The organism is Leclercia sp. Marseille-Q4284, assembly GCF_916618945.1.
Lineage (GTDB): Bacteria > Pseudomonadota > Gammaproteobacteria > Enterobacterales > Enterobacteriaceae > Enterobacter > Enterobacter tamurae.
In genome coordinates this window covers 173,015-230,362 of record NZ_CAKAKG010000002.1, presented here as the reverse complement: position 1 = coordinate 230,362, position 57,348 = coordinate 173,015, and the positions used below count along the sequence as shown (strand labels likewise).

The 57,348-nt window shown below is 56.6% G+C and carries 54 protein-coding genes, 1 pseudogene and 1 other annotated feature (2 of these 56 only partly in view); of the genes and pseudogenes, 38 read left to right on the top strand and 17 right to left on the bottom strand.

The genetic code is table 11. The features are described from left to right. A protein-coding gene (locus tag LG383_RS15810; protein WP_225759616.1) for a YjjW family glycine radical enzyme activase crosses the window boundary here: on the bottom strand, positions 1-517 show its 5' portion. The gene continues 344 nt to the left of window position 1, outside the view; 517 of the gene's 861 nt are visible here — the first part of the coding sequence; the start codon lies at positions 515-517; its stop codon lies off the left edge, out of view. Further along, positions 489-2,030, bottom strand: coding sequence for a YjjI family glycine radical enzyme (locus LG383_RS15805; protein WP_225759615.1), 1,542 nt, complete (start codon positions 2,028-2,030; stop codon positions 489-491). Before LG383_RS15805 ends, LG383_RS15810 begins: the two co-directional genes overlap by 29 nt. A gap of 261 nt (positions 2,031-2,291) precedes the next feature. Between LG383_RS15805 and deoC the strand changes: the two genes are divergently transcribed. From deoC to deoD, 4 genes are all read left to right on the top strand, one after another. After that, positions 2,292-3,071 (top strand): deoxyribose-phosphate aldolase, encoded by a 780-nt coding sequence (gene deoC, locus LG383_RS15800; protein ID WP_225759614.1) that lies wholly within the window; start codon positions 2,292-2,294, stop codon positions 3,069-3,071. A gap of 123 nt (positions 3,072-3,194) precedes the next feature. Continuing rightward, positions 3,195-4,517, top strand: a complete 1,323-nt coding sequence (gene deoA, locus LG383_RS15795; protein ID WP_225759613.1) for a thymidine phosphorylase — start codon at positions 3,195-3,197, stop codon at positions 4,515-4,517. A gap of 50 nt (positions 4,518-4,567) precedes the next feature. Further along, positions 4,568-5,791, top strand: coding sequence for a phosphopentomutase (deoB, locus tag LG383_RS15790; RefSeq protein WP_166181549.1), 1,224 nt, complete (start codon positions 4,568-4,570; stop codon positions 5,789-5,791). A 125-nt stretch (positions 5,792-5,916) separates the two neighbouring features. Continuing rightward, positions 5,917-6,639: a purine-nucleoside phosphorylase gene (gene deoD / locus LG383_RS15785; protein ID WP_010427122.1), complete on the top strand. Its 723-nt coding sequence runs from the start codon at positions 5,917-5,919 to the stop codon at positions 6,637-6,639. Between the two features lie 84 nt (positions 6,640-6,723). Here the strand turns inward: deoD and lplA are convergent, their stop codons facing one another. After that, positions 6,724-7,740, bottom strand: a complete 1,017-nt coding sequence (gene lplA / locus LG383_RS15780; RefSeq protein ID WP_106994157.1) for a lipoate--protein ligase LplA — start codon at positions 7,738-7,740, stop codon at positions 6,724-6,726. Positions 7,741-7,779: 39 nt separating this feature from the next. Continuing rightward, positions 7,780-8,424 carry a YtjB family periplasmic protein gene (locus LG383_RS15775; RefSeq protein ID WP_225759612.1) on the bottom strand — a complete coding sequence of 215 codons (645 nt, stop codon included), beginning with the start codon at positions 8,422-8,424 and terminating at the stop codon, positions 7,780-7,782. A 121-nt stretch (positions 8,425-8,545) separates the two neighbouring features. Here LG383_RS15775 and serB point away from each other — a divergent pair, with 121 nt between their 5' ends. From serB to nadR, 3 genes are read left to right on the top strand one after another with little or no spacing between them, the layout of a single operon-like run. Continuing rightward, on the top strand, positions 8,546-9,514 hold the full coding sequence (serB, locus tag LG383_RS15770) for a phosphoserine phosphatase (protein WP_106994325.1): 969 nt from the start codon (positions 8,546-8,548) through the stop codon (positions 9,512-9,514). Between the two features lie 11 nt (positions 9,515-9,525). Then, on the top strand, positions 9,526-10,911 hold the full coding sequence (radA, locus tag LG383_RS15765) for a DNA repair protein RadA (protein WP_106994158.1): 1,386 nt from the start codon (positions 9,526-9,528) through the stop codon (positions 10,909-10,911). Positions 10,912-10,946: 35 nt separating this feature from the next. Continuing rightward, on the top strand, positions 10,947-12,179 hold the full coding sequence (gene nadR / locus LG383_RS15760) for a multifunctional transcriptional regulator/nicotinamide-nucleotide adenylyltransferase/ribosylnicotinamide kinase NadR (protein ID WP_106994159.1): 1,233 nt from the start codon (positions 10,947-10,949) through the stop codon (positions 12,177-12,179). A gap of 100 nt (positions 12,180-12,279) precedes the next feature. Here nadR and ettA read toward each other — a convergent pair whose 3' ends face one another. Continuing rightward, positions 12,280-13,947 (bottom strand): energy-dependent translational throttle protein EttA, encoded by a 1,668-nt coding sequence (gene ettA, locus LG383_RS15755; RefSeq protein WP_106994160.1) that lies wholly within the window; start codon positions 13,945-13,947, stop codon positions 12,280-12,282. A gap of 220 nt (positions 13,948-14,167) precedes the next feature. Here ettA and sltY point away from each other — a divergent pair, with 220 nt between their 5' ends. After that, positions 14,168-16,105, top strand: a complete 1,938-nt coding sequence (sltY, locus tag LG383_RS15750) for a murein transglycosylase (protein WP_225759611.1) — start codon at positions 14,168-14,170, stop codon at positions 16,103-16,105. Between the two features lie 56 nt (positions 16,106-16,161). Then, complete coding sequence (gene trpR, locus LG383_RS15745) at positions 16,162-16,491, top strand: trp operon repressor (protein WP_106994162.1); 330 nt, start codon at positions 16,162-16,164, stop codon at positions 16,489-16,491. Between the two features lie 30 nt (positions 16,492-16,521). Here trpR and yjjX read toward each other — a convergent pair whose 3' ends face one another. Further along, entirely contained in the window at positions 16,522-17,037 is a 516-nt protein-coding gene (gene yjjX / locus LG383_RS15740; RefSeq protein ID WP_225759610.1) for an inosine/xanthosine triphosphatase, read from the bottom strand. A gap of 49 nt (positions 17,038-17,086) precedes the next feature. On the opposite strand from yjjX, the gene gpmB reads away from it, so the two are divergent. Continuing rightward, the gene (gene gpmB / locus LG383_RS15735; protein WP_225759609.1) at positions 17,087-17,734 is read left to right on the top strand and encodes a 2,3-diphosphoglycerate-dependent phosphoglycerate mutase GpmB; all 648 of its coding nucleotides are present in this window, start codon (positions 17,087-17,089) and stop codon (positions 17,732-17,734) included. On the opposite strand, the gene robA is transcribed toward gpmB, so the two are convergent. Next, positions 17,731-18,600, bottom strand: coding sequence for an MDR efflux pump AcrAB transcriptional activator RobA (gene robA / locus LG383_RS15730; RefSeq protein ID WP_106994164.1), 870 nt, complete (start codon positions 18,598-18,600; stop codon positions 17,731-17,733). The genes gpmB and robA overlap by 4 nt on opposite strands. 214 nt (positions 18,601-18,814) lie before the next feature. Between robA and creA the strand changes: the two genes are divergently transcribed. Genes creA through creD form a run of 4 tightly spaced genes read left to right on the top strand, consistent with a single transcriptional unit; the run spans position 18,815 to position 22,821 of the window. Beyond that, complete coding sequence (creA, locus tag LG383_RS15725; protein WP_106994165.1) at positions 18,815-19,285, top strand: protein CreA; 471 nt, start codon at positions 18,815-18,817, stop codon at positions 19,283-19,285. 14 nt (positions 19,286-19,299) lie between these two features. Next, on the top strand, positions 19,300-19,989 hold the full coding sequence (gene creB / locus LG383_RS15720) for a two-component system response regulator CreB (RefSeq protein WP_225759608.1): 690 nt from the start codon (positions 19,300-19,302) through the stop codon (positions 19,987-19,989). Beyond that, positions 19,989-21,413, top strand: coding sequence for a two-component system sensor histidine kinase CreC (gene creC, locus LG383_RS15715; RefSeq protein WP_225759607.1), 1,425 nt, complete (start codon positions 19,989-19,991; stop codon positions 21,411-21,413). The genes creB and creC overlap by 1 nt, the downstream gene beginning before the upstream one ends. Before the next feature lie 58 nt (positions 21,414-21,471). After that, on the top strand, positions 21,472-22,821 hold the full coding sequence (gene creD, locus LG383_RS15710; RefSeq protein ID WP_225759606.1) for a cell envelope integrity protein CreD: 1,350 nt from the start codon (positions 21,472-21,474) through the stop codon (positions 22,819-22,821). Between the two features lie 44 nt (positions 22,822-22,865). On the opposite strand, the gene arcA is transcribed toward creD, so the two are convergent. Beyond that, entirely contained in the window at positions 22,866-23,582 is a 717-nt protein-coding gene (arcA, locus tag LG383_RS15705) for a two-component system response regulator ArcA (protein ID WP_032616427.1), read from the bottom strand. A gap of 95 nt (positions 23,583-23,677) precedes the next feature. On the opposite strand from arcA, the gene yjjY reads away from it, so the two are divergent. The 7 genes from yjjY to LG383_RS15670 all read left to right on the top strand — a co-directional run bounded on the left by yjjY (position 23,678) and on the right by LG383_RS15670 (position 30,450). After that, entirely contained in the window at positions 23,678-23,818 is a 141-nt protein-coding gene (gene yjjY / locus LG383_RS15700) for a protein YjjY (protein WP_001541509.1), read from the top strand. Positions 23,819-24,217: 399 nt separating this feature from the next. Beyond that, positions 24,218-24,904 (top strand): tRNA/rRNA methyltransferase, encoded by a 687-nt coding sequence (locus tag LG383_RS15695; RefSeq protein ID WP_225759605.1) that lies wholly within the window; start codon positions 24,218-24,220, stop codon positions 24,902-24,904. Between the two features lie 212 nt (positions 24,905-25,116). Further along, complete coding sequence (gene thrL, locus LG383_RS15690; RefSeq protein WP_103181027.1) at positions 25,117-25,185, top strand: thr operon leader peptide; 69 nt, start codon at positions 25,117-25,119, stop codon at positions 25,183-25,185. Continuing rightward, positions 25,124-25,241, top strand: a sequence feature (Thr leader region). Its footprint overlaps the gene before it by 62 nt. Before the next feature lie 25 nt (positions 25,242-25,266). Further along, positions 25,267-27,729 (top strand): bifunctional aspartate kinase/homoserine dehydrogenase I, encoded by a 2,463-nt coding sequence (gene thrA / locus LG383_RS15685; RefSeq protein WP_225759604.1) that lies wholly within the window; start codon positions 25,267-25,269, stop codon positions 27,727-27,729. A 1-nt stretch (position 27,730) separates the two neighbouring features. Beyond that, positions 27,731-28,660, top strand: coding sequence for a homoserine kinase (thrB, locus tag LG383_RS15680; RefSeq protein WP_106994171.1), 930 nt, complete (start codon positions 27,731-27,733; stop codon positions 28,658-28,660). Positions 28,661-28,663: 3 nt separating this feature from the next. Next, positions 28,664-29,950: a threonine synthase gene (thrC, locus tag LG383_RS15675; RefSeq protein WP_166181560.1), complete on the top strand. Its 1,287-nt coding sequence runs from the start codon at positions 28,664-28,666 to the stop codon at positions 29,948-29,950. Between the two features lie 212 nt (positions 29,951-30,162). Continuing rightward, on the top strand, positions 30,163-30,450 hold the full coding sequence (locus LG383_RS15670) for a DUF2502 domain-containing protein (RefSeq protein WP_106994173.1): 288 nt from the start codon (positions 30,163-30,165) through the stop codon (positions 30,448-30,450). Positions 30,451-30,480: 30 nt separating this feature from the next. Here the strand turns inward: LG383_RS15670 and yaaA are convergent, their stop codons facing one another. Then, the gene (gene yaaA / locus LG383_RS15665; protein ID WP_106994174.1) at positions 30,481-31,254 is read right to left on the bottom strand and encodes a peroxide stress protein YaaA; all 774 of its coding nucleotides are present in this window, start codon (positions 31,252-31,254) and stop codon (positions 30,481-30,483) included. A gap of 66 nt (positions 31,255-31,320) precedes the next feature. Continuing rightward, on the bottom strand, positions 31,321-32,751 hold the full coding sequence (locus tag LG383_RS15660; RefSeq protein WP_225759603.1) for a sodium:alanine symporter family protein: 1,431 nt from the start codon (positions 32,749-32,751) through the stop codon (positions 31,321-31,323). Positions 32,752-33,012: 261 nt separating this feature from the next. On the opposite strand from LG383_RS15660, the gene tal reads away from it, so the two are divergent. From tal to LG383_RS15645, 3 genes are all read left to right on the top strand, one after another. Then, positions 33,013-33,966 carry a transaldolase gene (gene tal, locus LG383_RS15655; protein WP_106994176.1) on the top strand — a complete coding sequence of 318 codons (954 nt, stop codon included), beginning with the start codon at positions 33,013-33,015 and terminating at the stop codon, positions 33,964-33,966. Between the two features lie 110 nt (positions 33,967-34,076). Continuing rightward, positions 34,077-34,664 (top strand): molybdopterin adenylyltransferase, encoded by a 588-nt coding sequence (gene mog / locus LG383_RS15650; RefSeq protein ID WP_106994177.1) that lies wholly within the window; start codon positions 34,077-34,079, stop codon positions 34,662-34,664. 123 nt (positions 34,665-34,787) lie between these two features. Then, complete coding sequence (locus LG383_RS15645) at positions 34,788-36,077, top strand: MFS transporter (protein ID WP_106994178.1); 1,290 nt, start codon at positions 34,788-34,790, stop codon at positions 36,075-36,077. Between the two features lie 33 nt (positions 36,078-36,110). Here LG383_RS15645 and LG383_RS15640 read toward each other — a convergent pair whose 3' ends face one another. From LG383_RS15640 to satP, 4 genes are all read right to left on the bottom strand, one after another. Then, positions 36,111-37,247, bottom strand: coding sequence for an ABC transporter substrate-binding protein (locus LG383_RS15640; RefSeq protein WP_106994179.1), 1,137 nt, complete (start codon positions 37,245-37,247; stop codon positions 36,111-36,113). An 18-nt stretch (positions 37,248-37,265) separates the two neighbouring features. Further along, positions 37,266-38,042, bottom strand: a complete 777-nt coding sequence (locus tag LG383_RS15635) for an ABC transporter ATP-binding protein (RefSeq protein ID WP_225759602.1) — start codon at positions 38,040-38,042, stop codon at positions 37,266-37,268. Continuing rightward, entirely contained in the window at positions 38,039-39,112 is a 1,074-nt protein-coding gene (locus tag LG383_RS15630; protein WP_225759601.1) for an iron ABC transporter permease, read from the bottom strand. The genes LG383_RS15635 and LG383_RS15630 overlap by 4 nt, the downstream gene beginning before the upstream one ends. 250 nt (positions 39,113-39,362) lie before the next feature. After that, positions 39,363-39,932: an acetate uptake transporter gene (satP, locus tag LG383_RS15625; RefSeq protein ID WP_166181566.1), complete on the bottom strand. Its 570-nt coding sequence runs from the start codon at positions 39,930-39,932 to the stop codon at positions 39,363-39,365. Between the two features lie 296 nt (positions 39,933-40,228). Between satP and dnaK the strand changes: the two genes are divergently transcribed. The 4 genes from dnaK to nhaR all read left to right on the top strand — a co-directional run bounded on the left by dnaK (position 40,229) and on the right by nhaR (position 45,679). Next, the gene (gene dnaK / locus LG383_RS15620; protein WP_106994183.1) at positions 40,229-42,148 is read left to right on the top strand and encodes a molecular chaperone DnaK; all 1,920 of its coding nucleotides are present in this window, start codon (positions 40,229-40,231) and stop codon (positions 42,146-42,148) included. A gap of 86 nt (positions 42,149-42,234) precedes the next feature. Then, on the top strand, positions 42,235-43,371 hold the full coding sequence (gene dnaJ / locus LG383_RS15615; protein ID WP_106994184.1) for a molecular chaperone DnaJ: 1,137 nt from the start codon (positions 42,235-42,237) through the stop codon (positions 43,369-43,371). 174 nt (positions 43,372-43,545) lie between these two features. After that, the gene (gene nhaA / locus LG383_RS15610) at positions 43,546-44,721 is read left to right on the top strand and encodes a Na+/H+ antiporter NhaA (RefSeq protein ID WP_106994185.1); all 1,176 of its coding nucleotides are present in this window, start codon (positions 43,546-43,548) and stop codon (positions 44,719-44,721) included. A 58-nt stretch (positions 44,722-44,779) separates the two neighbouring features. Continuing rightward, complete coding sequence (gene nhaR / locus LG383_RS15605) at positions 44,780-45,679, top strand: transcriptional activator NhaR (protein WP_106994186.1); 900 nt, start codon at positions 44,780-44,782, stop codon at positions 45,677-45,679. 57 nt (positions 45,680-45,736) lie between these two features. On the opposite strand, the gene rpsT is transcribed toward nhaR, so the two are convergent. After that, positions 45,737-46,000, bottom strand: coding sequence for a 30S ribosomal protein S20 (rpsT, locus tag LG383_RS15600; protein WP_012015991.1), 264 nt, complete (start codon positions 45,998-46,000; stop codon positions 45,737-45,739). A gap of 101 nt (positions 46,001-46,101) precedes the next feature. On the opposite strand from rpsT, the pseudogene LG383_RS15595 reads away from it, so the two are divergent. The 6 genes and pseudogenes from LG383_RS15595 to ispH all read left to right on the top strand — a co-directional run bounded on the left by LG383_RS15595 (position 46,102) and on the right by ispH (position 52,114). Next, positions 46,102-46,320: pseudogene (locus LG383_RS15595) on the top strand (DUF2575 domain-containing protein). 7 nt (positions 46,321-46,327) lie between these two features. Then, entirely contained in the window at positions 46,328-47,266 is a 939-nt protein-coding gene (gene ribF, locus LG383_RS15590) for a bifunctional riboflavin kinase/FAD synthetase (RefSeq protein ID WP_106994187.1), read from the top strand. Between the two features lie 33 nt (positions 47,267-47,299). Next, entirely contained in the window at positions 47,300-50,116 is a 2,817-nt protein-coding gene (gene ileS, locus LG383_RS15585) for an isoleucine--tRNA ligase (protein WP_106994188.1), read from the top strand. Continuing rightward, complete coding sequence (gene lspA / locus LG383_RS15580; RefSeq protein WP_106994189.1) at positions 50,116-50,616, top strand: signal peptidase II; 501 nt, start codon at positions 50,116-50,118, stop codon at positions 50,614-50,616. The genes ileS and lspA overlap by 1 nt, the downstream gene beginning before the upstream one ends. Before the next feature lie 96 nt (positions 50,617-50,712). Beyond that, entirely contained in the window at positions 50,713-51,183 is a 471-nt protein-coding gene (fkpB, locus tag LG383_RS15575) for an FKBP-type peptidyl-prolyl cis-trans isomerase (protein ID WP_106994190.1), read from the top strand. After that, positions 51,164-52,114: a 4-hydroxy-3-methylbut-2-enyl diphosphate reductase gene (gene ispH, locus LG383_RS15570; protein WP_106994191.1), complete on the top strand. Its 951-nt coding sequence runs from the start codon at positions 51,164-51,166 to the stop codon at positions 52,112-52,114. Before fkpB ends, ispH begins: the two co-directional genes overlap by 20 nt. A gap of 3 nt (positions 52,115-52,117) precedes the next feature. On the opposite strand, the gene LG383_RS15565 is transcribed toward ispH, so the two are convergent. Beyond that, a complete protein-coding gene (locus LG383_RS15565; RefSeq protein WP_225759600.1) occupies positions 52,118-53,038 on the bottom strand; it encodes a LysR family transcriptional regulator in 921 nt (306 codons plus the stop codon). A gap of 92 nt (positions 53,039-53,130) precedes the next feature. Here LG383_RS15565 and LG383_RS15560 point away from each other — a divergent pair, with 92 nt between their 5' ends. Both LG383_RS15560 and dapB read left to right on the top strand, forming a co-directional pair. Next, the gene (locus LG383_RS15560; RefSeq protein WP_225759599.1) at positions 53,131-53,763 is read left to right on the top strand and encodes an alanyl-tRNA editing protein; all 633 of its coding nucleotides are present in this window, start codon (positions 53,131-53,133) and stop codon (positions 53,761-53,763) included. A gap of 210 nt (positions 53,764-53,973) precedes the next feature. After that, entirely contained in the window at positions 53,974-54,795 is an 822-nt protein-coding gene (dapB, locus tag LG383_RS15555; protein ID WP_106994194.1) for a 4-hydroxy-tetrahydrodipicolinate reductase, read from the top strand. Between the two features lie 147 nt (positions 54,796-54,942). Here the strand turns inward: dapB and LG383_RS15550 are convergent, their stop codons facing one another. Then, on the bottom strand, positions 54,943-55,185 hold the full coding sequence (locus LG383_RS15550; protein WP_225759598.1) for a hypothetical protein: 243 nt from the start codon (positions 55,183-55,185) through the stop codon (positions 54,943-54,945). Between the two features lie 65 nt (positions 55,186-55,250). On the opposite strand from LG383_RS15550, the gene carA reads away from it, so the two are divergent. Together carA and carB are read left to right on the top strand one after the other, a co-directional pair. Next, positions 55,251-56,399 (top strand): glutamine-hydrolyzing carbamoyl-phosphate synthase small subunit, encoded by a 1,149-nt coding sequence (gene carA, locus LG383_RS15545; RefSeq protein ID WP_225759597.1) that lies wholly within the window; start codon positions 55,251-55,253, stop codon positions 56,397-56,399. 18 nt (positions 56,400-56,417) lie between these two features. After that, on the top strand, positions 56,418-57,348 hold the start of the coding sequence (gene carB / locus LG383_RS15540; protein ID WP_106994197.1) for a carbamoyl-phosphate synthase large subunit. 2,294 nt of this gene lie beyond the right edge of the window; only the first 931 of its 3,225 coding nucleotides appear in the window; it begins with the start codon at positions 56,418-56,420; its stop codon lies beyond the right edge, outside the window.

Genomic DNA, 57,348 nt, shown 5'->3' with positions numbered 1-57,348 from the left:
GCATCGCCCCGTCAAACACCGGAAGCAGTTTTTGCCAGCCGGTCTCGCTTAACAGGCCGTTGCTGTCCACCAGACAGGACAAGTGCTGCAGCTGCGGATCGGCTTTCAGGGTCGCAAACAGCGCCAGCAGAAACGGCAACTGGGTGGTGGCTTCCCCGCCGCTGACGGTGATGCCGGAGATAAAGGGCGACACCTTGCGGACCTGCGCCACCACCTCCTCGACGCTTAACCGCTGCGCCATCGGCGTCGCCTGCTGCGGGCACATCTGCAGACAGGTGTCGCACTGCTGACAATGGGCCTCATCCCACCAGACCCGTCCGGCCTGAATGTTCAGCGCGTCATGCGGGCAGTGCGGTACGCAGGCGGCGCAGTCGTTGCACCGTCCTATCGTCCACGGGTTGTGACAGGTTTTGCAGCGCAGGTTACAGCCCTGCAGGAACAGGGCCAGGCGACTGCCGGGCCCGTCGACGCAGGAAAACGGGATAACCTTACTGACTAAAGCGCATCTGTTGTTCATGGCTTATCACGCGCGGCTGGCGCTCCAGAATGCGGGTGTTGCGGGCGGCCTCTTCACCCAGCCAGGTGGTGTTGGTGCGGGACCCTTCAGCGCGGTATTTTTCCAGATCGGAGAGTCGCACCATATAGCCGGTCACGCGGACCAGATCGTTACCCGAGACATTGGCGCTGAACTCGCGCATCCCGGCGCGGAAGGCGCCCAGACAGAGTTCCACCACCGCCTGCGGATTGCGTTTAATGGTTTCGTCCAGGGTCAGAATGTCGCTGATCCCGGCGTGATAGTGCCGGTGATGCGGCGCTACCGCCAGCAGATGGCTGATGGGGTCGGGCTCATCGCCGTAAGGCAGACGCGCCCCCGGGGTGGTGCCGACGTCAGAGCTGATCCCTGACTGGGCATGCAGCATGGCGCGCTGTTTCCAGCCGTGTCTGACCGGCGTATTTTCCACAAAGGCCGCCAGCTGTTCGCTGATGCGGTAGCCCAGCGCATTGGCCTGGTCATCCTTGCCGTAGCGCCCTTTAAGCCCGGCTTTCTCGCACAGCACGTTCACCGCCTCGGCCAGGCCATACATGCCAAACATCGGCACAAAACGGTCGGGATCGATCAGCCCTTCTTTAACCAGGAAGCTATTCTCAAAGAAGCCGGACTGTTGGTACAGGACGTCGCAGCGCGCATCGATGATGGCGATCTGCTGTTGGCAGTAGTGTGGCAGCGTGCGGGTGAAGAACGCCTCTGGGGTATCGCTCTGTTCCGCGATGGCTTTCAGATTAAGGCGCACCAGGGTGCTACCTCCGCCACCCAGCGGCAGGGAGTTGTAACAGCTGACCACACCAAAGCCGTTTTTTGTGAAAATTTTATCATTTTCCGGCCCGTTGGCGATATGCGGCTTACTGCATTCGCAGATATTGCTGGCCACCTCCAGCAGCAGATCGTCCGGGGTGATCTCAGGATCATAAATAAAGGTCAGATTAGGTGAGACCTGCTTAAGCTCTGCATCAGCACGTAAAATGGCGCGCGTTACCGGGCCATCGGCCGGGCCAATATTGGCGTGGACAAAGGCATCCGGCAGGGTGCGATCGAGATAGCGCCAGAAACGTTTTATTCGAATATCGATTTCTTGTTGTGTTAGAATTCTAACATACGGCTGCAGTAGCGTATCGAGATGGCCAAGGAACACCGGCATGCCGGTAACGGACGGAACGTGATGGTAAAGAATGGTTAACAGCGACAGGGCATCGTCCAGATCCTGCGCCCCTTCCAGCTCCAACCATTGCGAACCCTGTTTCAGGAACACCGCATAGTCGGGTAACACATAGCGCGGCTTGTACGGCGCGTGGCCTTCAAACATATCGCAAATCAACCCCGCCTCCAGCGCCTGATGCGCTTCAGGGGGAAGCGTCGGATAAGGCAGGTTGTTTTCCGCCTCCAGCGCCAGAAAGTGGCGTTTTTGTTCGGGGCTTAACACCGGGCTTGTCACAATTTGCTGGCAACGTAGTTGCAGGCCATCGGGGGACATGTTCGCTTCCTTCTTTTTCTGCAGTGATGGGGAAGGATTGTAGAAAGCGTTTCGTCGGTGGCCATTGATCCTGCGCGTGTGCCTGGCGCTTTAATCAGCAGTTGTAGCTAAATTATTTGAAGTTGATCTCATTACGGTTATGCAAATTTGTATGCGGATTTCCTTAACTGTGATGAATGTCGAAGTGAGAATGCGGGTGGATGTTAGAATACTCACAGACCCGCAAGGTAAAATTTTACGGCTATACGCCGGGAGAATGTTATGACCGATTTAACCGCAAGCAGCCTGCGCGCCCTGAAACTGATGGATCTGACCACCCTGAATGACGACGACACCAACGAGAAAGTGATCGCCCTGTGTCATCAGGCAAAAACCGCCGTGGGCAACACCGCGGCCGTCTGTATCTATCCGCGTTTCATTCCGATTGCGCGTAAAACGCTGAACGAGCAGGGTACGCCGGACGTGCGTATCGCCACTGTCACCAACTTCCCACACGGCAACGACGATATCGAGATCGCCCTGGCAGAGACCCGCGCCGCTATCGCTTACGGTGCCGATGAAGTGGACGTGGTCTTCCCGTATCGCGCGCTGATCGCCGGTAACGAGCAGATCGGTTTCGATCTGGTGAAAGCCTGCAAAGAAGCCTGCGCTGCGGCAAACGTGCTGCTGAAAGTGATCATCGAAACCGGCGAGCTGAAAGAAGAAGCGCTGATTCGTAAAGCGTCTGAAATCTCCATCAAAGCCGGTGCTGATTTCATTAAAACCTCTACCGGTAAAGTGCCGGTAAACGCCACTCCGGAAAGCGCTCGCATCATGATGGAAGTGATCCGCGATATGGGCGTGGAAAAAACCGTGGGCTTCAAACCGGCAGGCGGCGTGCGTACTGCGGAAGATGCGCAGCAGTTCCTGGCGATTGCCGACGAGCTGTTCGGTGCCGACTGGGCCGACTCCCGCCACTACCGCTTTGGCGCCTCCAGCCTGCTGGCCAGCCTGCTGAAAGCGCTGGGTCACGGCGACGGTAAGAGCGCAAGCAGCTACTAATAGCACTGTTCGCTGTAGGCCGGATAAGGCGTAGCCGCCATCCGGCGTTGTTCCGGTTCGCCGGGTGGCGCTACGCTTACCCGGCCTACGGTTAGCCTTCGACTAATTCCTCAGGGGGTTATTTTGTTTCTCGCACAAGAAATTATTCGTAAAAAACGTGATGGTCATGCTTTAAGCGACGAAGAGATCCGTTTCTTTATCAACGGCATTCGCGACAATACCATCTCTGAAGGGCAGATTGCGGCCCTGGCGATGACCATTTTCTTCCACGATATGGCGATGCCGGAGCGCGTGTCGCTGACCATGGCGATGCGGGATTCAGGGACCGTTCTGGACTGGAAGAGCCTTAACCTTAATGGCCCGATCGTGGATAAACACTCCACCGGCGGCGTGGGTGATGTTACCTCGCTGATGCTGGGCCCAATGGTCGCTGCCTGCGGCGGCTATATTCCAATGATCTCCGGGCGCGGCCTCGGCCATACCGGCGGCACGCTCGACAAACTGGAAGCCATCCCGGGCTTCGATATCTTCCCGGATGACAATCGCTTCCGCGACATTATTAAGGACGTGGGTGTGGCGATTATCGGCCAGACCAGCTCCCTTGCCCCGGCGGATAAGCGTTTTTACGCCACGCGTGACATTACCGCGACCGTCGACTCCATCCCGCTGATCACCGCCTCGATCCTCGCCAAGAAGCTGGCTGAAGGTCTGGATGCGCTGGTGATGGATGTCAAAGTGGGCAGCGGCGCCTTTATGCCGACCTATGAACTCTCTGCCCAGCTTGCCGAAGCGATCGTTGGCGTCTCCAACGGCGCAGGCGTGCGCACCACCGCGCTGCTCACCGACATGAACCAGGTCCTGGCCTCCAGCGCCGGTAACGCGGTCGAAGTACGTGAAGCGGTGCAGTTCCTGACCGGCGAATACCGTAATCCGCGTCTGCTCGATGTGACCATGGCGCTATGCGTTGAGATGCTGATCTCCGGCAACCTGGCGAAAGATGACGCCGACGCCCGCGCTAAACTGCAGGCGGTGCTGGATAACGGCAAAGCGGCCGAGATCTTTGGCCGGATGGTCGCCGCGCAGAAAGGCCCAACTGACTTCGTGGAAAATTACGCCAAATACCTGCCAACCGCGATGCTCAGCAAAGCGGTCTACGCGGATACCGAAGGCTTTGTCTCGGCAATGGACACCCGCGCGCTGGGTATGGCGGTGGTGTCGATGGGCGGCGGTCGTCGTCAGGCGTCGGATACCATTGATTACAGCGTCGGCTTCACCGACATGGCCCGTCTGGGCGACAGCGTTGACGGCCAACGTCCGCTGGCGGTGATCCACGCGAAAGATGAAAACAGCTGGCAGGATGCGGCGAAAGCCGTGAAGGCGGCCATTACTCTGGCAGATAAAGCGCCAGAAACCACGCCTTGCGTCTATCGTCGTATTACCGAATAGCGGTATACTGATCTGATCGCTTTTTTATAAGCACTGAGTACGGAGAACATATGAAACGTGCATTTATTATGGTGCTGGACTCATTCGGCATCGGCGCTACAGAAGACGCAGATCGCTTTGGTGACACAGGTGCAGATACCATGGGTCACATCGCAGAAGCCTGTGCAAAAGGCGAAGCGAACACCGGGCGTCAGGGCCCGCTGAATTTGCCAAACCTGACCCGTCTGGGTCTGGTGAAAGCCCACGAAGGCTCTACCGGCAACGTTGCTGCGGGTATGGATGGCAACGCGGAAGTGGTGGGCGCATACGCCTGGGCGCACGAGCTCTCTTCCGGGAAAGACACCCCGTCAGGTCACTGGGAAATCGCTGGTGTACCGGTTCTGTTCGACTGGGGCTACTTCTCTGACCACGAAAACAGCTTCCCGCAGGAGCTGCTGGATAAGCTGGTTGAGCGCGGCAACCTGCCGGGCTACCTTGGCAACTGCCACTCCTCCGGGACCGTGATCCTCGATCAGCTCGGCGAAGAGCATATGAAAACCGGGAAACCGATCTTCTATACCTCGGCTGACTCCGTGTTCCAGATTGCCTGCCACGAAGAGACCTTTGGCCTGGATCGTCTGTACGAGCTGTGCGAAATCGCCCGTGAAGAGCTGACCGAAGGCGGCTACAACATTGGCCGCGTGATCGCGCGTCCGTTTGTGGGTGACAAAGCGGGTAACTTCCAGCGTACCGGCAACCGTCACGACCTGGCCGTTGAGCCACCAGCACCAACCGTGTTGCAAAAACTGGTCGATGAGAAAGAGGGCCAGGTGGTTTCCGTCGGTAAAATTGCGGACATCTACGCCAACTGCGGTATCACCAAAAAAGTGAAAGCTACCGGTCTGGACGCGCTGTTTGACGCCACCGTGAAAGAGATGAAAGAAGCGGGCGACAACACCATCGTCTTCACCAACTTCGTGGACTTCGACTCCTCCTGGGGCCACCGTCGCGACGTTGCAGGCTACGCTGCGGGTCTGGAGCTGTTCGACCGCCGTCTGCCGGAGCTGATGGAGCTGGTAGGGGAAGATGACATTCTGATCCTGACCGCCGACCACGGCTGCGACCCGACCTGGACCGGTACCGACCACACCCGTGAGCACATTCCGGTGCTGGTGTACGGCCCGAAAGTGAAACCAGGCTCGCTGGGCCACCGTGAATCCTTCGCGGATATCGGCCAGACCATCGCGAAATACTTTGGTACGTCTGACATGGAATATGGCAAAGCCATGTTCTGATTTTGATGGGTGCGGCCTGATGCCCTCACCCCGACCCTCTCCCACAGGGAGAGGGAGAACATCATGTAGGCCGGGTAAGGCGCAGCCGCCACCCGGCAAAAACAACAATATAAAAGGATCTGAAGATGGCAACTCCTCACATTAATGCAGAGATGGGTGATTTCGCTGACGTCGTATTGATGCCGGGCGACCCGCTGCGCGCGAAGCACATCGCGGAAACTTTCCTCGAAGACGTGCGTGAAGTGAACAACGTTCGCGGCATGCTGGGCTTCACCGGGACCTATAAAGGCCGCAAAATTTCCGTAATGGGTCACGGCATGGGTATCCCATCCTGCTCCATCTACACCAAAGAGCTGATCACCGATTTCGGCGTGAAGAAAATCATCCGCGTGGGCTCCTGTGGCGCCGTGCGTATGGACGTTAAGCTGCGTGACATCGTGATCGGCATGGGTGCTTGCACCGATTCCAAAGTAAACCGTATGCGTTTCAAAGATCACGACTTCGCGGCGATTGCTGACTTCGGCATGGTACGTGACGCAGTTGACGCTGCCAAAGCGCTGGGCGTTGAAGCCCGCGTGGGTAACATCTTCTCTGCGGACCTGTTCTACGCGCCAGACGGCGGCGAGATGTTCGACGTGATGGAAAAATACGGCATCCTGGGCGTGGAAATGGAAGCGGCAGGCATCTACGGTGTGGCCGCTGAGTTCGGCGCGAAAGCCCTGACCATCTGCACCGTGTCTGACCATATCCGTACTCACGAGCAGACCACTGCCGCTGAGCGTCAGACCACCTTCAACGATATGATCAAAATCGCGCTGGAATCCGTTCTGCTGGGCGATAAAGAGTAAGTCCTGTCATGCTGGGTGGCGGCTTCGCCTTACCCGGCCTACAGTTTTTCAGGCCCGCTACGCGCAGCGTCAGCGGGCTTTTTATTATCTCACCGCCCGCGCAATCCAGGCCGACAGCTCCCGCAGCTCCATCTCCTGCTCCGGGAAATCGCCGATCAACGCATCACACGCTTGCTGCAGCATATCTGCCCGATACAGACAGCCCTGCAGACGGGCCGCAAGGGCTTCTAACGGGGCCGGATTCAGGCTGTCGGTAAAGACCTGCGTGCGGGTGATATGGCCCTTCTCGACGTCGAAGTGCAGTTCCACGCCGCCCCAGGTGAAACGCTCATCCAGCAGGTGCGAGAAGGCAGGGGCCTGACCGAAGTTCCACTCCCAGCTGCTCTGGCGGGCAAAGGTCTCGGCAAAGTTCGGCAGGTCCGGGGTCTTGTCCGGGGAGATCACTTCCGCTTCCACCCGTTCGCCATAGTGGGCAAAAAACGCCTCGCGGATCGCGTCGCAGATCTGCTCGTGGGTCACGCCCGGGAGCAGATCCACCAGATTGGCAACCCGTCCGCGCACGGAGGTAATGCCTTTGGCCTGCAGCTTTTTCTGGTCGGGATTGAGGTAGTTTGCCAGGCGGCTGAGATCGGCATTCAGCAGCAGGGTGCCGTGGTGAAAACCGCGGTCCAGGGTTTCGCGATAGGCCGAGCCGGAAACCTTCCGATCGCCTTCTGGCGTTTTCACCACCAGATCGTTGCGCCCGGACGCTTCCGCCGTGGCCCCCAGCGCCTGTAACGCGCTAAGCACAATGTTGGTGGAGATGGTTTTGTCGTACTCCGGCTTCCCGGCCATAAAGGTAAAACAGGTATTGCCGAGGTCGTGGAACACCGCGCCGCCGCCGCTGCTGCGACGCGCCAGGCGGACGTTGTCCTCTTCCATGCGTCGCGTGTTGCACTCTTTCCACGGATTTTGCGCCCGGCCAATGACCACCGTATCGGCGTTGCGCCACAGGAACAGCACCCGCTGCGTGGCGGGCATCTGGCGGAAGATGCACTCTTCCACCGCAAGGTTAAACCAGGGATCGTAAGAGTCAGAGATAAGCAGGCGTAACGTCGTCATGGCAAAGTTCCTTTTCTGAATCGTCTGGCTACTTTAACACTATTCCTTCTTCTCGCTCTCTTCCTCTTCCGGCACCGACCTGCTGGCGGTAAGCAGGAAAGGCGACTGCTGCCAGCGGGTGCGTTTGCCCTGCAGCAGCGTGCGGGTCAGGACCACGCCAATCGCCAGCGACAGCAGCAGCATCAGGCGCAGAATGTTGGTGGTGTTATCCACCTGCTTGGCCTCGGTGGCCAGAGTATGGGTGTCGAGGGTCAGACGCAGATAGCCGAGCGGGCCGTTTTTGCCCTGAATCGGCTCCACCAGCTGCTGGTTAAAGTAGCCGCCAGCTTTTTTACCATCCAGCGCCAGCCGATCACGTACTTCAACATGCTCGCCCGAACGCGCAATCAGCTCGCCTTCTTCATCATAGACACTGGCATCGAGGATCCGGCTCTCATCCGTCAGGATATGCAGGATCTGGCCGATACGTTTTTCATCCGGCGATTCGGTACGCATCAGGGGGGCGATGTTAAGCGACACCTGACGGGCCAGGGTGTGTGCCAGCTCTTCAAGCTGCGGGTTACGTTGTCGTTGATGATTCTGGCTGAACCAGGATGCGCCCTGCATCAGCGCCACTAACAGGGCGAGACAGGAGAGGACAATCACGGCACGATGAAGCCGGAATTTCAGTTTTGCACGAGCCATATTCCACCTGCTGAAAATTTTCGGGGTTAATGTTGCCAGAAGTGATGGTTACAAGGTAGCCTCATGCGTTATTTTCACCCCCTGGATACTTCCCGGCGCGAACGATTTTACAGGAGCTTTAATGCCAAACATTACCTGGTGCGACCTGCCCAACGATGTCTCTTTATGGCCAGGATTGCCGCTCTCATTAAGTGGTGATGAGGTAATGCCTCTGGACTACCATGCTGGCCGTAGCGGCTGGCTGCTGTATGGACGCGGCCTGGATAAACAGCAGTTAACCCAGTATCAAAGCAAGCTGGGTGCGGCGATGGTGATCGTGGCGGCCTGGTGCGTGGAAGACTATCAGGTCATTCGTCTGGCCGGCTCCCTGACCCAGCGCGCCACCCGTCTGGCGCACGACGCCGGGCTGGATGTGGCTCCGCTCGGTAAAATCCCGCATCTGAAAACCCCGGGACTGCTGGTGATGGACATGGACTCCACCGCCATTCAGATCGAGTGCATCGATGAGATCGCCAAACTGGCGGGTACCGGCGAGATGGTGGCCGAAGTGACCGAGCGTGCGATGCGCGGCGAGCTGGACTTCACTGCCAGCCTGAAACAGCGCGTGGCGACCCTGAAGGATGCCGACGCCAATATTCTTATGCAGGTGCGTGAAAAGTTGCCGCTGATGCCGGGCCTGGTGCAGCTGGTGCTGAAGCTGGAGACCCTGGGCTGGAAAGTGGCCATCGCCTCCGGCGGGTTCACCTTCTTTGCCGAGTATCTGCGCGACAAGCTGCGTCTGGATGCGGTGGTCGCCAACGAACTGGAGATCAGGGACGGGAAGCTGACCGGGAATGTGGTTGGCCAGATCGTTGATGCCCAGTTCAAGGCCAGCACCCTGACGCGTCTGGCGGAAAAATATGATATCCCGGTTGCCCAGACGGTGGCGATTGGCGACGGCGCGAACGATCTGCCGATGATTAAAGTGGCCGGGCTGGGCATTGCTTATCATGCTAAACCGACCGTGAATGAAAAGACGGAAGTCATTATCCGTCATGCTGACCTGATGGGGGTGTTCTGCATTCTCTCCGGCAGCGTGAATCAGAAATAAAGAGGTAAAACGTGGCGAAAGCTCCAAAACGCGCATTTGTCTGTAATGAATGTGGTGCGGATTATCCGCGCTGGCAGGGGCAGTGCAGCGCCTGTCATGCCTGGAACACCATCACCGAAGTGCGCGGAGTTGCCGCTTCACCCACCGTCGCCCGTAACGAGCGCCTGAGCGGTTACGCGGGCAACGCGGGCGTATCAAAAGTTCAGAAGCTCTCTGACATCAGCCTTGAAGCGCTGCCGCGCTTCTCCACCGGATTTAAAGAGTTTGACCGGGTGCTGGGGGGCGGCGTGGTACCGGGGAGCGCCATTCTGATCGGTGGTAGCCCGGGGGCCGGGAAATCAACCCTGCTGCTGCAAACCCTGTGCAAACTCGCGTCACAGATGAAAACGCTGTACGTCACCGGGGAGGAGTCGCTGCAGCAGGTGGCGATGCGCGCCCACCGCCTGGCGTTGCCGACCCAGGACCTGAATATGCTCTCCGAAACCAGCATCGAGCAGATCTGCATGATTGCTGAAGAAGAGCAGCCGAAGCTGATGGTGATCGACTCCATCCAGGTTATGCACATGGCCGACGTGCAGTCGTCGCCGGGCAGCGTCGCCCAGGTGCGTGAAACCGCAGCCTACCTGACGCGCTTCGCCAAAACGCGCGGGGTGGCGATCATCATGGTCGGCCACGTCACCAAAGATGGCGCGCTGGCCGGTCCGAAGGTGCTCGAGCACTGTATCGATTGCTCCGTGATGCTGGATGGCGATGCCGATACCCGTTTCCGTACCCTGCGCAGCCACAAAAACCGCTTCGGTGCGGTGAATGAGCTGGGCGTGTTTGCCATGACCGAGCAGGGGCTGCGTGAAGTCAGCAACCCGTCGGCCATCTTCTTAAGCCGCGGAGATGAAGTGACGTCCGGCAGCTCGGTGATGGTGGTCTGGGAAGGGACACGCCCGCTGCTGGTGGAGATTCAGGCGCTGGTCGATCATTCCATGATGGGCAACCCGCGTCGCGTGGCGGTAGGCCTCGAGCAAAACCGTCTGGCGATTTTGCTGGCGGTGCTGCACCGCCACGGCGGCCTGCAGATGGCGGATCAGGACGTGTTTGTGAACGTGGTCGGTGGGGTCAAAGTTACCGAAACCAGCGCCGACCTCGCGCTGCTGCTGGCGATGGTCTCCAGCCTGCGCGACCGTCCGTTACCACAGGATCTGGTGGTCTTTGGCGAAGTCGGGCTGGCCGGGGAGATCCGTCCGGTGCCGAGCGGCCAGGAGCGTATCTCCGAGGCGGCAAAACACGGCTTCCGCCGGGCGATTGTACCGGCAGCCAACGTGCCGAAAAAGCTGCCGGAAGGGATGACGGTTTTCCCCGTTAAAAAACTCTCTGATGCGCTAAGTGTCTTTGACGACTTATAATTACCTATTCGTTGTTGCAGGAGGCACCGTAATTTATGTCGTCATTTGACTATATCAAGACCGCTATCCGCCAGAAGGGCTGCACCTTGCAGCAGGTGGCGGAAGCCAGCGGTATGACCAAGGGCTATTTAAGCCAGCTGCTGAATGCCAAAATCAAAAGCCCCAGCGCGCAGAAGCTGGAAGCGCTGCATCGCTTTCTGGGGCTTGAGTTTCCGCGCATGCAAAAGAACATCGGCGTGGTATTCGGCAAGTTTTACCCGCTGCATACCGGGCATGTCTACCTGATCCAGCGCGCCTGTAGCCAGGTGGACGAACTGCATATCATCATGGGCTACGATGACACGCGCGACCGCGAGCTGTTCGAAGCCAGCGCCATGTCCCAGCAGCCGACCGTCTCTGACCGCCTGCGCTGGCTCTTGCAGACCTTCAAGTATCAGAAAAATATTCGTATTCATGCCTTTAATGAAGAGGGCATGGAACCTTATCCCCACGGCTGGGACGTGTGGAGCAACGGCATAAAAGCCTTTATGGAAGAGAAAGGGATCCAGCCTAACTGGATCTACACTTCTGAAGAGTCCGATGCCCTGCAATACCCTGAACATCTGGGAACGGAAACGGTGCTGATTGACCCTAAACGCACCTTTATGAACATCAGCGGGGCGCAGATCCGCGAAAACCCGTTCCGCTACTGGGAATACATCCCGACGGAAGTGAAGCCGTTCTTTGTACGTACCGTGGCGATCCTCGGCGGCGAGTCCAGCGGTAAATCGACGCTGGTCAACAAGCTGGCGAACATCTTCAACACCACCAGCGCCTGGGAGTATGGCCGGGATTATGTCTTCTCGCACCTCGGCGGGGATGAGATGGCGCTCCAGTATTCCGACTACGACAAGATTGCGCTGGGCCATGCCCAGTACATTGATTTCGCGGTCAAATACGCCAATAAAGTGGCCTTTGTCGATACCGACTTCGTCACTACTCAGGCGTTCTGTAAAAAGTACGAAGGGCGCGAGCACCCCTTTGTGCAGGCGCTGATCGACGAGTACCGCTTTGACCTGGTGATCCTGCTGGAGAACAATACTCCGTGGGTGGCGGACGGGATGCGCAGCCTGGGCAGCTCAGTGGATCGCAGAGAGTTCCAGACCATGCTGGTGGAGATGCTGGAAGCGAACAATATTGACTTTGTGCATGTGGAAGAGGCGGATTATGACGGCCGCTTCCTGCGCTGCGTGGAGCTGGTGAAAGAGATGATGGGGGAGAAGGGGTAGGGATAGGTCCTCGTGCGGCCTGATGCCCTCACCCTGGCCCTCTCCCACAGGGAGAGGGTACAAACACTAAAAACGGCAACCGAGGTTGCCGTTTTGCATTTTATTTCGAGATACGCTTGTACTTGATACGCTTCGGCTCCAGCGCGTCGGCGCCCAGCGTGCGTTTCTTGTACTCTTCGTACTCGGTGAAGTTACCTTCGAAGAACTCCACTTTACCTTCATCCTGGTAATCCAGAATGTGGGTCGCGATACGGTCGAGGAACCAACGGTCGTGGGAGATAACCATTGCGCAGCCCGGGAACTCCAGCATGGCGTTTTCCAGCGCACGCAGGGTTTCGATGTCCAGGTCGTTGGTCGGTTCATCGAGCAGCAACACGTTACCGCCAACCTGCAGCAGCTTGGCCAGGTGCAGACGACCACGCTCACCACCGGACAGTTCGCCCACGCGTTTACCCTGATCAACACCCTTGAAGTTGAAGCGGCCCACGTAGGCGCGGCTTGGCATCTCGGTGTTGCCGATACGCATGATATCCTGCCCGCCTGAGACTTCTTCCCACACGGTTTTGCTGTTATCCATCGCATCACGGAACTGGTCAACGGAGGCCAGCTTCACGGTTTCACCCAGGGTGATGGTGCCGCTGTCAGGGGCTTCCTGACCGGACATCATACGGAACAGCGTCGATTTACCCGCGCCGTTCGGACCGATGATGCCCACGATTGCGCCTTTCGGTACCGAGAAGCTCAGATCGTCGATCAGCACGCGGTCGCCGTAGGATTTACGCAGGTTGCTGACTTCCACCACTTTGTCACCCAGACGGGCTCCAGGTGGAATAAACAGTTCGTTGGTTTCGTTACGCTTCTGGTATTCGGCGTTGTTCAGCTCTTCAAAGCGTGCCAGACGGGCTTTGCCCTTAGACTGACGGCCTTTCGCGCCCTGACGAACCCACTCCAGCTCTTTCTCAATCGACTTACGGCGCGCCGCTTCCTGAGAAGCTTCCTGCGCCAGACGCTGATCTTTCTGCTCCAGCCAGGAGGAGTAGTTGCCTTCCCACGGAATACCTTCCCCGCGGTCCAGCTCGAGGATCCAGCCCGCTACGTTATCGAGGAAGTAACGGTCGTGGGTGATCGCCACCACGGTGCCTTCGAAGTCGTGCAGGAAGCGTTCCAGCCAGGCAACGGATTCCGCATCCAGGTGGTTCGTCGGTTCGTCGAGCAGCAGCATGTCTGGCTTTTCCAGCAGCAGACGGCACAGCGCGACGCGGCGGCGTTCACCCCCGGACAGTTTTTCAATTTTGGCATCCCAGTCTGGCAGACGCAGGGCATCGGCCGCGCGCTCCAGCTGCACGTTCAGGTTGTGACCGTCGTGTGCCTGGATGATCTCTTCAAACTTGCCCTGCTGAGCCGCGAGCTTGTCGAAGTCAGCATCCGGCTCGGCGTACTTCGCGTACACCTCATCCAGACCTTTCAGCGCGTTAACCACTTCGGCAACGGCTTCTTCGACGGACTCGCGAACGGTGTGCTCCGGGTTCAGCTTCGGTTCCTGCGGCAGGTAACCGATTTTAAGGCCAGGCTGTGGACGGGCTTCACCTTCGATGTCTGTATCGATGCCCGCCATGATGCGCAGCAAGGTGGACTTACCGGCACCGTTGAGACCCAGAACACCGATTTTTGCGCCCGGGAAGAAGCTCAGCGAGATATTTTTAAGAATATGACGTTTCGGCGGGACCACTTTGCCGACACGATGCATGGTATAAACGAATTGAGCCACGTTGGACTTCGCCTCTTTTATCGTGATGAGAATAGTGGCGAAGTGTAGCCTTTTTCCCTGCCTAATCCCAGCCATCGACGCCGGGAGTGTTAAAGCGCGCAAGAAAGGTAAAAATGTGTCCATGACGTGGCGCGTTAAGCGATGCCTGGTTAGCATAAGTTAATTACGCTTTTGCGCGGCAAGACGCTGCATTTAACGACGATTAACAGAGGACGAGCGTGTGGTAAAAGCCAAACAGGTGGCCTGGCAAGTGCTGGCTGCCAGCGTATGCGTGCTGACCATCAGCAGCGCGGCGCGAGCCGATTCACTGGATGAACAACGTAACCGCTATGCCCAGATCAAACAGGCATGGGATCAGCGGCAGATGGAGACGGTGCAGACCCTGATGCCGACGCTGAAAGACTATCCGCTGTATCCGTATCTGGAATACCGTCAGCTGACTGACGATCTGATGAACCAGCCGACCGTCACCGTCAAAAACTTTATTCAGGCCAACCCGACGCTGCCGCCCGCGCGTACCTTGCAGTCGCGCTTTGTGAACGAGCTGGCGCGTCGTGAAGACTGGCGTGGCCTGCTGGCCTTTAGCCCGGAGAAGCCTGGCACCACCGAAGCACAGTGTAACTACTACTACGCGAAGTGGGCGACGGGTCAGCAGGAAGAGGCCTGGAACGGTGCCAAAGAGCTGTGGCTGACCGGCAAAAGCCAGCCGAACGCCTGCGACTCGCTGTTTGGCGCCTGGCGCGCGTCCGGCAAGCAGGATCCGCTGGCCTATCTCGAGCGCATCCGTCTGGCGATGAAAGCGGGTAATACCCGTCTGGTGACCACCCTCGCCGGGCAGATGCCGCCGGAGTACCAGACCATCTCCAGCGCCCTGATTCAACTGGCGAACGATCCGAAGACGGTGATGGATTTTGCCCGCAACACCGGCGCTACCGATTTTACCCGTCAGATGGCGGCAGTGGCCTTTACCAGCGTGGCGCGGGATGACGTGGAAAACGCCCGGCTGATGATCCCGTCCCTGGCCCAGGCACAGCAGCTGAATGACGATCAGACCCAGGAGCTGCGCGATATCGTGGCATGGCGTCTGATGGGCAATGACCTTACCGACGAGCAGGCACGCTGGCGCGATGATGCCATCATGCGTTCAAACTCCACGTCGCTGGTAGAGCGCCGGGTGCGTATGGCGCTGGGCAACGGCGATCGCCGCGGCCTGAACACCTGGCTGGCACGTCTGCCGATGGAAGCCAAAGAGAAAGACGAGTGGCGCTACTGGCAGGCCGATCTCCTGCTGGAACGGGGACGAGAGGACGAGGCCAAATCGATCCTGCACGCCCTGATGCAGCAGCGTGGTTTCTATCCGATGGCGGCGGCTCAGCGCCTTGGCGAAGAGTACAGCCTTAAGATTGATAAAGCCCCGGCCGGCGTCAATGCGGCGCTGGTGAACGGGCCGGAGATGGCGCGGGTGCGTGAGCTGATGTACTGGAATCTGGATAACACCGCCCGCAGTGAATGGGCGAATCTGGTTACCAGCCGCACCGTAGATGAGAAAGCCCAGCTGGCGCGCTATGCCTTTGATAACCGCTGGTGGGATCTGAGCGTGCAGGCGACGATCGCCGGCAAGCTGTGGGATCATCTCGAAGAGCGTTTCCCGCTGGCCTATAACGATCTGTTCAAGCGCTACACCAGCGGGAAAGAGATTCCGCAGAGCTATGCGATGGCGATTGCCCGTCAGGAGAGCGCCTGGAACCCGAAAGTGCGCTCGCCGGTGGGGGCCAGCGGTCTGATGCAGGTGATGCCTGCCACCGCCGCCCATACGGTGAAGAAGTTTTCTATTCCGGGCTACAGCAGCCCATCGCAGCTGCTGGATCCGGAGACCAACATCAACATTGGCACCACCTATCTGCAGAGCGTCTACGACCAGTTCGGTCAGAACCGTATCTTCGCCTCGGCGGCCTATAACGCCGGTCCAGGACGGGTGCGCACCTGGCTTGGTAACAGCGCCGGACGCATCGACGCGGTGGCCTTTGTCGAGAGCATTCCGTTCTCGGAAACCCGCGGCTATGTGAAGAACGTGCTGGCGTATGATGCTTACTATCGCTACTTCATGGGAGAGAAAGATGCCCTGATGAGCGACAGTGAGTGGCAGCGACGTTACTGATCGGTGTGGGTTATGTTATGCTTGTACTCGTTTAAGAGTACAACAGGCGGCATAACATGACCCAGCATTCCCCATATTCATCGGCGATGGCCGAACAACGTCATCAGGAGTGGCTTCGTTTTGTGGAGCTGCTTCGTGCATCTTATGACCAGGATTTGCATCTGCCGCTGCTGCAGCTGATGCTCACCCCCGACGAGCGCGAGGCGCTGGGTACGCGGGTGCGGATCATCGAGGAGTTACTCCGCGGTGAGATGAGCCAGCGCGAACTGAAAAGCGAGCTGGGGGCAGGGATAGCGACTATCACCCGCGGATCGAACAGCCTGAAATCGGCGCCGGTTGAACTGCGCCACTGGCTCGAACAGGTATTGCTTGAGGGCAAACCGTAGGCCGGATAAGGCGCAGTCGCCATCCGGCAATTAACGGTAAATCGCGTTATGAAACGGGCTTAACGCCAGAATCACCGCCTGATGGTAAACGCTTGAGCGCGTCAGTGCCCCGGCGGTAAAGACGCCAATCGCCCCCTCTTTGCGACCAATCTCATCAATGCCCGTGTAGTGTGACATCACCGGGCCCAGCGCTTCACCTGCCCGCACTTTATCCAGGATCACTTCCGGCAGCGGCAGGGTGGCCGAGCGTGCCTCACCGCGCTGGTCGCGGCTCTCGATAACCACCCAGCTAAAGGTGGCCCCTTCGTCAATACCGGCTTCAATCGCTACCCAAAAGTCCGCATCAGGACAGGCGGCCCTGGCGTTAGCCACGCGGTTTCGTGCGCCAGCGCGCGTTTCCTCGCTGCCGAATGGTTGTTCCGGGACGCCGCTCTCGACGCTGACAGAGGCAATATGGCAGGATCCTTCGCCGAAGATCTCGTCAAATGCCCTTAGAATTGCCTGAATTTTGGCAGGATTAGTGGTAGCAGAGACAACCTGGTGCATAATTAAGCCTAACTCTAAAAATATCATCGCAGTATAACGGAAAAAAAGCATGTTACAGGTATACCTTGTTCGCCACGGTGAAACGCAGTGGAACGCCGAGCGACGTATTCAAGGCCAGTCAGACAGTCCACTCACGGCCAAGGGTGAGGAACAGGCCCGGCAGGTTGGCGAACGCGCCAGAACACTGGGCATCACTCACATCATCGCCAGCGATTTAGGTCGCACGCGGCGCACAGCAGAGATCATCGCGCAGGCCTGCGGCTGCGATGTCACTGTGGATGCCCGCCTGCGCGAGCTGGACATGGGGGTGCTGGAGAAGCGGCTTATCGATACCCTGACCGAAGAGGAAGAGGCATGGCGTCGTACGCTGGTTAACGGCTCTGAAGATGGCCGCATACCGGAAGGCGAATCGATGCTGGAGCTGAGCGAGCGTATGCACGCGGCGCTGGCGACCTGTCTGGAGCTGCCTGAGGGCAGTCGACCGCTGCTGGTGAGTCACGGTATGGCGCTGGGTTGCCTGGTCAGTACCATCCTCGGACTGCCTGCATGGGCTGAGCGTCGCCTGCGTCTGCGTAACTGCTCGCTTTCCCGCATCGATTATCAGCAGAGTCCGTGGCTGGCGTCAGGCTGGATTGTGGAGATGGCAGGGGATATCTCGCATCTCGATGCCCCTGCGTTAGATGAGCTACAGCGTTAACGGCGAACCGGAATCAGGTATTCGCAGCGCAAATCGATTGGGCGTTCATCCGGTTTAACATCCGTTGACGGATAGTAACGCTCAATATCCTGACCCTTTCTGCGATTCAGGTTCAGCATCGGCATGCAGGTACCGTACACCGTCATGATGAAGTCCTGTACGCCGGTGCCCAGCCCTTCATAGGTGAACATCACGTATTCCCCCCCTTCCACGACCACCGGTTTCGATCCCTGGATATAGCCGTTAGCCATCTCAGGCGTTAACGCCGTGGTGTAGAAGACCTCCTGCTCGTCATCTTTTTCCAGACTTGGACGCGTCTCGTTCAGGCCATACAGCAGCGGCGGAATGGCCGGGGCGTGGCTGAGGAAATCACGCCAGAACTGGACCCGCATCTGGTGACGGAACTCGGAGATCTGCTCCAGCGAGCAAGAGTAGCTTTGGGTGGTGCCGATCAGGTGGGTTTCCGGCAGGGTGACCATCTCGTGCTTCGGCATCTCGAATTCGCCCAGACGCAGCGGCGGGCGCATCCCGAATGAACTCCAGTCCGGCGAGCGACGATAGAGCGCAGGGGTCAACGAGAACTGTTTTTTGAACGCGCGGGTAAAGGTCTGCTGCGAATCAAAACGATACTGTAAGGCGATGTCCAGAATAGGACGCGCGGTCAGGCGAAGCGCCACGGCGGATTTGGAAAGTCGACGCGCGCGGATATAGGCGCCGATGGCGTGACCGGTGACATCCTTGAACATCCGTTGTAAATGCCACTTAGAATATCCCGCTTTTGCCGCCACATTATCAAGTGACAAAGGCTGGTCCAGATGGCCTTCCAGCCAGGTAAGAAGATCGCGAATAATTCCAGCCTGATCCATATACTATCCTCATCCTTAATACAGCAGACACCCTGCTAAACAGGTTAGCGGATAATAGCATTTTTTGATGTTTTAGCATTCAGTGTTTTTTTTGCGCTTAAATGCGCTTTGCCCTGCAATTAGGGGGGATATATTCTAATCCTGTGATCTGGCTACCTTTTTTCTCATCATTGTTGAATAATGACGCAATGTAATTTTCAAATATGGTAACAATATGAAATACAAGACATTGATCCTCACCACACTGCTTTTATTAACCGGACATGCCGCGCAGGCAGAAGAAATTGGTTCCGTTGATACCGTATTTAAGGTTTTCGGGCCTGACCATAAGATCGTTGTTGAAGCCTTTGACGATCCCGAAGTGAAAAACGTGACCTGCTATATCAGCCGGGCCAAAACCGGCGGCATTAAAGGCGGACTGGGGCTGGCGGAAGATACCTCCGATGCGGCGATCTCCTGCCAGCAGGTGGGGCCGGTTGAGCTGAGCGATAAGATTAAAAACGGCAAGTCGCAGGGCGAAGTGGTATTCCAGAAACGCACCTCGTTAGTGTTCAAAAAACTGCAGGTCGTGCGTTTCTATGATGCGAAGCGTAATACGCTGGCCTATCTGGCCTACTCGGATAAGGTCGTGGAGGGCTCGCCGAAAAATGCCCTCAGCGCGGTGCCGATCATGCCGTGGCATTAAATCAGGACTATCCCATGCAGCAACCCGTGGTCTGGCTGGTTGAAGACGAAATCAGTATCGCTGATACGCTGATCTACATGCTCCAGCAGGAGGGCTTTGCGGTAAAGGCCTTCGAACGCGGCCTGCCCGTGCTGGAAGAAGCGCGTCGGCAGATCCCGGCGCTTGCCATTCTGGATGTCGGCCTGCCGGACATCAGCGGCTTTGAGCTGTGTCGCCAGCTGCTGGCGCAGCATCCCGCGCTGCCGGTGCTGTTCCTGACCGCCCGCAGCGATGAGGTGGATAAATTGCTCGGGCTGGAGATTGGCGCGGATGATTACGTCGCCAAACCTTTTTCACCCCGGGAAGTGTGCGCCCGGGTGCGAACCATTTTACGGCGGATGCAAAAATCCGCCGCGCCGTCCGATATCGTTCGTATCGGCGAGTTTGAACTGAATGAGCCCGCCGCCCGCATCAGCTGGTACGGAGAGCCGCTGCAGCTGACGCGCTACGAGTTTCTGCTGCTCAAAACGCTGCTAAACGCGCCAGGCCGCGTCTATTCCCGCCAGCAGCTGATGGATAAAGTCTGGGGAGAGGAGGGCGATAGCTTCGATCGCACCGTGGACACCCATATCAAAACCCTGCGCGCCAAGCTGCGGGCGGTGAATGACCAGCTTTCCCCCATCAGCACTCACCGCGGCATGGGCTACAGCCTGGGACTGTATTAATGCGCATTGGCATGCGGCTGTTGCTGGGGTACTTCCTGATTGTGGCTATCGCGGCATGGTTTGTGCTGTCGATCTTTGTCCAGGAGGTGAAGCCCGGCGTGCGCAGGGCCACGGAAGGGACGCTGATCGACACCGCCACGCTGCTGGCCGAAGTCGGACGCGAGGATCTGCTCTCGGGTGATGCGCAGCAGGGCAGGCTGGCGCAGGCTTTTTCGCAGCTTCATCAGCGACCTTTTCGCGCCAATATCGGCGGCATTCACAAAGTGCGTAACGAATATCACGTCTACATGACCGATGCCCGTGGTCGGGTGGTGTTTGATTCCGCCGGGCTGGCGGTGGGCCAGGATTACTCGCGCTGGAACGATGTCTGGCTGACCTTGCGCGGTGAATATGGCGCCCGCAGCACCCCGGGCAACCCGGACGATCCTGAGAGTACGGTGATGTACGTGGCCGCGCCGGTGGTCGATCAGGGCAGGATTATCGGTGTACTGTCGGTCGGCAAACCCAACAGCGCGATGGCCCCGGTCATCAAGCGCAGCGAGCGGCGGATCCTGTGGGCCGGTGGGGCGCTGCTGGGTATTGCGTTGCTGATTGGTCTGGCGGTGGCCTGGTGGATCAATCGCTCAATTCACACCCTGTCGCGCTATGCCGACTCGGTCACCAGCGATACCCCGCTGCCGTTGCCCGATCCGGGAAGCAGCGAACTGCGCAAGCTGGCGCAGGCCCTGGAGAATATGCGTATTCGCCTTGAGGGGAAAAATTACATTGAACACTATGTTCACGCCCTCACCCACGAGCTGAAAAGCCCGCTGGCCGCGATTCGCGGCGCGGCGGAGATTCTGGCAGAACAGCCGCCGCCCCAGGTAGCTGCCCGCTTTATCGACAATATTCTGGTGCAAAATGCGCGCATGCAGTCGCTGGTGGAAAAGCTTCTCGCTCAGGCCCGGCTGGAAAATCGGGTAGAGATTGTTCCGGTGAGCGTCAGCGTTGACGCGCTCTTTACGCGGCTTGCCGATGCGCGGGCGGTAACGCTCGCAGCGAAAAATATCACCCTGACCCGTCAGCGCACGCCGTGCTGCGTGGCGGGCGATCCCGACCTGCTTGAGCAGGCGCTGGGTAACTTGCTGGACAATGCGATCGATTTCACCCCGCAGGGTGGGGCGATCCAGCTTGCGGCCACGGAAGACCACGGGCAGGTGAACATTACCGTGACCGACAGCGGCAGCGGGATCCCGGACTACGCCCTGGCGCGGATTTTTGAACGCTTCTATTCGCTCCCGCGGGAGAACGGGCTGAAAAGCAGCGGGCTCGGGCTGGCCTTTGTTCAGGAGGTGGCGCGTCTGCATCAGGGCAGTATTGATTTGCATAATCGGTCCGCCGGTGGCGTGACGGCTACGCTGACGCTTCACCGTCCCTTCACATAACTTCAAACTGGCCCCACATAGCGCAGTTAGGCTCTCCTCATCACAAAGGAGAGCCACTATGAAATCCCCCCTGTTCTGGAAAGTCAGCACCCTGTTGGGGTGCATCCTGCTGTTACTCGTCCCGCTGTTTATGGTGGGCAATCTGATTTCGGAGCGCGAGAGCTATCGCAACGAGGTCGAAAACACCCTGCGCCAAAGTACCAGTGGTCCACAGCAGCTGGTTGGCCCGCTTGTCGCCATTCCGGTGACGGAAACTTACTTCAAGGCTGAGGAGGGAAAGCTGGTTGAATATAAGAAGCGCTACATGCACTTCATCCTGCCTGAGTCGCTGCAGGTCAACGGTAATCAGCACGTTGAGTCGCGAAGCATCGGGATTTATGACGGGCAGATCTGGAATACCGAGCTAAAAATCAGCGCCCGATTTACGCTCGATGAACTGGATCAGCTGAAGGGTGAAACCATGACCCTCGGGAAACCCTTTATCGTGGTCGGCGTCGGGGATGCGCGAGGCATTGGCGCGGTCAGCGTTTCAAAAATCAATGGTGAGACGTTAAGCATCGAGCCGGGGGCGGGGGTTTACGGGACGTTATCCGGCATTCACATGCCGCTGAGTGATAAAGCCCTCGAGTCTAAAAGCTTCCCGCTGGAGATGTCTCTGAACCTGACCGGTACCGGCAGCTTTGCGGTGGTTCCGGTGGGACGTAATAGCGCCATGACCCTCAACAGCAACTGGCCGCATCCGGGTTTTATGGGCAATTACCTGCCGGTTAAACATCAGATTAGCGATTCCGGTTTCCAGGCTAACTGGCAGAGCAGCTGGTTCGCCAATAATCTCGGAGGCTGGTTAAACGACAACGATGTTCCTGAATGGAGTGCGATCCCGGCCTTTAGCGTCACGGTCGCGACCCCTGCGGATCAGTATCAGCTCACGGATCGCGCAATCAAGTACGCTATTCTGCTGATTGCCCTGACCTTTATGGCCTTCTTTGTCTTCGAAACCCTGACCGGGCTGCGCCTGCACCCGATGCAGTATCTGCTGGTCGGGCTGTCGCTGGTGCTGTTCTATCTGGTACTGCTGGCGTTGTCTGAGCATGTAGGCTTTACGCCCGCCTGGATTATTGCCAGCCTGGTGGGGGCGGTCATGAACGGTATTTACCTGCAGGCGGTGCTGAAAAGCTGGAAACGCAGCGGCATGTTTGTGCTGGCGTTGCTGGGGCTGGACGTGGTGATGTGGTTCCTGCTGCGATCGGAGGACAGTGCGCTGCTGCTGGGCTCAGCCGTGCTGGCGCTGGCCTTGTTCGCGGTGATGTATCTGACTCGTCACTTTGACTGGTACTCGCTTTCACAGCCAAAGCGTCCACAGCCACCGGCGGAACCGGATACAGAGGCGATGCGGTTATGGAAATAAAAAAACGGCGCGAAAGCGCCGTTTTTTATGGCCGATGTGCAGGATTACTCCTGCAGGTCACCGCAGAAACGATAGCCTTCACCGTGGATGGTGGCGATGATTTCCGGGGTATCCGGCGTGGATTCGAAGTGTTTACGAATACGGCGGATGGTGACATCAACGGTACGGTCGTGCGGCTTCAGCTCACGGCCGGTCATTTTTTTCAGCAGTTCTGCACGGGACTGGATCTTGCCCGGGTTTTCGCAGAAGTGCAGCATGGCGCGGAATTCACTGCGCGGCAGTTTGTACTGGTCACCCTGTGGGCTCACCAGAGAACGGCTATTAATATCAAGTTCCCAGCCGTTGAATTTGTAGCTGTCTACGCTACGACGCTCTTCGCTGACCGTGCCCAGATTCATGGTACGGGACAGCAGATTGCGGGCACGAATGGTTAACTCGCGAGGGTTAAACGGTTTGGTGATGTAGTCATCCGCACCGATTTCCAGGCCAAGAATTTTATCAACTTCATTGTCGCGGCCGGTCAGGAACATTAACGCAACGTTCGCCTGCTCACGCAGTTCGCGCGCCAGCAGAAGGCCGTTTTTACCCGGCAGGTTAATGTCCATGATGACCAGGTTGATATCATTTTCAGAAAGGATCTGATGCATCTCTGCGCCATCGGTCGCTTCAAAGACATCGTAGCCTTCTGCTTCGAAAATGCTCTTTAACGTGTTGCGTGTTACCAACTCGTCTTCAACGATAAGAATGTGCGGGGTCTGCATGTTTGCTACCTAAATTGCCAACTAAATCGAAACAGGAAGTACAAAAGTCCCTGACCTGCCTGATACATGCCACAAATTAACATGACCGGCGTAACGTGACTAAAGTACGTAATTGCGTTCTTGATGCACTTTCCATCAACGTCAACAACATCATTAGCTTGGTCGTGGGTACTTTCCCTCTGGACCCGACAGTGTCAAAAACGGCTGTCATCCTAACCATTTTAACAGCAACATAACAGGTTAAGAGACGCCGGACACCCAATAAAACTACGCTTCGTTGACATATATCAAATTCAATTGTAGCACGTTAACAGTTTGATGAAATCATCGTAGCCGTTTGCTAGCCTTTGTCACATTTTTTCAATAAACCAACCAGTTGCGTTCATTGATTAATAAACAAGGCGAATCCAATGTCAACACCCGGCGCAGGAATGCAATATCATTATTAAACATGGGGATAAGTGCTATTCTTTAACATTATCGCGTAAAGTTCATTCCTGAAATAGTTTAGCGATTTTAATTTGTAGTGAAACGCTATTTCGGTGATTTGTGTTGCAATTTTGTAAATTCGTGCTGCGTAATATGATGATGTCCATCACATTTTTATCGGCTAACTGCCTAAAAAGAGAGCATAAATGCATTTGTCAATCGTACTGGTATCCCCCGCAAGAGCAGAAAACATCGGTGCCGCTGCACGCGCCATGAAGACCATGGGGTTTACTGATTTACGTATCGTTGCCAGTGACGCCCATAACGATCCGGCGGCGCGGCGTGTGGCGCACGGTTCGGGAGATATTCTCGATAATTTAACCACTTATGAAACGCTGGCGGACGCGCTGCACGATATTTCGTTTACGGTCGCCACCACGGCCCGCGGCCGTTCGAAGTTCCATTACTACGCCACGCCGGCTGAGCTGGTGCCGCTGATGGCAGAGAAAAGTCAGTGGATGCCGAAAATGGCGCTGGTGTTTGGCCGCGAAGATTCCGGCCTGACCAACGACGAACTGGCCCTGGCGGATGTGTTGACCGGCGTGCCGATGGTGGCGGATTACCCGTCGCTGAATTTAGGCCAGGCGGTAATGGTCTATTGCTATCAATTAGCCTCTCTGATGCAAATGCCGGTTGCCCCGGCGGCGGAGGTAGATGAAAACCAGCTTGCTGCGTTACGTGCGCGCACCGATCGTTTGCTGACGACGTTGGATGTCGCTGACGACCAAAAAATGGTGGAGTGGCTACAGCAGCGGTTGGGTCTGTTAGCGCAGCGAGACACGGCAATGTTGCACCGATTGCTGCACGATATCGAAAAAAAGCTGGCAGAGTAAACGTCTGTCATAACTTTTTATTATGGTTAATTATTCCAGAATATGGATTGCATGCGGCCCGATCCGGGCAGAAATAAAATCTCAGACAGTGAGACCTGACAGGGTCGGGAAAGGCGCTTAAATCAGAAATTCGTTGACTTAGCGGCACGTATGCTTTAACCAATATAGGTAGACAGCACAGACAGATAATAATGACAGAGTACACAACATCCATGAAACGCATCAGCATCACCACCATTACCACAACCATCATCATTACCACAGGTAACGGTGCGGGCTGACGCGTACAGGAAAGAAAGAAAAAAGCCCGCACCTGAACAGTGCGGGCTTTTTTTTCGGCTAAAGATTACGAGGTAACAACCATGCGAGTGTTGAAGTTCGGCGGTACATCAGTGGCAAATGCAGAACGATTTCTGCGTGTTGCCGACATCCTGGAGAGCAATGCCAGGCAGGGGCAGGTGGCGACGGTACTCTCTGCCCCGGCTAAAATTACCAACCACCTGGTGGCGATGATTGAAAAAACCATCGGGGGTCAGGATGCACTGGTGAACATCAGCGACGCAGAGCAGATCTTTGCTAACCTGCTGCAGGGCCTGGCGGATGCCCAACCTGGTTTTCCGCATGCCCAGCTGAAAGCTTTTGTTGAACAAGAGTTTGCCCAGATTAAACACGTCTTGCATGGTATCAGCCTGTTGGGGCAGTGCCCGGACAGCATTAACGCGGCGCTGATCTGCCGCGGTGAAAAACTCTCCATCGCCATCATGGCGGGTCTGCTGGAAGCGCGTGGCCATAACGTCACGGTGATCGATCCCGTCGAAAAACTGCTCGCTGTTGGCCACTACCTCGAATCTACCGTAGATATTGCCGAATCTACCCGTCGCATTGCGGCAGGAAAAATTCCTGCTGACCATATGATCCTGATGGCGGGCTTCACCGCCGGGAATGAAAAAGGGGAGCTGGTGGTGTTGGGCCGTAACGGCTCCGACTACTCTGCCGCCGTGCTGGCCGCCTGTCTGCGCGCCGACTGCTGCGAAATCTGGACCGACGTCGATGGCGTTTATACCTGCGACCCGCGTCAGGTGCCGGATGCCCGCCTGCTGAAGTCGATGTCTTATCAGGAGGCGATGGAGCTCTCCTACTTCGGCGCTAAAGTGCTGCACCCTCGTACCATTGCCCCTATCGCCCAGTTCCAGATCCCCTGCCTGATTAAAAATACCGGCAATCCGCAGGCGCCAGGCACGCTGATTGGTGCCAGCAATAACGACGATGGCCTGCCGGTTAAAGGCATCTCCAATCTCAACAATATGGCGATGTTCAACGTCTCCGGTCCGGGCATGAAAGGCATGGTGGGGATGGCGGCACGCGTGTTCGCCGCCATGTCACGCAACGGTATTTCGGTGGTGTTGATCACTCAGTCCTCCTCCGAATACAGCATCAGCTTCTGCGTTCCGCAGGTGGACTGCCTGCGTGCCCGCCGGGCGCTGGAAGAAGAGTTCTATCTCGAGCTGAAAGAAGAGCTACTGGAGCCGATGGCTATCCAGGAGCATCTGGCGATCATCTCCGTAGTCGGGGACGGCATGCGCACGCTGCGCGGCATCTCGGCGAAATTCTTTGCGGCGCTGGCGCGGGCGAACATCAATATTGTCGCCATCGCCCAGGGATCGTCAGAGCGCTCCATCTCCGTGGTGGTGAATAACGACGACGCCACCACTGGCGTGCGCGTCACCCATCAGATGTTGTTCAACACCGATCAGGTGATTGAAGTGTTCCTGATTGGCGTCGGCGGCGTGGGTGGGGCGTTGCTGGAGCAGCTCAAGCGTCAGCAGGAGTGGCTCAAGAAGAAGCATATCGATCTGCGCGTCTGCGGTATTGCGAACTCAAAAGCGCTGCTGACCAACGTTCACGGGCTGAGCCTGGAGAACTGGCAGGCAGAACTGGCGGAGGCGAAAGAGCCGTTTAATCTCGGCCGCCTGATCCGTCTGGTGAAAGAGTACCATCTGCTGAACCCGGTGATTGTCGACTGTACGTCGCACCAGGCGGTGGCCGATCAGTATGCCGACTTCCTGCGCGAAGGCTTCCACGTGGTCACGCCGAACAAAAAGGCCAACACCTCGTCGATGGATTACTACCATCAGATGCGCCACGCGGCGGCGAAATCCCGCCGTAAGTTCCTTTACGACACCAACGTTGGCGCCGGGCTGCCGGTTATCGAAAACCTGCAAAACCTGCTTAATGCCGGGGATGAACTGCAGCGTTTCTCCGGCATCTTGTCGGGCTCCCTCTCTTTTATCTTCGGCAAGCTGGACGAAGGCATGAGCCTGTCGGAAGCGACCAACGTAGCACGCGAGCTGGGCTACACCGAGCCCGATCCGCGTGACGACCTCTCCGGCACCGACGTGGCGCGTAAGCTGCTGATCCTCGCCCGCGAAACGGGCCGGGAGCTGGAGCTGTCGGATATCGTGATCGAACCGGTGCTGCCGGAAAGTTTTGACGATTCCGGGGATGTGGCGACCTTTATGTCCCGGCTGCCGCAGCTGGACGATGCCTTCGCGGCCCGGGTCGCAAAAGCCCGTGATGAAGGGAAGGTATTGCGCTATGTTGGCAACATTGAAGAAGACGGCGTCTGCCGGGTGAAGATGGCGGCGGTAGACGGTAACGATCCGCTGTACAAAGTGAAAAATGGCGAAAACGCCCTCGCGTTTTACAGCCACTATTATCAGCCACTGCCGTTGGTCCTTCGCGGCTATGGCGCAGGGAATGATGTGACGGCGGCGGGCGTGTTTGCCGATCTGCTGCGTACCCTGTCATGGAAGTTAGGAGTTTAACATGGTCAAAGTTTATGCCCCGGCTTCCAGCGCCAATATGAGCGTTGGGTTTGATGTGCTGGGCGCGGCGGTGACGCCGGTGGATGGTTCATCGCTGGGGGATACGGTTACGGTAGAGGCCGCGGACAGCTTCAGTCTGAGCAACGTCGGACGTTTCGCCAGCAAGTTGCCGACCGATCCGCGTGAGAATATCGTTTATCAGTGCTGGGAGCGTTTTTGTCAGGAGATCGGCAAAAACGTGCCGGTCGCCATGACCCTCGAAAAAAGCATGCCGATCGGTTCCGGGCTGGGCTCCAGCGCCTGCTCGGTGGTGGCCGCGTTGGTGGCGATGAACGAACATTGCGGCAAACCGCTGAATAACACCCGCCTGCTGGCCCTGATGGGCGAGCTGGAAGGGCGCATCTCCGGCAGTATTCATTACGATAACGTCGCCCCCTGTTTCCTGGGCGGCATGCAGCTGATGATCGAAGAGAACGGCATCATCAGCCAGCAGGTGCCAGGCTTTGATGAGTGGCTGTGGGTGCTGGCCTATCCGGGCATCAAAGTGTCGACCGCGGAAGCGCGCGCCATCCTGCCGGCGCAGTACCGCCGTCAGGACTGCATTGCGCACGGTCGTCATCTGGCGGGCTTTATTCATGCCTGCTATACCCGTCAGCCGCTTCTGGCGGCAAAACTGATGAAAGATGTTATTGCCGAGCCATACCGCACCAGATTGCTACCGGGCTTCAACGAAGCGCGCAGCGCGGCGCTGGATATCGGCGCTCTGGCCTGCGGCATTTCCGGTTCCGGTCCGACCCTGTTTGCCCTGTGCGACAAACCGGATACGGCGCAGCGGGTCGCAGAATGGCTGGGGAAAAATTACCTGCAAAATCAGGAAGGCTTTGTTCATATTTGCCGTCTGGATACGGCCGGCGCACGAGTACTGGGATAAACGATGAAACTCTACAATCTTAAAGATCATAACGAGCAGGTTAGCTTTGCACAGGCCGTCACGCAGGGGCTGGGTAAAAACCAGGGCCTGTTCTTCCCGCACGATCTGCCGGAATTTGGTCTGACCGAAATCGACGAGATGCTGAAACAGGATTTCGTCACCCGTAGCACTAAAATTCTCTCCGCCTTTATCGGGGATGAGATCCCGCAGGAGCTGCTGGAAGAGCGCGTCCGCGCGGCCTTTGCGTTCCCTGCGCCGGTAAGCCAGGTTGAGCCGGACGTTGGCTGCCTGGAGCTGTTCCATGGCCCGACGCTGGCATTTAAAGATTTCGGCGGCCGCTTTATGGCGCAGATGCTGACTCACATCAGCGGCGATAAGCCGGTCACCATCCTGACCGCCACCTCCGGCGATACCGGTGCGGCAGTGGCGCACGCCTTCTATGGCCTGAAAAACGTGCGCGTGGTGATCCTCTATCCGCAGGGCAAAATCAGCCCGCTGCAGGAAAAACTGTTCTGCACCCTCGGGGGCAATATTGAAACTGTCGCCATCGACGGGGACTTCGATGCCTGCCAGGCGCTGGTTAAGCAGGCCTTCGACGACGAAGAGCTGAAGGTCGCGCTGGGTCTGAACTCCGCCAACTCGATCAACATCAGCCGTCTGCTGGCGCAGATTTGCTACTACTTCGAAGCGGTAGCCCAGCTGCCGCAGGAAGCGCGCAACCAGCTGGTGATCTCGGTGCCGAGCGGTAACTTTGGCGATCTCACCGCTGGCCTGCTGGCGAAGTCTTTGGGCCTGCCGGTGAAACGCTTTATTGCCGCCACCAACGCCAACGACACGGTGCCGCGTTTCCTGAAAGAGGGCAAGTGGACGCCAAACACCACGCAGGCCACCCTGTCCAACGCCATGGATGTGTCACAGCCTAACAACTGGCCACGTGTGGAAGAGCTGTTCCGCCGTAAAATCTGGCGTCTCAATGAGCTGGGTTATGCTGCGGTGACCGACGACACCACCAGAGAGACCATGCGCGAGCTGAAGCAGGTGGGTTACACCTCCGAACCGCATGCGGCGGTGGCGTACCGCGCCCTGCGCGATCAGCTGAACCCGGGCGAGTACGGTCTGTTCCTCGGCACCGCGCATCCGGCGAAGTTCAAAGAGAGCGTGGACGAGATCCTCGGTGAATCGCTGCCGCTGCCGAAAGAGCTGGCCGAGCGTGCCGATCTGCCGCTGCTGTCCCACAGCCTGCCAGCCGATTTTGCCGAGCTGCGTAAGCTGATGATGACGCGCGGATAAACAAAAGCACCATACCGTAGGCCGGGTAAGGCGAAGCCGCCACCCGGCTTTTTTATGGAGAAAATAAGGAGAAAAATAGCAGGGAAAAAGTAGAAATTCCCAATAAATGCGGTCACTTACAGAATAGGATTGCAGAGAATAACATCCTCCACGCCCCTCACGTAATCTCCTTACATCGGCCCACATCGGGCAAGAATAATAAGGAGTAACCTATGTCTAAACTGAAACCTGCACTTATCGCACTTTCGCTGATGCTGGTGGCTCCGATGGCGGTTCAGGCCGCTGAAATCACCCTGGTACCGGCGGTTAAACTGCAGATTGGCGATCGGGATAATCGGGGTCACCACTGGGATGGCGGCCGCTGGCGTGACAATGACTGGTGGAAGTCCCACTACGAGTGGCGCGACAATCGCTGGCGTCCGCATGGCGAGCATCACGATAATCGCCACAACGATCGTCATGACGATCACCGTCATGGACCGGACTGGAAGCACCATTAAACTCACCCCGCCAACCGGCGGGGTTTTGCGTTACTGCTCGTGGCGTTTAAACACCAGCTCACCTTTCCCTGATGCTTCCTCGTCAAAGACATAGCCTTCGCTGTTGAATGCCGTCAGCTGCTCTGGCTTCGTCAGACGATGTTCAATGATGTAACGGCTCATCAGCCCGCGCGCTTTTTTGGCGTAAAAGCTGATCACTTTGAACTTGCCGTTCTTCTCGTCGAGGAACACCGGCTTGATGATTTCCGCATCCAGCTTTTTCGGTTTGACCGATTTGTAGTACTCATCCGACGCCAGGTTGATCAGGATATTGTCACCCTGCGCCTTCAGCGCATCGTTCAGCGTGTTGGTGATGGTCTCGCCCCAGAACTGATACAGATCTTTGCCTTTTGCATTCTCCAGGCGAATGCCCATCTCCAGACGATAAGGTTGCATCAGATCCAGCGGGCGCAGCACGCCGTACAGCCCGGAGAGCATGCGTAAATGCTGCTGGGCAAAATCAAAGTCAGCTTCGCTGAACGTTTCTGCCTGCAGGCCGGTATAGACGTCGCCTTTAAAGGCCAGAATCGCCTGGCGGGCATTGGATGGCGTGAAATCCGGCTGCCAGTCGTGAAAGCGAGTGGCATTAAGATCCGCCAGCTTGTCGCTGATGCTCATCAGGCTGGCAATTTGCGGCGCCGAAAGCTTGCGCGCCTCGCGGATCAGCTGTTGCGAATGATCCAGCAGTTCAGGCTGGGTATAACGCTCGGTGGCGAGTGGGCTCTGGTAGTCGAGCGTTTTAGCAGGTGAAATCAGAATCAGCATATCCAGTCCTTGCAGGAGATTTGGTGCGATTTTAACAAAAAAACCGCCTCGATTGATCGATGGCTGTTATTGACGCGGCAAATCGTCCCAGGCGCCGGGCGCCAGTTGCGCTGCAATCTCGGGATAACGTGAGGCATCAAAAACCGGCTGGACCCCCAGCTTCCGCTGGCGCAGATAATCCCGGGCGATCACGTTGATCACCGGAGAGAGCAGTAGGATCGCCGTCAGATTAGTGATCGCCATCAGCGCCATAACGATATCCGCCAGCTGCCAGACCACTGGCAGGCTTAACAGAGAGCCGAGCAGCACCATCAGCACCACGCCGCCCCGTAGCAGCCAGCGGGATTTCCGGGCATCGGGATGCAAAAAGATCAGATTGTTTTCGGCATAAATGTAGTTCACCACGATGGAGCTGAAGGCGAACAATACGATGATAAAGGCCACGAAATCAGCGCCCCAGCCCCCGGTCAGATTGATCAGTGCCTGCTGCACCAGCTGCACGCCGTCGGTATTAGCTGGTAGATCCACCGGGCCTGCCAGCAGCACGATCATCGCGCTGGCGGTGCAGATGATGATGGTATCAACGAAGACGCCAATCATCTGCACGATGCCTTGCGAGGCCGGGTGAGGGGGCCAGGAGGCAGCAGCCGCGGCGGCATTGGGGGTTGACCCCATGCCCGCTTCGTTGGAAAACATACCGCGCTGAAAACCGGCCGTCAGGGCCTGGCTCAGGGTATAACCCAGCGCACCGGCGGCGGCTTCGCGCCAGCCAAAGGCGCTTTTTACGATCAGGGTGAAGACCGCAGGGAGCTGGTCGGCATGCCAGGCGCAGACCACCATGCTGGCGATCACCCACAGCAGCGCCATCACCGGCACCATCCACTGCATCAGCCGGGCGACGCCTTTGATGCCGGTGAGGATCACCACTAAGGTGAACAGGGCCATCACGCCGCCGGTGATGATTTCCGGGAAGTCGAAGGCGAAACGCAGCGCGTGGGCAACCGAGTGGGCCTGAACGGTATTAAAGATCAGGCCGTAGGCGATGAGTAAGAAGAGAGAAAACAGCACGCCCATCCAGCGCATGCCAAGGCCGCGGGCCATATACCAGGCCGGGCCGCCGCGAAACTGCCCCTGCTTATCCGCTTCCTTATACAGCTGGGCCAGCGAGCATTCGGCAAAGGAGGTCGCCATGCCGATGATGGCGGTCATCCACATCCAGAAGATGGCCCCCGGGCCACCCGCCGAGATCGCCAGCGCCACCCCGGCTACGTTACCGCTGCCGACCCGGGCTGCCAGGCTGGTGCAGAGCGCCTGGAACGAGGTTAAGCCGCCCGGCTGGGGAGTCAGGCTATTTTTCAGATTATTGCGCAACTGAGGAATGGCGCGAAATTGAATAAATCCGCAACGAAAAGTGAACCAAATCCCTGCCGCAAACAGCAGGTAAATCATCACCGAACCCCACAGAATTTCATTAATAAACGACAGATAATCAGGCATTAACGTCCCTCTTGTTGATGCCAAAGTGCATAGGTAATCGCTACTAATGAGTGAGCAAACAGGTAATTAGCAGTCCGGAGTTTTGCCAAGTTTATCACAGTATCTTTCAGCGCATTGTCTGCGGTTGCGCTGACCTTCCGTCGTGTTATCATCAGGGCAGACCGGTTACATCCCCCTAACAAGTAAACCTGTCATTTTTCCGTTTCTGGCATCCCGCTGGTAACGCGAATTATCCAGGGCAAGTTAAAGAGAAACACTATCATGACGGATAAATTAACCTCCCTTCGTCAGTTCACGACTGTTGTCGCTGACACCGGAGATATCGCGGCAATGAAGTTGTACCAGCCGCAGGATGCCACAACGAACCCTTCTCTGATTCTGAACGCCGCACAGATCCCTGAATACCGCAAACTGATCGACGACGCCGTTGCCTGGGCGAAAAGCCAGAGCAGCTCCCGCGATCAGCAGGTTGTCGATGCGACGGATAAACTGGCTGTTAACATTGGTCTGGAAATTCTGAAGCTGGTTCCGGGCCGTATCTCGACTGAAGTCGATGCGCGTCTGTCCTACGACACCGAAGCGTCTATCGCCAAAGCCAAACGCCTGATCAAACTGTACAACGATGCTGGCATCAGCAACGACCGTATCCTGATCAAACTGGCTTCCACCTGGCAGGGCATCCGCGCTGCAGAACAGCTGGAAAAAGAAGGCATCAACTGTAACCTGACCCTGCTGTTCTCCTTTGCTCAGGCGCGTGCCTGTGCAGAAGCGGGCGTGTTCCTGATCTCTCCATTCGTGGGCCGTATTCTGGACTGGTACAAATCCAATACCGACAAGAAAGAGTACGCAGCGTCTGAAGATCCGGGCGTGGTTTCCGTTACCGAGATTTACGAGTACTACAAACAGCACGGCTATGAAACCGTGGTGATGGGTGCAAGCTTCCGTAACGTTGGCGAAATCCTGGAACTGGCTGGCTGTGACCGCCTGACCATCGCCCCTGCGCTGCTGAAAGAGCTGGCAGAAAGCGAAGGCGCGATCGAGCGTAAGCTGAGCTTCAGCGGCGAAGTGAAAGCCCGTCCTGAGCGCATCACTGAGTCCGAGTTCCTGTGGCAGCACAACCAGGATCCAATGGCGGTAGACAAGCTGGCGGACGGTATCCGTAAGTTTGCTATCGACCAGGAAAAACTGGAAAAAATGATCGGCGAACTGCTGTAATCATTCCTGCGTGACCGGGCTTCCGGTCACGCTACTTCTCTTGTTCCCTGTCTGAATCCCCCTGCTGCGTGTATCATTCCCTCAATCTGTATTGTTTGAATGGAATAGATATGAATACCTTACGCATTGGCTTAGTTTCCGTCTCAGATCGCGCCTCCAGCGGTGTCTATGAAGATAAAGGCATCCCCGCGCTGGAAGCCTGGCTGGCTTCTGCCCTCACCACCCCTTTTGAAGTGCAAACCCGCTTGATCCCGGACGAACAGGCGATCATCGAACAAACCTTATGTGAACTGGTTGATGAAATGAGCTGCCACCTGGTGCTGACCACGGGCGGAACCGGACCGGCGCGTCGTGACGTGACGCCGGATGCGACCCTCGCCATCGCCGATCGTGAAATGCCGGGTTTTGGTGAACAGATGCGCCAGATCAGCCTGCACTTTGTGCCGACGGCGATCCTCTCCCGTCAGGTAGGCGTGATCCGCAAGCAGGCGCTGATCCTCAATTTGCCGGGCCAGCCGAAATCCATTAAAGAGACGCTGGAAGGGGTGAAAGAGGCCGACGGGAAGGTGGTGGTGTCAGGTATCTTCGCGAGTGTACCTTATTGTGTACAGCTGCTTGAAGGGCCATATGTGGAAACCGACCCGCAGGTAGTAGCAGCTTTTCGCCCGAAAAGCGCGAGGCGTGAAACAATCTCCTGAAATTAACAATAATGTGACATATGCTGTAACGGTAGTAGCGTGCTAATTGATTTACGGTATAGTAATTTTTTCTTTACGATCACTGTAAATATAACTCAACAATTCAGCTCATAATGGTTCGCTATGTCACATTACAACCGGCCTCTCAATCGTCAGGATTATAAGACTCTCACCCTGGCCGCACTCGGCGGCGCGCTGGAGTTTTATGATTTCATCATCTTCGTCTTTTTCGCGGCGGTCGTCGGGGCGCTGTTCTTCCCGGCAGACATCCCCGAATGGCTGCGTCAGGTACAGACCTTTGGCATTTTTGCCGCCGGGTATCTGGCGCGTCCGCTGGGTGGCATCATCATGGCCCACTTCGGCGATCTGGTGGGACGCAAAAAGATGTTCACCCTCAGCATCCTGCTGATGGCCGTTCCGACCCTCGCGATCGGCCTGCTGCCGACCTATGCCTCGATGGGAATTATTGCCCCGGTATTGCTGCTGCTGATGCGCATCCTGCAGGGGGCGGCGATTGGCGGTGAAGTGCCGGGTGCCTGGGTGTTTGTGGCGGAACATGTGCCGGCCCGGCGGATCGGCATTGCCTGCGGTACGCTGACCGCAGGGCTGACGGTCGGCATTCTGCTGGGCTCCGTGGTGGCGACCCTGGTGAACACCAGCATGACTCAACAGGCAGTGCTCGACTGGGGCTGGCGTATTCCGTTCCTGCTGGGCGGTGCCTTTGGTCTGGTGGCGATGTATCTGCGTCGCTGGCTGCAGGAGACCCCGGTCTTCCTTGAGATGCAGCAACGCAAGGCGCTGGCGCAGGAGCTGCCGGTCAAAGCGGTAGTGGTGCGCCATAAAAAAGCAGTAGTGGTGTCGATGCTGCTCACCTGGCTGCTGTCGGCGGGGATTGTGGTAGTGATCCTGATGTCGCCGGTCTGGCTGCAAAAGCAGTACGGCTTTGCCCCGGCGGTAACGCTGCAGGCCAATAGCATTGCGACCATCATGCTCTGCTTTGGCTGCCTGATTGCCGGGCTGGTGGTGGATCGTATCGGTTCCAGCCTGACCTTTATCATCGGTAGCCTGCTGCTGGCTGCATCAAGCTGGGCGTTCTATCACCTGGTGGGCAGCCATCCGGAACAGCTGTTCCTGCTGTACGGCGTGGTCGGGCTGTGCGTCGGGGTGGTGGGAGCCGTGCCTTATGTCATGGTCCGCGCCTTCCCGCCGGAAGTACGCTTCACCGGGATCTCCTTCTCATATAACGTCTCCTACGCCATCTTCGGTGGGCTGACGCCGATTGCCGTTACCCTGCTGATGGGGGTGTCGCCAATGGCACCGGCCTGGTACGTGCTGGCGCTCTCGCTGATGGGGCTGGCGTTAGGTCTCTGGCTGCGCCAGAAGCCCGTAGAAGTACCGGTCCTCGCCGGATAATAATAAGGCCGGACATATTGCCCGGCCTTTTTGTTAGTGCGAAGGGGTAAAGCTCAGGATGATGTTGTCATCCGGAATGTGGGTAAAGTTTTTGATAATGGCGTGGTAGTCCTCCAGCGGATCCACATCCTTAAACAGCGTCGGGTAGAAGATTTTGCTCAGCGTCTCAATAGCGACGATGTTATACGGGTTGTTATAGAAGTGATGATAAAGCGCCCCGGTGTGGCCTTGCGCGACGGCCGGAATGCTGGCGACGCCCTGACGCGTCAGCAGGGCGTTAAAGGCTGCGCTGACATCATGTGCCGGGACGTTATAGCCAAACGGGATAATCGCCGTGCCTTTGCCCGGACGTTTTGAGCCGGTCATCAGGTAGTAATCCGGGTTCAGGGAGATAATCTTCTCCACCGCGATATTGCCGCTTGCACCCGGCAGCAGCTGCGAGCCGATGTTGGTTCCGCCAGCGGCCTCTACCAGCCCGCCCCAGCCGTTGCGCGCATGGGTGAAGCAGCAGCCGTTATCCAGCCCGCCGACACCGGCAATCGGTTCGATAAAGACCAGCGGTTTTTTGCTAACGGTGGCCAGACGCTGGTGGATCCTGTCCAGACGCTGCTGATAGAAATCGATATAGGCCTGCGCGCGCCCGGTCTGCCCCATCACCTTACCCAGCAGGGCAATACTCGGCAGAGTGTTCTCCACCGGGTGCAGTTCATAATCCACGAAGATAACCGGAATATGCAGGGCTTCCAGCTGCGCCAGCACGCCGGTCTGCACCAGCGACGGCTTAGCGCGCAGCTGGGCAATCATCAGGTCGGGCTGGCGGGAGATCACCGTTTCGAGATCGACATTCCCCTGGTCAGAAAACTTCATGTCGAGGATCTTCTCCGCTTCCGGCCATTTACGCTTCAGTACGTTCCAGGTTTCGGTGTCCTGCTTCTTCGGCAGGTTGTTCCACGCCACTACTCTGGAGAAGGGGTTATCGCGCTCCAGCAGGGCCAGGGCAAAGATATCGCGTCCGTCCTGGAGAATGATGCGCTGCGGTTCATGTTCAACCGTGACCGTGCGGTTATCCAGGTCTTTCACCGTCACCGGCCAGCTCTCTGCCTGGGCGAGTAAGGGTGAAAGTAACAGTGCCAGGCCGCCTGCGGCGGCAATGAGTTTTTTCAGCGTCATGTTTTTCCCGTCTTCTTCTTATGGTGTTAACCCGTCGACCACCACATGCGGCAGCCCACGGGAACAGTATTCAACCCGGCCATTCACGCCGTACACCGTCGCCAGGTTGGCAGGGGTGACAACCTCACCCGGCAGGGCGCTGGCGATCAGCTCGCCGCCTTTCAACATCAGGGCAAAGTTCGCATGGCGCAGGGCTATGTTAATGTCGTGGATCACCACGACGGTGACGATATTGCGCAGCCGCGTTTCGCGGGCGACGATATCCATCACATGGAACTGGTAGTTGAGGTCGAGGGCGCTTAAGGGCTCATCCAGCAACAGCAGATCCGGCTCGCGAATGAGAGACTGGGCAAGGCCGATCAGCTGTTTTTGCCCGCCGGAGAGCTGGTCGAGAAAGCTCATCGCCAGATGGGCGACGCCCAGTTTATCGAGGATGGAATACGCTTCCTGTTCGACATTGAGACCAGAAGGACTGCCGCTGGCCCGACGGGCAACAATCACCGATTCGAGCGCATGTAGATGCACCCCCTGCGGCAGGGATTGCGGCAGATAAACCACCTTCTGCGCGCGCTTCGCCGCGGGTAGGATCATCAGATCTTCGCCGTTGAGCTGCAACTCTCCCTGAGCGGGGTTCAGGTCAGCCAGGGCGCGCAGCAGGGTGGACTTGCCCGAGCCGTTTGGCCCCAGCAGGGCAGTGATCTGCCCGCGCGGGAGCAGCGGGGTGTTCAGCCCACTGATGATCTTTTTCTTGCGATAGCCGGTGTGCAGATCGCGGATGCGCAGGCCGTCGGTCATACGTTCCCCCGGTTACGAATAATGATGCTGAGGAAGAACGGCACGCCTACCAGCGAGGTGACAATGCCCACGGGAATAATGACGCCGGGAACGATGTTCTTGGAAAATACCGACGCCAGCGAGAGCACCAGCGCGCCAATCAGCATGCTGCCGGGCAGATAAAACCGGTGATCCTCGCCAAACATCATGCGGGAGATGTGCGGCGCCACCAGGCCGATAAAGCCGACCGGGCCGACAAAGGCAACCGTCAGGGCCGAGATAATACTGATGCGCAACAGCGTGGTCAGACGCAGCTTTTTCACGTTGATGCCAAAGCTGACGGCACGATCTTCCCCCAGACGCAGCGCCGTCAGTTTCCAGGCATTCTTTAACGACAGCGGCACGATAATCAGCAGCGCTACGGCCAGGATCGCCAACTTATCCCACGAGGCTCTTGCCAGGCTGCCCATCGTCCAGAAGACCAGCCCCTGCAGGGTATCTTCGCTGGCAACAAACTGCAGGATGGAAATCAGCGCGTTAAAGGTAAAGACCAGGGCGATACCAAACAGCACCACGCCAGAGGTCGCCACGCGGGTCCAGCGGCTGATGCCGTCCAGAATAAAGCAGGCCAGCAGCGCAAAGATAAAAGCGTTCGCCGGAATGAACCACTTATCGGCAATACCGGGAATACCTAACCCGAGCACAATCGCCAGTGCGGCACCAAAAGAGGCGGCAGACGACACGCCCAGCGTAAACGGGCTGGCGAGCGGGTTATTAAGGATGGTTTGCATCTCAGCCCCCGCCAGCCCCAGCGCCATGCCAACGGCGACGGCCATTAACGCAAACGGCAGGCGCAGATCCCAGACGATCACCCGCGTCCCGGCATCGGCCGCAGCGGAGTTGACTAAGGTGTGCCAGAGGGTAGCAACGGAGATGCCTGACGGGCCGAGCGTGAAGTCGAGGATCAGAGAGCAAATAATAAAGAAGAACAGCACCCCTGCCAGGGCAAAGCGCCGGACGAGAACCTTAAGGTAATGTGACGCGATAATGGATTCGCCAGTTTGATCGCTGGCGGCAAGGCTGGAATTCATCAGTTAACCTTATGCAACACAACAGAATTATTTCATCCCCTTGGGTTCCTGTTCGGCACTGCATGATATCCATATCCGGGATGCGCCGGGTCACACTATTCGCAATGATAATGCTTATCAATTGAATAAGGTGATTATGCGCATTTTGTTTACTAACCGTTTCTGATGTGGTCGAAAAATGACCGTGTTGAAAAAGAGGATAGTGACAGGGGAGGCGATTTCGTGCCCGCAGGGCGGGCACGAAGAGGGATCAGTGTTTTTCACCAATCGGCAGAACGGTGCGGCCGAACTGCTCGTTCAGCACTTCGCCCATCGCCAGGTAAATGGCGCTGGCGCCGCAGACCAGGCCAATCCAGCCGGCTACGTGAATAATGGACTCGCCGTTATCCACCAGGTGACCGACACACAGCAGAGCGAACAGCACGGTCAGGCTCAGGAACACGAACTGCAGCGCACGGTTACCCACCAGAGTGCCAAAGAACATGAACAGCGTGAACACGCCCCACAGGCCCAGATAGACGCCCAGGAACTGTGGGTTCGCCGCTTCGGTCAGACCCATTTTCGGCATCAGCAGAATGGCGACCAGGGTCAGCCAGAACGAGCCGTAAGAGGTGAATGCGGTTAAACCGAAGGTATTGCCTTTCTTATATTCCAGCAGGCCCGCGAAGATCTGTGCGATACCGCCGTAAAAAATGCCCATCGCCAGGATAATGCCGTCCATCGGGAACATCCCGATATTGTGCAGGTTCAGCAGAATGGTGGTCATGCCGAAACCCATCAGGCCCAGCGGAGCCGGATTAGCCAACTTAGTGTTGCCCATAAGTCCTCAAAAAAATCATCATTAATATGGTGAAATGGTGAATCCCACGCCAATTCTCCCTGGCGGGGCGCGGCATCATAATGGGCGGCATCAGCGCCGTCTATGATCTAATCAGGGTGAAATTAAAAATTTTTTTATCCTTCCCCCTTGATGGATGCCGTTGCGACCCCATCTTGTAGTCAACCGCAGTGTGTGGACCTGAAAAAATTCAAATCTGGACAGTTGAAAAAGCACCTTCTGCCCTTATTACAGGTACACAACCACATGTTGACTGAATTTTTAGTGGAGACGTTTAGATGGGTAAAATTATTGGTATCGACCTGGGTACTACCAACTCTTGTGTAGCGATTATGGATGGCACCACTGCACGTGTGCTGGAGAACGCCGAGGGCGATCGCACCACGCCTTCTATCATTGCTTATACCCAGGATGGTGAAACTCTGGTTGGTCAGCCGGCTAAACGTCAGGCAGTGACAAACCCGCAAAACACCCTGTTTGCGATCAAACGCCTGATTGGCCGTCGCTTCCAGGACGAAGAAGTGCAGCGTGATGAAGCCATCATGCCGTACAAAATCATCGGCGCTGAGAACGGCGACGCATGGATTGATGTTAAAGGTCAGAAAATGGCACCGCCGCAGATCTCTGCTGAAGTGCTGAAGAAAATGAAGAAAACGGCTGAAGATTACCTGGGCGAACCGGTAACTGAAGCGGTTATCACCGTACCGGCATACTTCAACGATGCTCAGCGTCAGGCAACCAAAGACGCGGGCCGTATCGCGGGTCTGGAAGTCAAACGTATCATCAACGAACCAACCGCAGCGGCACTGGCCTACGGTCTGGATAAAGAAGTCGGCAACCGTACTATCGCGGTATATGACCTCGGTGGTGGTACTTTCGATATCTCCATTATCGAAATCGACGAAGTTGACGGCGAAAAAACCTTCGAAGTTCTGGCGACCAACGGTGATACCCACCTGGGTGGTGAAGACTTCGACAGCCGTATGATCAACTACCTCGTTGACGAGTTTAAGAAAGATCAGGGCATTGACCTGCGTAACGATCCGCTGGCCATGCAGCGCCTGAAAGAAGCCGCAGAAAAAGCGAAGATTGAGCTCTCTTCTGCGCAGCAGACCGACGTGAACCTGCCGTACATCACTGCAGACGCGACCGGTCCAAAACACATGAACATCAAAGTGACTCGCGCGAAACTGGAAAGCCTGGTTGAAGACCTGGTTAACCGTTCCATCGAGCCGCTGAAAGTTGCTCTGCAGGATGCGGGTCTGTCCGTCTCCGAAATCCAGGACGTTATCCTGGTGGGTGGTCAAACCCGTATGCCAATGGTTCAGAAGAAAGTGGCTGAATTCTTTGGTAAAGAGCCGCGTAAAGACGTTAACCCGGACGAAGCCGTTGCTATCGGTGCTGCCGTTCAGGGTGGCGTTCTGACTGGTGAAGTTAAAGACGTATTGCTGCTGGACGTTACCCCGCTGTCTCTGGGTATCGAAACCATGGGCGGTGTGATGACGGCGCTGATCGCCAAAAACACCACCATCCCGACCAAGCACAGCCAGGTGTTCTCTACCGCTGAAGACAACCAGTCTGCGGTAACCATCCATGTGCTGCAGGGTGAGCGTAAACGTGCCGCAGATAACAAAGATCTGGGTCAGTTTAACCTCGATGGTATCAGCCCGGCACCGCGCGGTATGCCACAGATCGAAGTCACCTTCGACATCGATGCTGACGGTATCCTGCACGTTTCCGCGAAGGACAAAAACAGCGGTAAAGAGCAGAAGATCACCATCAAGGCCTCTTCCGGTCTGAACGAAGAAGAGATCCAGAAGATGGTTCGCGAAGCGGAAGCTAACGCCGAGTCTGACCGTAAGTTCGAAGAGCTGGTTCAGACCCGCAACCAGGGTGACCATCTGCTGCACAGCACCCGTAAGCAGGTTGAAGAAGCCGGCGACAAACTGCCAGCTGACGACAAAACCGCTATCGAGTCTGCACTGAGCGCGCTGGAAGCGTCCCTGAAAGGCGAAGACAAAGCCGATATCGAAGCGAAAATGCAGGCGCTGGCTCAGGTTTCCGAGAAGCTGATGGAGATCGCGCAGCAGCAACACGCACAGCAGCAGGCTGGCGCGGGTGCTGACGCTTCAGCAAACAACGCGAAAGATGACGATGTTGTCGACGCAGAGTTTGAAGAAGTGAAAGACAAAAAATAATCGCCCTTTGAACGGGTAATACACTGGCACGGGCGAAGAGGTTTCCTCTCCGCCCGTGCACGCATGTTAGGGGCAGATAAAACAAGATGGCTAAGCAAGACTATTACGAGATTTTAGGCGTTTCCAAAACAGCGGAAGAGCGTGAAATCAAAAAGGCGTATAAGCGCCTGGCCATGAAATTTCACCCGGACCGCAACCAGGGTGACAAAGAGGCCGAAGCCAAATTTAAAGAGATCAAAGAAGCCTACGAAATCCTGACCGATGCCCAGAAACGTGCGGCCTACGATCAGTATGGCCACGCTGCGTTTGAACAGGGCGGCATGGGCGGTGGCGGCGGATTTGGTGGCGGCGGCGCAGATTTCAGCGATATCTTTGGTGACGTCTTTGGCGACATCTTCGGTGGCGGCCGCGGTCGTCAGCGTGCAGCCCGTGGCGCAGACCTGCGCTACAATATGGAGCTGACGCTGGAAGAGGCCGTACGCGGTGTAACGAAAGAGATCCGCATTCCAACCCTGGAAGAGTGTGACATTTGCCACGGCAGCGGTGCGAAAGTGGGTACCAAACCGCAGACCTGTCCAACCTGTCACGGTTCCGGCCAGGTACAGATGCGTCAGGGCTTCTTTGCAGTGCAGCAGAGCTGTCCGCACTGTCAGGGCCGCGGTACGCTGATCAAGGATCCGTGCAACAAATGCCACGGTCACGGTCGCGTTGAGAAGAGCAAAACCCTGTCCGTTAAAATTCCGGCAGGCGTGGATACTGGCGATCGTATTCGTCTGTCTGGTGAAGGCGAAGCGGGTGAGCATGGCGCACCGGCAGGCGATCTGTACGTTCAGGTGCAGGTGAAGCAGCACGCGATTTTCGAACGTGAAGGCAACAACCTGTACTGCGAAGTGCCGATCAACTTTGCGATGGCGGCGATGGGCGGTGAAATCGAAGTGCCAACCCTCGACGGTCGCGTGAACCTGAAAGTGCCTGGTGAAACCCAGACCGGTAAGCTGTTCCGCATGCGTGGTAAAGGCGTGAAATCGGTCCGTGGCGGCGCACAGGGCGACCTGCTGTGTCGCGTGGTGGTCGAAACCCCGGTTGGCCTGAATGAGAAACAGAAGCAGCTGCTGCGAGAATTGCAGGAGAGCTTTGGCGGCCCAACGGGTGAGAACAACAGTCCGCGCTCCAAAAGCTTCTTTGATGGCGTGAAAAAATTCTTTGACGATTTGACTCGCTAATCCATTAGCTGACGTTCATTTTTAAAAAAGCCCGGAAGCGATTCCGGGCTTTTTCTATTTGTGGGTATTGCTCGGTAAAACTGAATTTATACTCAATATTAATCTGTTTTTGCCGAGTTGTTGGGCTTGGTATTATGGTTTTATCGAGGTATTGTTGTAAAAGAGAGAACTTAAGTGAAATTATTACACCGTTTCTTTAGCAGTGAAGCGTCCGGCGGCATCATCCTGATTATCGCTGCCGCCGCCGCGATGGTGCTGGCCAACCTGGGTATCACCCGTGAGTTCTACCATGCGTTTCTGGAAACGCCCGTAGAGCTGAAGGTTGGGGCGCTTGAAATTAATAAGAACATGCTGCTGTGGATCAACGATGCGCTCATGGCGGTGTTCTTCCTGCTGGTGGGGCTTGAGGTGAAACGCGAGCTGATAGTGGGCTCGCTTGCCAGCCGCCAGCGTGCGGCGTTTCCGGTCATTGCCGCGCTGGGTGGAATGGTCGTTCCGGCGCTGCTCTTCCTGGCGTTTACCTGGCAGGATCCGGTGGCGCGCCACGGCTGGGCAATCCCGGCGGCAACGGATATCGCCTTTGCCCTTGGGGTACTGGCACTACTGGGAAGCCGCGTTCCGGCAGCGCTGAAAATCTTCCTGATGGCGCTGGCTATCATTGACGATCTTGGCGCTATTGTAATTATCGCGCTGTTCTACACCAGTGAACTGTCGATACTGTCGCTGAGCGTTGCTGCAGGCGCTATTGCAGTGCTGGCGCTGCTGAACCTGTTCAACGTACGCCGTATCGGCATTTACGTGCTGGTGGGGATGGTGCTGTGGACTGCGGTACTGAAATCGGGCGTGCATGCCACGCTGGCAGGGGTGATCGTCGGCTTCTTCGTACCGCTTAAACCGCAAAATGGCAAATCACCTGCCAGCCAGCTGGAGCATGTGCTTCATCCGTGGGTGGCCTTTATGATCCTGCCGCTGTTTGCTTTTGCTAACGCGGGTGTTTCCCTTAGCGGGGTGACGCTGGACGGGCTGACGTCAGTGCTTCCGCTGGGCATCATTGCCGGGTTGTTTATCGGTAAGCCGTTAGGTATCAGCCTGTTCTGTTGGCTGGCGCTGAAACTGAAGCTGGCATCATTGCCGCACGGCACCACCTTCAGGCAGATAACTGCCGTGGGCGTGCTGTGCGGAATTGGATTTACCATGTCGATCTTTATCTCGACGCTGGCGTTTGGCGCGCATGCGCCTGAGCTTATCGTCTGGGCAAAACTCGGCATTCTCATCGGGTCATTACTGGCTGCGGTGACAGGTTATACCTTGCTGAAGGTAAAATTGTCCGGACAGGTCGTCCAGGCATAACAGGAAAGCGGGGGAAGGGGAGCCTTCTCCCGATTTACGATCAGGGAGTGAATTCACGATGTCTCATTTGAATTACAACCATCTTTACTACTTCTGGCATGTCTACAAGCAGGGCTCGGTTGTCGGCGCTGCAGAGGCGCTCTACCTGACGCCGCAGACGATTACCGGGCAGATCAAAGCCCTGGAAGAGCGCCTGCAGGGGAAGTTATTCAAGCGTAAGGGACGCGGAATCGAACCCAGCGAGCTCGGCGAACTGGTATTTCGCTACGCTGACAAAATGTTCACCCTGAGCCAGGAGATGCTTGATATCGTCAACTACCGCAAGGAGTCGAACCTGCTCTTTGACGTCGGTGTCGCGGATGCGCTGTCAAAACGGCTGGTCAGCGGCGTGCTGGACGCGGCGGTGGTTGAAGATGAGCAAATCCACCTGCGCTGCTTTGAATCCACCCACGAGATGCTGCTCGAGCAGCTGAGCCAGCATAAGCTGGATATGATTATCTCCGACTGCCCGATCGACTCCACCCAGCAGGAAGGGCTGTTCTCAGTGAAGATTGGCGAGTGTGGGGTGAGCTTCTGGTGCATCAACCCGCCGCCGGTAAAACCCTTTCCCGCCTGTCTGGAAGAGCGCCGTCTGCTGGTGCCCGGCAGACGCTCCATGCTCGGCCGCAAGCTGCTGAACTGGTTTAATTCCCAGGGGCTGAAGGTCGAGATTCTGGGTGAATTTGATGATGCGGCGCTGATGAAGGCCTTTGGCGAAGCGCACAACGCGATCTTCGTTGCCCCGACGCTTTACGCGCAGGATCTCTATTCGGACATCGGGATTACTGAGATTGGCAGGGTGGATAACGTAATGGAGGAGTATCACGCGATATTTGCGGAAAGAATGATTCAGCATCCGGCGGTACAGCGTATCTGTAACCGTGACTACTCGGCGCTGTTTACGCCACCGGCAATCTGAAGGCATAAAAAAACCCGCGTTAAGCGGGTTCTTTAAACAAGCAACAACAAGTGGCGATTAAGCCAGTTTGCTGATCTGCGCGGTCAGGTTTGCTTTATGACGCGCTGCTTTGTTTTTGTGGATCAGACCTTTAGCAGCCTGACGGTCCACGATTGGTTGCATTTCGTTAAATGCGTTCTGCGCTGCAGCTTTGTCGCCAGCTTCGATTGCTGCGTATACTTTCTTGATGAAAGTACGCATCATAGAGCGACGGCTTGCGTTGTGCTTACGAGCCTTTTCAGACTGAACGGCACGTTTCTTAGCTGATTTGATATTAGCCAAGTCCAACTCCCAAATATGATCTATGTGGACAATTCAAAGGCCGAGGAATATGCCCTCTTTGCCTTCTTTTGTCAATGGATTTGTGCAAATAAGCGCCGTTAATAAGCGACGCTAAGTTACGTAGTGATGGCGCAGGATTCTACCAGCTTGTCTCTCCTGAATACAGCTTTTCGATACAAAAATCCTCATCTGCAGCCAGATTTTTTCGCTGTGAAAGGCAACCCTGATGAAATCATTACGGCTTTCTGTTTTGCGTGAACAATCGCCGGTTAACCTTAACCGCTGTACAAGGTATACTTTGGCGATTTTCACTGTTTTGAGCCAGTCATGAAGCTGATACGCGGCATACATAATCTCAGTCAGGCCCCACACGGGTGTGTGCTGACTATTGGTAATTTCGACGGCGTGCATCGTGGGCATCAGGTGCTGTTGCAGGGGTTACGTGAAGAGGGGCGGGCACGAGGTCTGCCGGTAGTAGTCATGATTTTTGAGCCGCAGCCGCTGGAGCTTTTTGCCAGCGAGAAGGCGCCTGCGCGCCTGACCCGTCTGCGTGAAAAGTTACGTTACCTGGCGCAGTGCGGCGTGGACTACGTCCTGTGCGTCCGTTTTGATCGGCGCTTCGCCGCCCTGACGGCACAAAATTTTGTCAGCGACCTGTTAGTGGATCGCCTTGGCGTGCGCTTTCTGGCGGTGGGAGATGATTTCCGCTTTGGCGCTGGTCGTCAGGGGGATTTCTTGCTATTACAGAAGGCTGGCCTGGAGTATGGCTTTGACGTCACCAGCACCCAGACCTTCTGCGAAGGCGGTGTACGCATCAGCAGCACGGCAGTACGCCAGGCGCTGGCTGACGACGATCTGGATACCGCCGCAACCCTGCTCGGTCGCCCGTTCTCTATATCCGGGCGCGTCGTGCATGGCGATGAACTGGGCCGCACCATTGGTTTCCCGACGGCGAACTTACCGCTGCGTCGTCAGGTTTCCCCGGTAAAAGGGGTCTTTGCGGTAGAAGTGACGGGGCTGGGCGATAAGCCCCTGCCCGGCGTTGCCAATATTGGTACCCGTCCGACAGTGGCTGGCGTACGCCAGCAGCTCGAAGTGCATTTGCTGGACGTTGTAATGGACCTTTATGGTCGCCATATAGATGTAATCCTGCGTAAAAAAATACGCAATGAGCAGCGATTCGCCTCGCTTGATGAGCTAAAAGCGCAAATCGCGAGAGATGAGTTAACAGCCCGCGAAATTTTTGGGCTATCAAACCCGGCTTAATGCCTGAGATATAAATACGGAACCGAGAATCTGATGAGTGACTATAAATCAACCCTGAATTTGCCGGAAACAGGGTTCCCGATGCGCGGCGATCTCGCCAAGCGTGAACCGGGAATGCTGGCGCGTTGGACCGATGATGACCTGTACGGCATCATCCGTGCAGCCAAAAAAGGGAAAAAAACCTTCATCCTGCATGATGGCCCTCCTTATGCGAATGGCAGCATTCATATTGGTCACTCTGTAAACAAGATTCTGAAAGACATTATCGTGAAGTCCAAAGGCCTCACGGGCTTTGACTCGCCTTACGTGCCAGGCTGGGACTGCCACGGTCTGCCGATCGAGCTGAAAGTGGAGCAAGAGTTCGGTAAGCCGGGCGAGAAGTTCACCGCCGCCGAATTCCGCGCCAAATGCCGCGAATACGCAGCCACCCAGGTTGACGGCCAGCGTGAAGACTTTATCCGTCTGGGCGTGCTGGGCGACTGGTCACACCCGTACCTGACCATGGACTTCAAAACCGAAGCCAACATCATCCGTGCGCTGGGCAAAATCATCGGCAACGGCCACCTGCATAAAGGCGCCAAGCCGGTGCACTGGTGCGTGGATTGCCGTTCGGCGCTGGCTGAGGCGGAAGTCGAGTATTACGACAAAACCTCTCCATCCATCGACGTGGCCTTTGAAGGCGTCGATCAGGATGCGCTGCAGGGCAAATTTGGTCTGCCGGGCGTAGAAGGCCCAATCTCGCTGGTCATCTGGACTACCACCCCGTGGACCCTGCCTGCCAACCGTGCGATCTCCCTCTCTGCGGAGTTCGACTATGCGCTGGTACAGGTTGAAGGTCGCGCGCTGATCCTCGCGAAAGACCTGGTGGAGAGCGTGCTGAAACGCGCGAACATCACCGAATACCGTATTCTCGGTACCGTTAAAGGTGCTGAGCTGGAGCATCTGCGCTTTAAGCACCCGTTCCTCGATTTCGATGTGCCAGCGATCCTGGGCGAACACGTCACCCTGGAAGCGGGTACCGGTGCGGTGCATACCGCCGGTGGTCACGGCCCGGACGACTACAGCATCAGCCTGAAATACGGTCTGGAGATCGCCAACCCGGTTGGCCCGGACGGCGCGTATCTGCCAGGCACATATCCGACGCTGGACGGCATCAACGTCTTTAAAGCCAACGACATCATCGTCAACATGCTGCGCGACAACGGTTCGCTGCTGCACGTTGAAAAAATGCAGCACAGCTATCCGTGCTGCTGGCGTCACAAGTCACCGATCATCTTCCGTGCGACCCCGCAGTGGTTCGTCAGCATGGATCAGAAAGGCCTGCGCGCGCAGTCGCTTTCCGAGATCAAAGGCGTGCAGTGGATCCCGGACTGGGGCCAGGCGCGTATCGAATCCATGGTTGCCAACCGTCCTGACTGGTGTATCTCCCGTCAGCGTACCTGGGGCGTACCGATGTCTCTGTTCGTGCATAAAGAGACGCAGGAGCTGCACCCGAACACCCTGGAACTGATGGAAGAAGTGGCGAAGCGCGTCGAAGTCGACGGCATTCAGGCGTGGTGGGATCTCGACTCCCGCGACATCCTCGGCGCTGACGCGGACAACTACGAGAAAGTGCCGGATACCCTGGACGTCTGGTTTGACTCCGGTTCTACCCACTCTTCTGTGGTTGATGTGCGTCCGGAATTTGCCGGTCACGCTGCCGATATGTATCTGGAAGGGTCTGACCAACACCGTGGCTGGTTCATGTCATCCCTGATGATCTCCACCGCCATGAAGGGCAAGGCACCTTATCGTCAGGTACTGACTCACGGCTTCACCGTGGATGGTCAGGGCCGCAAGATGTCCAAATCTATCGGTAACACCGTTTCTCCTCAGGATGTGATGAACAAACTGGGCGCTGATATTCTGCGTCTGTGGGTGGCATCAACTGACTACACCGGCGAAATGGCGGTGTCCGATGAGATCCTGAAACGTGCTGCCGACAGCTATCGTCGTATCCGTAACACCGCGCGCTTCCTGCTGGCGAACCTGAATGGGTTCGATCCGGCAAAAGATATGGTGAAACCGGAAGAGATGGTGGTGCTGGATCGCTGGGCAGTAGGCTGCGCGCAAGCGGCGCAGGAAGATATCCTGAAAGCCTACGAGTCTTACGACTTCCACGAAGTGGTGCAGCGTCTGATGCGCTTCTGCTCCATCGAGATGGGCTCGTTCTATCTCGACATCATTAAAGACCGTCAGTACACCGCCAAAGCGGACAGCGTGGCGCGTCGCAGCTGCCAGACCGCACTGTTCCACATCGCGGAAGCGCTGGTGCGCTGGATGGCACCGATCATGTCCTTCACTGCGGATGAGATCTGGGGCTACCTGCCAGGCGATCGTGAGAAGTATGTCTTCACCGGCGAGTGGTACCAGGGCCTGTTTGGCCTGGCAGAGACCGAAGCCATGAACGACAGCTTCTGGGACGAGCTGCTGAAAGTGCGCGGCGAAGTGAACAAGGTGATCGAGCAGGCGCGTGCCGACAAAAAAGTGGGCGGCTCTCTGGAAGCGGCAGTAACCCTGTACGCAGAACCTGAGCTGGCGGCGAAACTGACGGCGCTGGGCGATGAATTGCGATTTGTCCTGTTGACCTCCGGTGCGAATGTTGCGGATTATGCCGACGCGAGCGCAGATGCCCAGCAGAGCGAACTGCTCAAAGGGCTGAAGGTGGCGCTGGTGAAAGCCGATGGTGAGAAATGTCCGCGTTGCTGGCATTACACCACTGATGTCGGCAAGGTGGCGGAACACGCAGAGATCTGCGGACGCTGTGTCAGCAACGTCGCCGGTGATGGCGAAAAACGTAAGTTTGCCTGATGAGTAAATCACTCTCTTCAACAGGGCTGCGCTGGCTGTGGCTGGTAGTAGTCGTGCTGATTATTGATCTGGGCAGCAAGTACCTGATCCTCCAGAACTTTGCTCTGGGGGATACGATGCCGCTGTTCCCGTCACTTAATCTGCATTATGCGCGCAACTATGGCGCGGCGTTTAGCTTCCTGGCTGACAGCGGCGGCTGGCAGCGCTGGTTCTTCGCGGGTATCGCTCTCGGTATCTGTGTGGTTCTGGCGGTGCTGATGTACCGCAGCAAAGCCACGCAGAAGCTGAATAACATCGCCTACGCGCTGATCATTGGCGGCGCGCTGGGTAACCTGTTCGACCGTCTGTGGCATGGCTTTGTGGTCGATATGATCGACTTCTATGTCGGCAACTGGCACTTCGCCACCTTCAACCTGGCCGATACGGCGATCTGTATCGGTGCGGCGATGATTGTGCTGGAAGGCTTCCTGCCTAAACCCGCAGCGAAAGAGCAGGCGTAACAAAACCCGCCGGGCGGCGCTGCGCTTGCACCGGCCTACGATCGTCGTAGGCCCGGTAAGCGCAGCGCCACCGGGCAAAATTAGCGAGCAATTTGCATGTCTAAATCCGTACAGAGCAACAGCGCGATGCTGGTTCACTTCACGCTGAAACTGGATGATGGCTCCACCGCAGAGTCCACCCGCAACAACGGCAAACCGGCGCTGTTTCGTCTTGGCGATACCTCTCTGTCGGAAGGTCTTGAGCAACAGTTGCTGGGCCTGAAAGAGGGCGAGAAAAAAGCCTTCACTCTGGAGCCGGATGCCGCGTTTGGTGTGCCGTCCCCGGACCTGATTCAGTACTTCTCGCGCCGTGAATTTATGGATGCGGGCGAACCGGAAATCGGGGCAATCATGCTCTTTACCGCTATGGATGGCAGCGAAATGCCTGGCGTGATCCGTGAGATCAACGGCGACTCCATTACCGTCGATTTCAACCACCCGCTCGCCGGGCGTACCGTCCATTTTGATGTTGAAGTGCTGGAAATTGACCCGGTACTGGAGGATGTGAATGCAGATCCTGTTGGCTAACCCGCGCGGTTTCTGTGCCGGAGTAGACCGCGCTATCAGCATTGTTGAAAACGCGCTGGAGCTTTACGGCGCGCCGATTTATGTCCGTCACGAAGTGGTGCATAACCGCTATGTGGTGGATAGCCTGCGTACCCGTGGGGCGATCTTTATTGAGCAGATTGATGAAGTGCCGGATGGCGCAATCCTGATCTTCTCCGCCCACGGCGTCTCCCAGGCGGTACGTAACGAAGCGAAAAATCGCGATCTGACCGTGTTTGATGCCACCTGCCCGCTGGTCACCAAAGTGCATATGGAAGTGGCACGCGCCAGCCGTCGCGGTGAAGAGTCGATCCTGATTGGTCACGCCGGTCACCCGGAAGTGGAAGGTACCATGGGCCAGTACAGCAACCCGGAAGGGGGCATGTACCTGGTCGAGTCTCCGGATGATGTGCTGACGCTGAACGTCAAAAACGAAGCGAAGCTGTCGTTTATGACCCAGACCACGCTCTCGGTGGATGACACCTCTGATGTTATCGATGCCCTGCGTCAGCGCTTCCCGAAAATCGTTGGCCCGCGCAAGGATGACATCTGCTACGCCACCACTAACCGTCAGGAAGCGGTGCGCGCCCTGGCGGAGCAAGCAGATGTGGTACTGGTTGTCGGCTCGAAAAACTCCTCAAACTCCAACCGTCTGGCCGAACTGGCGCAGCGAATGGGCAAAGCCGCATTCCTGATTGACGATGCGACCGATATTCAGGAAGCCTGGGTCAAGAATGCTGCCTGTGTTGGCGTGACGGCGGGAGCTTCTGCCCCGGATATTCTGGTGCAGAACGTGATTGCCCGTTTGCAGGAGCTGGGCGGCGGAGAAGCCATCCCGCTGGCGGGGCGCGAAGAGAATATCGTCTTCGAAGTCCCGAAAGAGCTGCGAATTGATGCCCGCGAAGTTAAGTAAACTTTAAAAAATGCCAGTCACTGAATGACTGGCATTTTTTTCATTCAGGTAGTCGATCATTGCCCGCATCCTGGCAGGCATATGTTTGTTGCGCGTCCACAGCAGCCAGAGATCGCCCGTATAGCTACTGATAAACTCCCACTCCGGCAGTACCTGCACAATTTCCCCGCTTTCCAGCGCTTCACGCGCCGTGAACAGCGGTATACTCCCGATTCCCAGGCTGCACTTTACCGCATCCAGCCTCACACCCGTGTGGTTAGCGGCGTAACGTCCGTGGGTCTGTACCGTTTCCGTTTTCCCGTTCAAAGCAAACTTCCAGCGTGAATCGGCTGGGGTTTCACCGAGCGAGATACAGCTGTGTTCCCGAAGATCGTGCGGATGTTGGGGTGTTCCCGTGCGACGAAGGTACTCTGGCGTGGCGCAGATAACATGGGTGACCGACATCAGCGGTTTACCGTACAGGCCAGGGGAGGGGGTAGTAGTGATCCGTAACGCCAGATCGACGCCGTCGTCGATCAAATCCATATAACGATCTTCCAGACGCAGACAGACATCTATTTGCGGATAGCGCTCAAGGAATGCCGGGATTAAAGGATGGATCACAAAACGTCCCACGGCTTTCGGCACGCTCATGGTGAGCTTTCCCTGCGCAACGGTCTGCAGGCTGCTGCCAGAATCCATCGCCTGCTGTGCCGCGTCCAGCATATCCAGCGCATGTTCATAAACCGATTTTCCGGTCACGGTAAGGGCCAGCTTGCGCGTGGTGCGGTGCAGCAATTTGCATCCCATCTCTTTTTCAAGACGTGAAACACAGCGGCTAATTGCGGAGGGCGTTGCGCCAGTCAGACGAGCTGCGGTTGAAAAGTTACCCTGCTCTACGATGGTGACGAAAGTGGCGAGATCGGGAAGCAGGGCAGGTTTCATTTGTGCATACCAGGCAAGAGTGCAATGTGTGAGCGGCAGATTATCGACATTCAAGTGACGAATATACTGTCAGGCTACAGAGGAGAGCAACCATGACAGAACGACTTTATTACTCAAGTGACGCGACAGCAGGCCGGGCACAGGTGATCCGTTGCACTGAAGAGCCTGACGGCCGTTACGCCATTGAGCTCAACCAGACCCTTTTTCATCCGCAGGGGGGCGGGCAGCCAGCAGATCGGGGAACGCTCGACGGGATGGCGGTAGAAGCAGTCTCCCTGCGCGGAGAGCAGATCGTCCACATCGTGTCCGGCGCGCTGGCGCCAGGTGAGGTGGAGATGCAGGTCGATGAAGAGGTGAGAGAACGTCACTCCCGCTGGCACAGCGCAGGCCATTTGATTGGTTATGCCGGCGAGCAGTTTGGCTGGAAGCCGGTAAAAGCCCAACACTGGCCCGGTGAAGGGCGGATTACCTTTATGCCCGGTGAGCCTCAGGGCCTTCTGCCTGATGCCAGCGCTCTGATGGCAATGATTGACGGCTGGAAAGCCGACAACCTGCTTCGCCATACCGAAATTGAAGCGGGCAGACGCAAGGTCCGCTTTGGCGAGCTCCCGGCATACTTGTGCGGAGGAACGCACGTTAAACAGCTGGCGGATATTGGGATGGTGCAGATCCTCGGGCTGAAGATGAAAAAGGGGCAGCTGGTGGTAACCTATGCGCTCGACTAACAGGATGGTGATTAACCCCCTAAACGTATCATTCTGCCTCCGGCGCTGGTGGTGCGTGAATCATAGGGTTTTCGCTGACGATCATGTCTTTCACTGATATCTCTCCCTGTTTATCATTAAATTCTAATTATCGGCGTTTTCAGTGGCAGCCTTCGTCAGGGCTGGTTAATCTGAAAACGGTTTACATCATTTTAACGTAAGAGAATAACTATGCATGATGCAGAGATCCGTGTCGCCATAGCGGGCGCGGGCGGACGTATGGGCCGTCAGCTTATTCAGGCGGCACTACAGATGGATGGCGTGGCACTTGGCGCGGCGCTGGAGCGCGAAGGTTCATCGCTTCTGGGCGCTGACGCAGGTGAGCTTGCGGGCGCAGCGAAGACGGGCGTCACCGTCCAGAGCAGCCTCGAGGCGGTTAAAGATGACTTTGATGTGTTTATCGATTTTACCCGTCCGGAAGGCACCCTGACTCACCTGGCGTTTTGCCGTCAGCATGGTAAAGGCATGGTTATCGGCACTACCGGTTTCGATGATGCAGGCAAGCAGGCTATTCAGGATGCGGCCAAAGAGATTGCGATCGTCTTTGCGGCGAACTTCAGCGTCGGCGTGAACGTGATGCTCAAGCTGCTGGAGAAGGCGGCGAAGGTGATGGGGGATTACACCGACATCGAAATCATCGAAGCGCATCACCGTTATAAAGTCGATGCCCCGTCCGGCACTGCGCTGGCGATGGGCGAGGCGATTGCTCAGGCGATGGACAAAGATCTGAAAGAGTGTGCGGTCTACACCCGGGAAGGTCATACCGGCGAACGCGTTCCTGGCACCATTGGTTTTGCCACCGTTCGTGCGGGCGACATCGTGGGTGAACATACCGCAATGTTTGCCGATATCGGCGAGCGCGTTGAAATCACCCATAAAGCGTCCAGTCGGATGACTTTTGCAAATGGGGCTGTTCGTTCAGCAATTTGGTTGAAAGGCAAAAAAGATGGTCTCTTTGACATGCGTGATGTGCTCGATCTTAACAATTTATAATCAAGTTTACCCTTCGTGATGTGGTTATTGCAGTCATAATTACTTGATTGCAGAGGGCAATAATTTATTGCCCTTTAATTTTAGTCTGTTTTAAGTCTTTTTAATTTAAAGTGCTTATAAATATAAGTTATCTCCATTATTTCTGTTTCAAAATTGTGAATTTTGACCAAATGGTCCATTTTTTGAGGCTGGTAAGGCCGGGTTAACAATAAAAATGACCCGCAAGCGTTTTCTTACGTGATTTAGTTGATCTTTTTGCCCATTAACAACCTTCCTGACCATCAGTGCCGCAAAAACTACAAATAAAAGCCGCTTTTTAAGTTGACTTTCCCCTGCCAAATCTCCAGAATGCCGCCGTTTGCCGAAAATCCACTGGCAGCAGATTTGCATTGCTTCACACTATGGTTGTGCATTAATATGCAAATAAAGTGAGTGAATATTCTCTGGAGGGTGTTTTGATTAAGTCAGCGCTATTGGTTCTGGAAGACGGAACCCAGTTTATCGGTCGGGCCATTGGGGCAACAGGTTCGGCGGTTGGGGAAGTCGTTTTCAATACTTCAATGACCGGTTATCAAGAAATCCTCACTGATCCTTCCTATTCCCGCCAAATCGTTACTCTAACTTATCCCCATATCGGTAATGTCGGCACTAACGCCGCTGATGAAGAGTCCTCCCAGGTACATGCACAAGGTCTGATTATTCGCGACCTGCCGCTGATTGCCAGCAACTACCGCAACACCGAAGACCTCTCGTCCTACCTGAAACGCCATAACATCGTGGCGATTGCCGATATCGATACCCGTAAGCTGACGCGTCTGCTGCGTGAAAAAGGTGCCCAGAACGGCTGCATCATCGCTGGCGACAACCTGGATGCGGCGCTGGCGCAGGAAAAAGCCAAAGCCTTCCCGGGGCTGAACGGCATGGATCTGGCAAAAGAAGTGACCACCACTGAGGCCTACAGCTGGACTCAGGGTAGCTGGACGCTGGCAGGCGAACTGCCGGAAGCCAAAAAAGAAGAGGAGCTGCCCTTCCACGTGGTGGCTTACGACTACGGCGCCAAGCGCAACATCCTGCGCATGCTGGTGGATCGCGGCTGCCGTCTGACCGTTGTGCCGGCGAAGACCCCGGCAGACGACGTGCTGAAGATGAATCCGGACGGGATCTTCCTCTCCAACGGCCCGGGTGACCCGGCCCCGTGCGACTACGCCATCGACGCAATTAAGACCTTCCTCGAAACCGACATTCCGGTATTCGGTATCTGCCTCGGCCATCAGCTGTTGGCGCTGGCCAGCGGTGCCAAAACCGTGAAGATGAAGTTCGGTCACCACGGTGGTAACCACCCGGTGAAAGATATCGACAACAACACGGTGATGATTACCGCGCAGAACCACGGTTTTGCGGTGGACGAAGCTTCCATGCCGACCACCCTGCGTGTGACCCACAAATCACTGTTCGATGGCACCCTGCAGGGCATCCATCGCACCGACAAACCGGCGTTCAGCTTCCAGGGACACCCGGAAGCGAGCCCAGGCCCACACGATGCCGCGCCGCTGTTCGATCACTTTATCGAACTTATCGAGCAATACCGTAAGACCGCTAAATAATCAGGAGCCGAGAAGACCATGCCAAAACGTACAGACATAAAAAGCATCCTGATCCTTGGCGCTGGCCCGATTGTCATCGGCCAGGCCTGCGAATTCGACTACTCCGGCGCCCAGGCGTGTAAAGCCCTGCGCGAAGAGGGTTACCGCGTTATCCTGGTGAACTCCAACCCGGCGACCATCATGACCGACCCGGAAATGGCCGATGCGACCTACATCGAGCCGATTCACTGGGAAGTGGTACGCAAAATCATCGAAAAAGAGCGCCCGGATGCGGTGCTGCCGACCATGGGCGGCCAGACGGCGCTGAACTGTGCGCTGGAGCTGGAGCGTCAGGGTGTGCTGGCCGAGTTCGGCGTGACCATGATTGGCGCGACTGCCGACGCGATTGATAAAGCCGAAGATCGCCGCCGTTTCGACGTGGCGATGAAGAAAATCGGTCTCGACACTGCGCGCTCTGGTATTGCCCATAATATGGAAGAAGCGCTGGCGGTTGCCGCTGACGTGGGTTATCCGTGCATCATTCGTCCATCCTTCACCATGGGCGGCACCGGCGGCGGTATCGCCTATAACCGTGAAGAGTTCGAAGAGATTTGCGAGCGCGGTCTGGATCTCTCCCCAACCAAAGAGCTGCTGATTGATGAGTCGCTGATTGGCTGGAAAGAGTACGAGATGGAAGTGGTGCGTGATAAAAACGACAACTGCATCATCGTCTGCTCTATCGAAAACTTCGACGCCATGGGCATCCACACCGGTGACTCCATCACCGTGGCGCCAGCCCAGACCCTGACCGACAAAGAGTACCAAATCATGCGTAACGCCTCGATGGCGGTACTGCGTGAGATTGGCGTCGAAACCGGCGGCTCTAACGTTCAGTTCTCGGTAAACCCGAAAAACGGTCGTCTGATTGTTATCGAGATGAACCCGCGCGTATCCCGCTCCTCTGCGCTGG

What these genes read in the sequence shown, in the direction of transcription:
- LG383_RS15805 (WP_225759615.1), bottom strand. Translation starts at nt 2,030, where the DNA reads ATGTCCCCCGATGGCCTGCAACTACGTTGCCAGCAAATTGTGACAAGC.
- deoC (WP_225759614.1), top strand. Translation starts at nt 2,292, where the DNA reads ATGACCGATTTAACCGCAAGCAGCCTGCGCGCCCTGAAACTGATGGAT.
- deoB (WP_166181549.1), top strand. Translation starts at nt 4,568, where the DNA reads ATGAAACGTGCATTTATTATGGTGCTGGACTCATTCGGCATCGGCGCT.
- deoD (WP_010427122.1), top strand. Translation starts at nt 5,917, where the DNA reads ATGGCAACTCCTCACATTAATGCAGAGATGGGTGATTTCGCTGACGTC.
- lplA (WP_106994157.1), bottom strand. Translation starts at nt 7,740, where the DNA reads ATGACGACGTTACGCCTGCTTATCTCTGACTCTTACGATCCCTGGTTT.
- LG383_RS15775 (WP_225759612.1), bottom strand. Translation starts at nt 8,424, where the DNA reads ATGGCTCGTGCAAAACTGAAATTCCGGCTTCATCGTGCCGTGATTGTC.
- serB (WP_106994325.1), top strand. Translation starts at nt 8,546, where the DNA reads ATGCCAAACATTACCTGGTGCGACCTGCCCAACGATGTCTCTTTATGG.
- nadR (WP_106994159.1), top strand. Translation starts at nt 10,947, where the DNA reads ATGTCGTCATTTGACTATATCAAGACCGCTATCCGCCAGAAGGGCTGC.
- trpR (WP_106994162.1), top strand. Translation starts at nt 16,162, where the DNA reads ATGACCCAGCATTCCCCATATTCATCGGCGATGGCCGAACAACGTCAT.
- yjjX (WP_225759610.1), bottom strand. Translation starts at nt 17,037, where the DNA reads ATGCACCAGGTTGTCTCTGCTACCACTAATCCTGCCAAAATTCAGGCA.
- gpmB (WP_225759609.1), top strand. Translation starts at nt 17,087, where the DNA reads ATGTTACAGGTATACCTTGTTCGCCACGGTGAAACGCAGTGGAACGCC.
- robA (WP_106994164.1), bottom strand. Translation starts at nt 18,600, where the DNA reads ATGGATCAGGCTGGAATTATTCGCGATCTTCTTACCTGGCTGGAAGGC.
- creA (WP_106994165.1), top strand. Translation starts at nt 18,815, where the DNA reads ATGAAATACAAGACATTGATCCTCACCACACTGCTTTTATTAACCGGA.
- creB (WP_225759608.1), top strand. Translation starts at nt 19,300, where the DNA reads ATGCAGCAACCCGTGGTCTGGCTGGTTGAAGACGAAATCAGTATCGCT.
- creC (WP_225759607.1), top strand. Translation starts at nt 19,989, where the DNA reads ATGCGCATTGGCATGCGGCTGTTGCTGGGGTACTTCCTGATTGTGGCT.
- creD (WP_225759606.1), top strand. Translation starts at nt 21,472, where the DNA reads ATGAAATCCCCCCTGTTCTGGAAAGTCAGCACCCTGTTGGGGTGCATC.
- arcA (WP_032616427.1), bottom strand. Translation starts at nt 23,582, where the DNA reads ATGCAGACCCCGCACATTCTTATCGTTGAAGACGAGTTGGTAACACGC.
- LG383_RS15695 (WP_225759605.1), top strand. Translation starts at nt 24,218, where the DNA reads ATGCATTTGTCAATCGTACTGGTATCCCCCGCAAGAGCAGAAAACATC.
- thrA (WP_225759604.1), top strand. Translation starts at nt 25,267, where the DNA reads ATGCGAGTGTTGAAGTTCGGCGGTACATCAGTGGCAAATGCAGAACGA.
- thrB (WP_106994171.1), top strand. Translation starts at nt 27,731, where the DNA reads ATGGTCAAAGTTTATGCCCCGGCTTCCAGCGCCAATATGAGCGTTGGG.
- thrC (WP_166181560.1), top strand. Translation starts at nt 28,664, where the DNA reads ATGAAACTCTACAATCTTAAAGATCATAACGAGCAGGTTAGCTTTGCA.
- LG383_RS15670 (WP_106994173.1), top strand. Translation starts at nt 30,163, where the DNA reads ATGTCTAAACTGAAACCTGCACTTATCGCACTTTCGCTGATGCTGGTG.
- yaaA (WP_106994174.1), bottom strand. Translation starts at nt 31,254, where the DNA reads ATGCTGATTCTGATTTCACCTGCTAAAACGCTCGACTACCAGAGCCCA.
- LG383_RS15660 (WP_225759603.1), bottom strand. Translation starts at nt 32,751, where the DNA reads ATGCCTGATTATCTGTCGTTTATTAATGAAATTCTGTGGGGTTCGGTG.
- tal (WP_106994176.1), top strand. Translation starts at nt 33,013, where the DNA reads ATGACGGATAAATTAACCTCCCTTCGTCAGTTCACGACTGTTGTCGCT.
- mog (WP_106994177.1), top strand. Translation starts at nt 34,077, where the DNA reads ATGAATACCTTACGCATTGGCTTAGTTTCCGTCTCAGATCGCGCCTCC.
- LG383_RS15645 (WP_106994178.1), top strand. Translation starts at nt 34,788, where the DNA reads ATGTCACATTACAACCGGCCTCTCAATCGTCAGGATTATAAGACTCTC.
- LG383_RS15640 (WP_106994179.1), bottom strand. Translation starts at nt 37,247, where the DNA reads ATGACGCTGAAAAAACTCATTGCCGCCGCAGGCGGCCTGGCACTGTTA.
- LG383_RS15635 (WP_225759602.1), bottom strand. Translation starts at nt 38,042, where the DNA reads ATGACCGACGGCCTGCGCATCCGCGATCTGCACACCGGCTATCGCAAG.
- LG383_RS15630 (WP_225759601.1), bottom strand. Translation starts at nt 39,112, where the DNA reads ATGAATTCCAGCCTTGCCGCCAGCGATCAAACTGGCGAATCCATTATC.
- satP (WP_166181566.1), bottom strand. Translation starts at nt 39,932, where the DNA reads ATGGGCAACACTAAGTTGGCTAATCCGGCTCCGCTGGGCCTGATGGGT.
- dnaK (WP_106994183.1), top strand. Translation starts at nt 40,229, where the DNA reads ATGGGTAAAATTATTGGTATCGACCTGGGTACTACCAACTCTTGTGTA.
- dnaJ (WP_106994184.1), top strand. Translation starts at nt 42,235, where the DNA reads ATGGCTAAGCAAGACTATTACGAGATTTTAGGCGTTTCCAAAACAGCG.
- nhaR (WP_106994186.1), top strand. Translation starts at nt 44,780, where the DNA reads ATGTCTCATTTGAATTACAACCATCTTTACTACTTCTGGCATGTCTAC.
- ribF (WP_106994187.1), top strand. Translation starts at nt 46,328, where the DNA reads ATGAAGCTGATACGCGGCATACATAATCTCAGTCAGGCCCCACACGGG.
- ileS (WP_106994188.1), top strand. Translation starts at nt 47,300, where the DNA reads ATGAGTGACTATAAATCAACCCTGAATTTGCCGGAAACAGGGTTCCCG.
- lspA (WP_106994189.1), top strand. Translation starts at nt 50,116, where the DNA reads ATGAGTAAATCACTCTCTTCAACAGGGCTGCGCTGGCTGTGGCTGGTA.
- fkpB (WP_106994190.1), top strand. Translation starts at nt 50,713, where the DNA reads ATGTCTAAATCCGTACAGAGCAACAGCGCGATGCTGGTTCACTTCACG.
- ispH (WP_106994191.1), top strand. Translation starts at nt 51,164, where the DNA reads ATGCAGATCCTGTTGGCTAACCCGCGCGGTTTCTGTGCCGGAGTAGAC.
- LG383_RS15565 (WP_225759600.1), bottom strand. Translation starts at nt 53,038, where the DNA reads ATGAAACCTGCCCTGCTTCCCGATCTCGCCACTTTCGTCACCATCGTA.
- LG383_RS15560 (WP_225759599.1), top strand. Translation starts at nt 53,131, where the DNA reads ATGACAGAACGACTTTATTACTCAAGTGACGCGACAGCAGGCCGGGCA.
- dapB (WP_106994194.1), top strand. Translation starts at nt 53,974, where the DNA reads ATGCATGATGCAGAGATCCGTGTCGCCATAGCGGGCGCGGGCGGACGT.
- LG383_RS15550 (WP_225759598.1), bottom strand. Translation starts at nt 55,185, where the DNA reads ATGCAAATCTGCTGCCAGTGGATTTTCGGCAAACGGCGGCATTCTGGA.